The sequence below is a fragment of the Micromonospora sp. NPDC048986 genome (assembly GCF_040649335.1).
Lineage (GTDB): Bacteria > Actinomycetota > Actinomycetes > Mycobacteriales > Micromonosporaceae > Micromonospora > Micromonospora alfalfae.
Genome location: NZ_JBEZFJ010000006.1, coordinates 244,387 through 301,936 on the forward strand (window position 1 = coordinate 244,387; position 57,550 = coordinate 301,936).

The window sequence follows — 57,550 nt, forward strand, 5'->3', positions numbered from 1 at the left end:
TCCCCACTCTACTCCACTTCCCTCCACCCGCAACCAAATTCGCCCGCGTGGCGCGCCTGACCCGGGGACAAAACCGCACGTCACAAGGGGTGGAGCGGAGTGGAGGGCTTCGGCCGCCCCTCGGCGTGGTCCGCTTTCCGACATAGATCGACTCCGTCCGGGGGAGGCCGACCCGGCCGCCCGCGCAGCCACCACTGCCGAACGGTTCCCCGTCGGCGGCGATCTGGTGGGGTCGGCGGTCCGGTAACCTCGCTCGCGTGACGGACGCGAAAATGCCCCTACGGGCCAAGGTGGCCAGCTCCGTGTCACGGACCGCCGCGGCGCTCTCCCGGGCGGCCGGCCGTGGCGACGGTTCAGTGATCGGCGGGTGGATCGGCCTGAAGATCGATCCGGACCTGCTGGCCCACCTGTCGGCCGGGCGCGCGATCGCGCTCGTCTCCGGCACCAACGGCAAGACCACCACCACCCGACTGACCTCCGCCGCTGTCGGCGTGCTCGGCCGGGTCGCCACCAACTCGTTCGGCGCCAACATGCCCAGCGGGCACACCTCGGCGCTGGCCAAGGCCGGCAGCACCCCGTACGCGGTGCTGGAGGTCGACGAGCACTACCTCGCGCAGGTGCTGGAGGCGACCGAGCCGCACGTTGTCGCGCTGCTGAACCTCTCCCGCGACCAGCTCGACCGCGCCAAGGAGGTCGCCATGATGGCGCAGCTCTGGCGCGCGGCGCTCGTCCGGCACACCGACGTACGGGTGGTGGCCAACGCCGACGACCCGCTGGTCGTCTGGGCCGCCACCCCACCCGGTGACCCCGCCCGGGGCATCAACCCGCCGCACGTGACGTGGTTCAGCGCCGGCCAACGCTGGCACGACGACTCCTGGGTCTGCCCGGAGTGCGGCTCCACCATCCAGCGCTCCGGCGAGCAGTGGTGGTGCACCGGCTGCCCGCTACGCCGACCGGAGCCGCACTGGGTCGTCGAGGACGAGGGCGTGCTCGACCCCACCGGCGCCTGGCACAAGGTCTCCCTCCAACTGCCCGGCAAGGTCAACCTCGGCAACGCGGCGACCGCGCTGGCGGTGGCCGCCGAGTTCGGCGTCCGCCCGGTCGACGCGGTGTCCCGCCTCGGCATCGTCACCTCGGTGGCCGGCCGCTACGCACAGGTCGACAAGGACGGGCGCAACATCCGGCTGCTGCTGGCCAAGAACCCGGCCAGTTGGCTGGAGGCGTTCGACATGGCCGACGACGCGCCGACCCTGCTCTCCATCAACGCGCGCGATCCCGACGGTCTGGACACCTCCTGGCTCTACGACGTCGACTTCGCCCCGCTCCGAGGCCGGCAGGTGTTGATCACCGGCGACCGGGCATACGACCTGGCGGTGCGACTGGACGTCAACGACGTGCCGTTCCAGCACGTCCGCACGTTCGACGACGCACTCCGGTCGGTCCCGCCCGGCCGGCTGGAGGTCATCGCGAACTACACCGCGTTCCAGGACATCCGAGCGGAGTTGGACCGTGTCATCTGAGAGTCTGCGCATCGTCTGGATCTACCCCGACCTGCTCTCCACCTACGGAGACCGGGGCAACGCCCTGATCCTCGCCCGGCGGGCCCGTCAGCGCGGGATGCCGGTCGAGGTGCTGGAGGTCCGCTCCGACGAGCGGCTGCCCGCGACCGCCGACATCTACCTGGTCGGTGGCGGCGAGGACGGCCCGCAGGCGCTCGGCGCCCAGCGGCTGCTGGCCGACGGCGGCCTGCACCGCGCCGTCGCGCAGGGCTCGGTGGTGTTCGGCGTCTGCGCCGGCTACCAGCTCCTCGGCACCTCGTTCTTCGCCAAGGGTGTGCAGTGCCGCGGGCTGGAGCTGCTCGACCTGCGGTCCGACCGGGGCGAGAGCCGGGCGGTGGGCGAGCTGGCCGGTGAGATCGACCCCCGGCTCGGCCTGCCGCCGCTGACCGGCTTCGAGAACCACGGCGGTCGCACCCACCTCGGTCCGGAGGTCTCCCCGTTGGCCCGGGTCACCGCCGGGGTGGGCAACGACGGCGCCACCGAGGGCGCGTGGCGCGGCAAGCTGCTGGGCACCTACTCGCACGGTCCGGCGCTGGCGCGCAACCCGGCCCTGGCCGACCTGCTGCTGCGCTGGGCCACCGGGGCACACCAGCTCCCGCCGTTGGACGACACCTGGTCGGACCGGCTCCGCAACGAGCGCCGCTCCGCGGTGGCCGCCGCCCGGGCATGATCCGTGCCGTCCGGCGGCTGCTCCGGCAGCCGTCGGCCGCCCGGTTCGCGCTGCTCCTGCTGCTGATCGGCGGGTGCGGGTTACTGCTGCTGCTGGTGCCCCGCCCGGACCCGGCGCAGTTGCCGCTGGTCGCCGACCGGCTGGGCGACCTCGCCCCGGTGGCGGCGATCCTCGGTGGTGCGCTGCTGCTGGTCGCGCTGGTGCCCCGGACCTTCATCACGCTCGCCGCAGGTGCGATCTTCGGCCCGCTGGAGGGTGCCGCGTACGCCCTGGGCGCGGCGCTGGTGGCGGCGGCGATCGGGTTCACCGTCGGCCGGTTGCTCGGTCGGGAGTTCGTCGCCGAGCGGGTCCGCGGTCGCCTGGCCCGCCTCGACGGCTGGTTCGCCCGGCAGAGCGTGCTCGGTGTGGTCACCGTCCGGCTGCTGCCGATCGCCGGCTTCGGCCTGGTCAGCTACGGCTACGGCACGACCGGCGCCCGAGTGCTGCCGTTCCTGGCCGGCAGCGTGATCGCGTCCGCGCCGACCGCCTTCGGCTACGCGGCGATCGGCGCGGCGGTCAGCTCCCCCGGCCACGTCAACTGGTACGCCGCGGCCCCGGCCAGCCTCGGCCTGATCGCCAGCCTGGTGCTCATCCACCAGTGGTGGCGAGCAGAACGCCGCCGCCGCACCATGCCCGCCTAACCCACTCCCACTCCCACTCCCTCTCCCACTCCCACTCCCGCGATCTTGCAGTTTCTGTGCCGGCATCACCGGATACAAGGGACAAAAACCACACCGAAACTGCAAGATCGCGGGGTGGGGCGGGGCAGGGCGCGTGCGGGGGTCAGGCGACTACCGAGACCATCCGGCCCTTGACCACGATGACCTTGCGGGGCTCCTTGCCACCCAGGCTCCCCGCCACCGCGTCCAGTGCCGCCGCGCGGACGCTCTCCTCGGAGGCGTCGGCGGGGACCTCGACGCGGCCACGGACCTTGCCGTTCACCTGCACCGGGTACGTCACCGTGTCGGCCACCAGCAGCGCCGGGTCGGCGGTCGGGAAGTCCGCGTACGTCAGCGAGGTGTCGTGGCCCAGCTTGCGCCACAGCTCCTCGGCCACGTGCGGGGCGAACGGCGCCACCATCAGCACCAGCGGCTCGGCCACCTCGCGGGGCGTGGCCGACAGTCGGGTCAGCCCGTTGGTCAGCTCGATCAGCTTGGCGATCGCGGTGTTGAACCGGATGCCGTCCATGTCGCCGCGGACCCCGTCGATCACCTTGTGCAGCAGCCGGCGGGTCGCCTCGTCGGCCGGGTCCTCGGTGACCCGCAGGGCGCCGGTCTGCTCGTCGACGACGGCCCGCCACACCCGTTGCAGGAACCGGTACGAGCCGACCACCGCCCGGGTCTCCCAGGGGCGGGAGACCTCCAGCGGCCCCATCGACATCTCGTACACCCGGAAGGTGTCCGCGCCGTAGGCGGCGCACATGTCGTCGGGGGTCACCACATTCTTCAGCGACTTGCCCATCTTGCCGTACTCGCGGTTGACCGCCAGGTCACCCAGGTAGTAGGCGCCGTCGCGCTCGAAGACCTCCTCGGCCTGCACGTAGCTGCCGCGCGAGTCGGTGTACGCGTACGCCTGGATCATGCCCTGGTTGAACAGCTTGCGGAACGGCTCGAACGACGACACGTGCCCCAGGTCGAACAGCACCTTGTGCCAGAACCGCGCGTACAGCAGGTGCAGCACGGCGTGCTCGGCGCCACCGACGTACAGGTCGGTGCCCCCGCAGTCGCCGTCGGCGCGCGGGCCCATCCAGTACCGCTCGTTCTCCGCGTCGACGAACCGCTCGCTGTTGGTCGGGTCCAGGTAGCGCAGCTCGTACCAGCAGGAGCCGGCCCACTGCGGCATCACGTTGGTTTCCCGGGTGTAGCGCTTCGGCCCGTCACCCAGGTCCAGTTCGACCTCGACCCAGTCGCGCCGCCGTGACAGCGGGGTCTCCGGGTTGCTGTTGGCGTCGTCGGCGTCGAACGTCTTCGGGGAGAAGTCGTCCACCTCCGGCAGCTCGACCGGCAGCATCTCCTCCGGCAGGGCGATGGCCGCGCCGGTCTCGTCGTAGACGATCGGGAACGGTTCGCCCCAGTAACGCTGCCGGGAGAACAGCCAGTCGCGCAGCCGGTAGGTCACCGCGCCGGTGCCGTGCCCGTTCGCCTCCAGCCAGGCGATGATCGCCGCCTTGGCATCGGCGACCCCCAGGCCGTTCAGGTCCAGGCCGCGCTCGGGCGCGGCGCTGTTGATCGCCGGGCCGTCCCCTGTGTACGCCTTGCCGTCGAAGCCCTCCGCCGGCTGCACGGTACGGACGATGGGCAGCTCGAAGACCTCGGCGAACGCCCAGTCCCGCTCGTCCTGCGCCGGCACCGCCATGATCGCGCCGGTGCCGTAGCCGGCCAGCACGTAGTCGGCGATGAAGATCGGGATCTGCCCGCCGGTGACCGGGTTGGTGGCGTACGCGCCGATGAAGACGCCGGTCTTCTCCTTCGTGTCGGACTGCCGCTCGACGTCGGTCTTGGCGGCTGCCGCCTTGCGGTACGCCTCGATGGCCTCCCGGGGGCTGGCGTGCCCGCCGGTCCAGGCGTCCCTCGTCCCGTCCGGCCAGCTGGCCGACGCCAGCGCGTCGACCAGCTCGTGCTCGGGCGCCAGCACCATGTAGGTGGCGCCGAAGACGGTGTCCGGGCGGGTCGTGAACACCCGCACCGGTGCCGCGCTGGTCGGGAAGTCGACGTGGGCGCCCGTGGAGCGGCCGATCCAGTTGCGCTGCATCAGCTTGATCGGCTCGGGCCAGTCCAGGCTGTCCAGGTCGTCCAGCAGCCGGTCACCGTACGCGGTGATCCGCATCATCCACTGCTTCAGGTTGCGCTTGAAGACCGGGAAGTTGCCCCGCTCGGAACGGCCGTCGGCGGTGACCTCCTCGTTGGCCAGCACGGTGCCCAGACCCGGGCACCAGTTCACCGGCGCCTGCGAGACGTACGCCAGGCGGTGGTCGTCGACGACCTGGCGACGCTCGGCGACGCTCAGCTCGGCCCAGGCGCGGCCGTCCGGGGTGGGCCGGTTGCCGCCCTCGAACTCGGCGATCAGCTCAGCGATCGGACGGGCCCGGCCGGCGTCGCTGTCGTACCAGGAGTTGAAGATCTGCAGGAAGATCCACTGGGTCCAGCGGTAGAAGTCGGTGTCGATGGTGGCCACCGAGCGGCGCTCGTCGTGCGCCAGCCCCAGCCGGCGCAGCTGCGCCTTGTACCGCTCGATGTTCGCGACGGTGGTGGTCCGGGGGTGGGTGCCGGTCTGCACCGCGTACTGCTCGGCGGGCAGGCCGAACGCGTCGAAGCCCATCGCGTGCAGCACGTTACGACCGGCCATCCGCTGGTAGCGGGCGTAGCAGTCGGTGCCGATGTAGCCCAGCGGGTGGCCGACGTGCAGGCCCGCTCCGGACGGGTACGGGAACATGTCCAGCACGTACAGCTTCTCCGCGCCGGCGCGTGGGTGGGTCGGGTCGGCCAGCGGGCCGGTCGGGTTCGGTGCGTGGAAGGTGCCCTCGCGCGCCCAGATGTCCTGCCAACGAATCTCGATCTCGTCGGCCAGGGCCGCTGTGTACCGGAACGGGGGAATGTCGCCCGCCGGTGCGGCTGCCTCACTCATCGTCTCTCCTCGCTTCGCTTCGCTTCGTCTCGGCACCACCGGCCGGGCCGGCGGCGGGCACAAAAAAGCCCCTCGCGCAGGAGGGGCCGCCGTGCTGTCGCTGGGTTCAGCGCATCAGCACGGCCCGGTAAGAAGCAGGAAGACTCCGGCCATGCCCCGCAGTGTACCTCTTCCATGGTTCGCCCTGCCGGCCCCCGGGCGCTGTCGAACCCGTTCCCCCGAGCCGGCGAATATCGGTGCGTAACCGACGGACTACCTGCGGGGGTCGGCGATAACGACAAACATGGTTAGCCTGAGAGACCAGTGAGATTCCTGCGGCAAACGAGGCTCGACGTCGCGAACCCAACGGCGGGTCCAGGTGCTCTCTAGAGAGCTGCCGTGACGGCGACGAGGAGGAGGCCCGTGACACAACAGACCTGGGACGAGGTGGGCGGCCTGTTGCCGCACGACGAGTTCCGCGCCGCCAGCGAGGCCATCGTGGCCAACATCGAGCAGGTCATCGAGGGTAAGACCGCCACCGTGCGGCTCGCCCTGGCCGTCCTGCTCGCCGAGGGTCACCTCCTGATCGAAGACGTCCCGGGTGTCGGCAAGACCAAACTTGCCAAGGCCCTCGCGCGGTCCATCGACTGCACGGTCCGACGGATCCAGTTCACCCCCGACCTGTTGCCCAGCGACGTCACCGGGGTCAGCGTCTACAACCAGGAGACGCACGACTTCGAGTTCCGCCCCGGCGCCGTGTTCGCCAACCTGGTGGTCGGCGACGAGATCAACCGGGCCTCGCCGAAGACCCAGTCGGCGTTGCTGGAGTGCATGGAGGAGCGGCAGGTCACCGTCGACGGGGTGACGTACCAGCTCCAGACCCCGTTCATGGTGATCGCCACCCAGAACCCGATCGAGATGGAGGGGACCTACCCGCTGCCGGAGGCGCAGCGCGACCGGTTCACCGCCCGCATCGCGATGGGTTACCCGGACTCCAACGCCGAGCTGGCCATGCTCGACGGGCACGGCGCCACCGACCCGCTGCACGAGCTGCGCGCGGTCTCCGACGCGGCCATCGTCCGGCAGTTGATCGCCACCGTCCGGCAGGTGCACGTGGCGGACGCGGTCAAGCAGTACGCGATCGACCTGGTCACCGCCACCCGCGAAGCCCCCGACCTGCGGCTCGGCGCGTCCCCCCGGGCGACCCTGCAACTGTTGCGCACCGCCCGGGCGGTCGCCGCCCTGGAGGGCCGCGACTATGTCCTCCCCGACGATCTGCAGGCCCTGGCGGTGCCGGTGCTGGCCCACCGGATCATCCCGACCGCCGACGCGCAGCTCGCCCGGCGCACCACCGACGCGATCGTCTCCGAGCTGGTGCACCGCCTGCCGCTGCCACACGACAGGCAGCGCAATCCGTACGACACCCGGCCACCCGCCACCGGCAACGGTCGCGCACCCTACGAGCCGCGGAGGCCATGACGTGCGTGCCGGGCTACGCGGGCTGACCACCCGCGGTCGGTCCTTCCTCGCCGCCGCGGTCGCGGCGGCGATCTCGGCCGGCATCCTCGGCGAGAAGGACCTGCTCCGGGTGGCTGTGCTGTTGGCCATCCTGCCGTTGCTGGCCGCCGCCTACGTCGGGCGGAGCCGCTACAAGCTGGCCTGCAACCGTTCGCTGGACCCGCACCGGGTTCCGGTCGGCGCCAACTCCCGGGTGGTGCTGCGCCTACAGAACCTCTCCCGGCTGCCGACCGGCACCCTGCTCCTGGAGGACCGGCTGCCCTACGCGCTGGGCAGCCGGCCCCGGGTGGTGTTGGAGCGGCTCGGCGCGCACCAGGCCAGCTCCGTGGCGTACACGGTGCGGGCCGACGTTCGGGGCCGCTACGACGTGGGCCCGCTGGTCGTCCGGATGACCGACCCGTTCGGCCTCTGTGAACTCACCCGCTCCTTCCCCAGCACCGACCACCTGACGGTCATCCCGCAGGTCACCCCGCTGCCGTCGGTCCGGCTCCCCGGGGAGTACGCGGGCAGCGGCGACAGCCGGGCACGCTCGGTGGCGGTGCACGGCGAGGACGACGCGGCGACCCGGGAGTACCGGCGCGGCGACGACCTGCGCCGGGTGCACTGGAAGTCCACCGCCCGCACCGGTGAGCTGATGGTGCGCCGCGAGGAGCAACCGTGGGAGAGCCGGGCCACAGTCGTCCTGGACACCCGGGCGTACGGCCACCGGGGCGAGGGGCCGACTGCCAGTTTCGAGTGGTCGGTGTCGGCCGCCGCGAGCATCGCCGTCCACCTGCGGCAGGCCGGTTACAAGTTGCGCCTGGTCACCGGCTCGGGCGCAGATGTGGACGCCTCGGAGGCCGGCGGGGACGGCGCGCTGCTCGACCACCTCGCGGAGGTCCGACTCGATCAGCGCGCCGAGGTCACCGGCCTCGTGCAGCGGGTCCGTCAACGCGCCGACGGCGGTCTGATCATCGGCCTGTTCGGCACTGTGAGCGTCGCCGAGGCGGAGCTGCTGGCCGGGCTGCGGGGCAACGGCGCCACCTGTGTCGGCTTCCTGCTGAACAGCTCCACCTGGCTCAGCCTGCCGGAGAAGGCGCGGGCCGAGGCGGAGCACGCCCACGCCGCCGCCGTCCTGGCCATGTTGCAGAGTGGTTGGCGGGTGGTCGGCGTCGACCACGGCGGCCGGCTGCCGGCGCTGTGGCCGCAGGTCGGTCGGGGCGCCCAGGGGTTCGCCCTGCGGGCCGCGCTGGCCGAGACGGTCGCCGGCGGTGTGCGATGAACGGAAGGCTCCCCTCATGATCAGCAGTCGGAACATCGGCATGGTGGCGGCCGCTGCCACGCTGCTGGCCGCCGCGCCACTGTCGGCCATCTTCCAGGGCTGGACGTGGTTGATCGAGTCCATCATCGCGGTCGCCGTGGTGGCCGGGGTGGCCGCGCTGACCCGCCTCGCCCGGGCACCGCTGTGGGGTCAGGTGCTGGGCATGCTGGCCGGCCTGATGCTCGCCCTGACCTGGTTGTTCCCCAGCGGCCAGGAGTTGCTCGCGATCCTGCCCACCCCGGGCACGTTCGCGTACTTCGGCGACCTGCTCGCCGGCTCCATGCAGGACATGCGCTCGTACGGGGTCGAGGTCCCGGACACTGACCCGCTGCTGTTCATCGCCGTGCTCGGCGTCGGCGGGGTCGCCGTGCTGGTGGACGTACTGGCCGTTGGGCTGCGCCGGCCCGCGCTGGCGGGGCTGCCGATGCTCGCCATCTACTCGGTGCCGGTCGCCGTCTACGTGGACAGCGTCCCCGCGGTGCCGTTCGTGGTGGGCGCCGCCGGTTACCTCTGGCTGCTGGTCACCGACAACGTCGACCGGGTCCGTCGCTTCGGACGCCGGTTCACCGGTGATGGCCGCGACGTCGACGTCTGGGAGGCCTCTCCGCTGGCCTCCGCCGGCCGTCGGCTCGCGGCGGTCGGAGTGGCGCTGGCGGTGGTGCTGCCGCTGGCGGTGCCCGGCATGACCGGCGGGCTGCTCGACTCGCTCAGCCGAGGGCCGGGCAACGGCACCGGCAACGGGTCCGGCTCGGGCGGCACGTCGGGTCGGATCGACCTGTTCGCCTCGCTCGCCGGCCAACTCAACCAGTCCCAGGTAGCCGACCTGGTGAAGGTGAAGACGTCCGAGCAGAACCCGTTCTACCTGCGTTACGCGGTCGCCGACGAGCTTCGCCCCGCTGGTTTCCAGGCGCGCAACCCCAGCGGCCGGTCGGTCAACCGGGACCTGCCGAACCCGGCCGACCGGGCCGGTCCAGGCGTGCAACAGACCACCTACCAGGCGACCGTCGAGGTCACCAAGAGCCTGAGCATGTCGCTGATGCCGGTGTACGCCGAGCCGACCCGCGCCGACGACCTCAGCGACAACTGGCTCTACGACACCACCCAGCAGGTCGTCTTCTCCAACCGGGAGAACTCCCGCGGTCGGAAGTACTCCTTCGACTACGTCCGCTCGACCTTCACGCCTGAGGCGTTGCGGGCCGCGAAGCCACTGCCGACCGAACACCCCGTTCGCCGACAGATGACCGCCACCCCCGGGCCGGTGCCCGAGGTGGAGGAGCTGGTCAAGGGGCTGATCCAGGGCAAGCGCACGGACTACGACCGGGTGCTGTCGATCTACCGGCACTTTTCGGCGGACAACGGCTTCAGCTACCGGTTGAGCACCGAGAGCGGCAGCAGCGGTCAGGACATCGTCAACTTCTTGACCAACAAGGTCGGCTACTGCCAGCAGTACGCCGCCGCGATGGCCTGGCTGGTCCGCTCGGCCGGCATTCCGGCCCGGGTGGCGTTCGGGTTCACCAACGGCAGCAAGCGCGACGGCGACACCTTCACGCTGACCAACCTCAACCTGCACGCCTGGACCGAGGTCTACTTCGACGGGGCTGGTTGGGTGCCGTTCGACGCCACCCCGGCGTACGGGGTGCCCGGCTCCACCCGGTCGGCCTGGGCGCCGGACACTGACGCGCCGGAGGCGTCCAGCCCGAGCACCGACGCCACGAGCGCCCCGACGGACCCGGGCGCCGCGACGGAGCCGACCGGCCAGGACAACGCCGACCGGGACGCCGACGACGGGCTCTCCCTCGGCGGGACGACGCCGAACGAGCAGCCGCCGGTCTGGCCATGGTGGGCAGCGGGCCTGGTGGCCCTGCTGGTGCTGCTCGCGGTGCCCGCCCTGCGCCGGATGACCCTGCGCCGCCGACGCAGTGGCCGCGCGACGAGCGGGGCGATGGCCTCCGCGAGGGTCGACGGCGGCAGCGAGCCGGGGGCCCGTCCGGTGATGGTCAGCGCGGACGCCAACCAGGCCCGCGCGGACGCGCACGCCGCCTGGGCGGAACTGCTCGACACGCTTGTGGACTTCCGGGTCCCGGTCGATCCGACCGAGACGCCCAGGGCGACAGCGGACCGGCTTGTCCGGGACTCCCTCGACGATGACGACGCGATCGGGTCCGCGCGGCTGCTCGGCCGGGCGGAGGAGCGGGCCCGCTACGCGCGGGATCCGCTGACCGGTGAGCGGTTGCTGCCGGCGCTACGCGCGGTCCGTGCGGCGCTCGCGGCACGGGCGGACCGGCGGACCCGCCTCCTCGCCGCCGTGCTGCCGCCCTCGGTGCTGCTGCGCTGGCGCACCGCCATGGCCGACAGGTCCAGCCGGATGGTGGCGCTCACCGGTCAGGCCCGGTACCGACTGCTGCGGTGGAACCCTCGTCGGCTGCTGGCCGACCGGGCCGCACGCTGACCGAAATCCGACCCACCCACCCCCGCACCATCGCTCCGGCGCACCCACCACCGGCGCTCATCATCACCTGATGATCAGTAGTTGCAGAGCTGCTGGCAGCTGCTCCTCATCGAGTGATCATGGACGCTCCGGGTGGGTGCGCCGGGGTGGGTGCGCGGGCCAGGCGCAGCGGCACCGTGTCGGGGTGAGGCGTAGCCGAGTAGGGCGTAGGCCGCGCAGGCCGAGTGAGGCGTAGGCCGCCCGGGCCGAGTGAGGCGCAGGCCGCCCGGGCCGAGTGAGGCGCAGGCCGCCTCCCGGGCCGAGTGAGGCCTTGACCGGGGCGACGTCGGGTCTGCGCAGTGGTGCGGTGAAGTCGCGGTCTCCGGTGGCCGGGGTGCCCCCCGATCACGCGGAACTTGAGTCGATCATGCCGCTGCTCGGGGGCGACGTCGTTCGCGCGGATTCGACCGGGCGGCGCAGCAGCTCAACGACTACCGGGACCGCCCAAGGTCGTGCTCGATCCAGGAAAGAGGCCCCTCGCCTCGCACACGATGCCACTACTTCCAGGATCGAGCACGATCATGCGGGAGCGGGAGCGGGCGCGGGCGCGGGCGCGGGCGCGGGCGCGGGCGCGGGCGCGGGCGCGGGCGCGGGCGCGGGCGCGGGCGCGGGCGCGGGCGCGGGCGCGGGAGAAGACCACAGACCAAGCACGATCACGCGGGAGAGGGTGCAGCGCAGGGGACGCGGAACCGGGTAAGGGCGCGCGGATACGACGGAGGTCGCCGGGGGCTGTGCCCGGCGACCGCTCGTCGCGGCGTACGGCCCGCCTCAGCGGCGGGACCGGCTCAGCGGTGCCCCTCCGGGCGCTGCCGCCACCTGTCCTCCATGCGGTCCAGGATTGACGACCGGCGACCGGATCGGCCACCGCGGGGACGACGACGACTCGTCGTGCCGCCCACCACGTGCAGGTCGGGTGACTGCGCCCGCCGGTGCGACTGCACCGCGAACGCGGCCGACGCCAGCATGACGACGAAGCCCGCCACCGCCAGTGGTGGAGTCTTGATCACCGCGCCATAGACCAGTAGAGCCAAGCCAGCGATGATGACGCCGGCGGCGACGAGCAGGCGACGCCGCGCATGGAAGCGCGGATCGCTGGCGCGCACGGCCGAGGCGAATTTGGGGTCCTCGGCAAGCGACCGCTCGATCTGCTCGAACAGCCGCTGCTCGTGCTCCGAGAGCGGCACGGCACTCCTCCCCGGTCACGTTGGTCGGGCCCACTCGGGCCGACAGACCGTGGCAGCCAACCGGCTGCTTACCCGCAAGTCTACGAGGGGGGTCGCGCGTCGGAAAGCGGGACGACCTATGGGCGGGGTGGATTTTCGTTTCGACGGGGATCACGGTCGCCCATCAGACTGGCCGGACCTATGACGGACCGCCCGAAACGGGCAGCGGCGGCGTCCGCGGCAGCTTCCGCTTCGCGCCAGCCACGCTCGGGCGCGCCGAGGGTGAGTTGCCGGGGAGCGCCCTGCGCCGGGGCGAGTCCTTCCACCCGGACACCGACGAGGCGGATCCGCTCGCCGGGATCCAATGCGGTGTAGAGCGCCCAGACCGTGTCGAACATCTCGCGGGCGGTGTCGGTGGGAACGTCGAGGGTGCGAGATCGGCTGACGGTGCGGAAGTCGGCCAGCCGGACCTTGAGTGAGACGGTGCGCCCGACCTGCTCGGAGCCGCGCAACCGGACACCGACCTTCGCGCTGAGCGCCAGCAACGCGCGGCGGATCTCCAACGGGTCGGCCACGTCGACGTCGAAGGTCACCTCGGCGCCGATCGACTTGTCGACGTGCTCGGGGCTGACCCCGCGCGGGTCGCGCCCCCAGGCCAACTCGTGCAGGTGCGACGCCGAGGCGGCACCGACGGCTCGGCGGAGCATGCCCACCGGCGCCTCGGCGAGGTCGCCGACCGTGGTCAGGCCGAGCCGGCGTAGCGCCTCGGCGGCGCGCTCCCCCACCCCCCACAGGGCGTCCACCGGCAGCGGGTGCAGGAAGTCGAGCACCTGCCCCGGGGGCACGACCAGCAGGCCGTCCGGCTTGGCCCGGGTGGAGCCCAGCTTGGCCACGAACTTGGTCGGCGCCACCCCGACCGAGCAGGTCAGCGCCTGCTCGTCGGCGACCCGGCGACGGATCAGCCGGGCGATGGTGGCCGGAGGGCCGAACAGCCGACGGGCACCGGTCACGTCGAGGAACGCCTCGTCGAGGGAGAGCGGCTCCACCAGCGGCGTGACGTCTCGGAAGATCTGCATGACGGCCCGGGAGGCGGCCGTGTAGGCGGAAAAATCCGGTGGCAGGTAGACAGCGTGGGGGCAGCGGGCCCGGGCCTGGCTGGTCGGCATCGCGCTGCGGACGCCGTACCGGCGGGCCTCGTAGCTTGCCGAGCTGACCACCCCGCGCGGGCCGACACCGCCGACGATCACCGGCCGGCCGCGCAGCTCGGGGCGACGACGCACCTCGACGGCGGCGAAGAAGGCGTCCATGTCGACGTGCAGGATCGGGCTGGCGGAGTCGTCGGCGTCCGGCCCGAAGCGCGGATCGTCGCCCCGGGGCAACGACTGGCTGCGGCCCATCCCGGCAGGTTAACCCGGAGGTACGACACCACCATCGGCCAGCGGGCCGAACCGTCAGCGGGTCAGCCCCGGACGACCAACAGCGGCACTGTCAGCTCCGCCGCGGTGTCCGACCCGTGGTAGGCCACCAACTTCGACGCCATCGGCCGCTCGGTGCGACTGGCCATTACCGCGTACGTGTCGTTGCAGATCGCCACCACGTCGCCGATCCGGCCCAGGTGCTCCTCGGTCACCGGCCCGAACCAGCCGGTGGCCACCAGCTCGTCGCGGGTGCGTACCCGGGCCGTGGCACCCAGCACCTCCGACCAGGCGGCCCGCACGTCGTCGACCGCGCCCGGCTCGACGTGCAGGTAACGCACCCGGGCCTCGCCGGCCACCAGCCGCACGCCGGCGCGCAGTCGCGGGTCGGTGTCCAGGTCGAAGCGGTGCGCGGCAGGGATGTCGAGCTGCCCGTGGTCGGCGGTCACCAGCAGCGCCGCGTCCGGCGGCAGCCCGTCGACCAGTCGGGCTACCAGGGCGTCCACCTCGGTCGCGGCGACCCGCCAGGGCGCCGAGTCGACGCCGCTGACGTGGCCGTGCCGGTCCAGGTCGGCGTGGTAGCCGGAGACCAGTGTGGGCCCGGCCCCGACGGAGAGCGCGGCCAGCATGGCGGTGGCCACCGCGTCCCCGCCGGCGGCGCCCCGGAAGTCGCCGCCCCGGTTGGCGGCCACCGTCAACCCGCTGCCGCCGAACTCCGGGCGACTCACCACGCTCGTCGTCACCCCGGCAGCACGGGCCCGCTCCAACTGGGTGGGCACCGGCTGCCAGCGCAGCGGCGACGGATCGGCGGCCCAGTCGGTGTGGGTGAGCACCCGATCGGTGCCGGGCACCCGCACTGTGAAGCCGAGCACGCCGTGCGCGCCGGGCGCGACACCGGTGCCCAGCGACACCAGGCTGGTCGGCGTGGTGGACGGGAAACCGGCGATGAGCGGCCGGGCCGCCGTCGCGGCGAGCCCGGCGATGGTCGGCGCGTACGGGGCCGCGGTCGGCAGCTGGTACCAGCCGAGCCCGTCGACGAGCAGCACGGCGATCCGGCGTACCCCGGCCAGCGCGGGCCGGAGCCCCAGCGGGTCGGTCGAGCCGGGCACCCCGAGCACCGCCAGCGCGCTGGGCAGCACGTCGGCGAGGCGGCCCCCGCCGTGGCCCGGCCCGAGGATCTCCAGCGGGGCCGGCCGGCCACCGGCCTCGGCGGTCATGCCGGCCGGCGGGCGAACAGGTGCAGTTGGGCGGCCAGGTCCCGGTACGGCGGTTGGGCGGCCAGCGCACGTTCCAGCTCGACCACTGCGGCGGACTGCCCATCGGCGACAGCGGCCGGCAGCAGGTCGGCCAGCACGCGTACCCCGTGGATCTCCTCGACCACCAGCCCGGCGGCGCCGAGCAGCGCGGCGGCGCCGGGGGCGTCGTAGCGTCGGCGCAGGGTGTCGCGCGGGCCGGCAGTGCCGGCCGGATCGCTGGCCAGGGTGGTCGCGACGTCCAGGTGCCCGTTCATCGCGCGGCCCAGCACGGCGGCGGCCCGGCCGGCCACCAGCACACTGGCCGCGCCACCCGGGCGCAGCGCGGTGGCCAGCGCGGTCACCACCGGCGTCGGGTCGTCGACCACCTCCAGGACTGCGTGGCAGAGCACCAGGTCGACGCCGGCCGGCTCGACCAGCCCGGCGAGGGCGTCACCGTCGCCCTGCACGGCGACGATCCGGTCGGCCACCCCGGCCTCGGCGGCGCGGCGGTCGAGCGCGGCGAGCGCGTCGGGGCTGGCGTCGACGACGGTGACCCGATGCCCGGCGCGGGCCAGCGGAACGGCGAAACCGCCGGTGCCGCCGCCCACGTCCAGCACTGTTAGCTCGGCGTCGCCGCGCCGGTCCAGCTCGGCGCGGAGCACCGACCAGATCACGGCGGTGCGGGGTGTCAGCGGCGGCTCGGCGAACCGGCCTGGGGTCTGCTCCACCCGGCCGAGCCTAGTCACCCGGCCCGGTGGTGGTGCGGGCGTGTGGCGGGGCCGCCCACCACACGCCCGATCGGTGCGTGGTGCGGCGGCCGGTCAGGCCTCGGTGCCCTCGGCCTCGTCCTCCGCCCGGGACCGGCGCTCGTTGGCCACCGGACCGTTTGTCACCTCGTACTCGCGGGGGTCGGCGAGGTGCGACGGCACCCAGCCGGTGCCCAGTCGGGTCCGCCGGGCGTTGGCGATTCCACCGGTGTACGCGTGATTTCCCGTCACTGTCGTTCCCCCTCACGGATCACGGGCCGCTCTGCCCGCTCGGGACGAGTCTCCCGCTCGACGGCTCGGGAAACCGTAATGTGGATCACTGAATCAGCGGAAGTCACGGGAGGCCGGACTCACCGGTGGCTCGATGGCGTCCAGCCGGTCGGCGATCAGGTTGGTCACTCCCTCGTGCCGCTGCAACCGCCCCCGGACCACCAGCGCGGCGCTGGTCCGCGCCACCCGCCGGTAGCGCTGCCACAGCCCCGGCGAACAGGTGACGTTGAGCATCCCCGTCTCGTCCTCCAGGTTGAGGAAGGTGACCCCGCCCGCCGTCGCCGGGCGTTGCCGGTGGGTGACGATGCCACCGACCCGGATCCGCTGCCCCGGCTCCACCCTGCCGAGCCGGGCGATCGGCACCGCGCCGAGCACGTCGAGCTGACCCCTGATGAACCGGGCGGGGTGGCTCTCCGGCGACAGCCCGGTGGCCCACACGTCGGCGACCAGCCGGTCCACCGCCTCCATCCCGGGCAGCGTGGGCGCCGCCGCGCCGGTCACAGTGCCGGGCAGCCGACCCGGTCGGTCCTGGGCCGCCGCGCCGGCGGCCCAGAGCGCCTGTCGCCGGGTCAGCCCGAAACAGGCGAAGGCGTCCGCAGTGGCCAACGCCTCCAGCTGCGCGGCGGTGAGACCGACCCGCCGGGCCACATCCGGCATGTCCCGGTACGGCCCGCCGGCGGCCCGTTCGACCTCGATCCGTTCGGCCACGTCGGCGCCGAGGGTCCGCACACTGGACAGTCCGAGCCGGACGGCGGGGCCGCCCAGCCCCCACGCGTGCGGCGGCTCCCCCGGCCCGCTGCCCCACCGGGTCTCCGGGGTGGACTCCAGCACCGCCAGGGCCCCGCTGGCGTTGATGTCCGGGCGACGGACCTCCACCCCGTGCCGGCGGGCGTCGTCGACCAGGGTCTGCGGCGAGTAGAAACCCATCGGCTGGGCGTTGAGCAGCGCGGCCAGGAACGGCGCGGGGTGGTAACGCTTGAGCCAGGAACTGGCGTAGACCAGGTAGGCGAAGCTCATCGCGTGGCTCTCCGGGAAGCCGTAGCTGGCGAACGCGGTGAGCTTGCGGTAGACGTCGTCGGCCAGCTCACCGGTGATGCCCCGCTCGGCCATCCCGGCATAGAGCCGGTCGGCGATCCGGGTCATCCGCTCGACCGACCGTTTCGCGCCCATCGCCCGGCGCAACTGGTCGGCCTCGGCCGCGTCGAAGCCGGCCAGGTCGATGGCGAGCTGCATCAACTGCTCCTGGAACAGCGGCACACCAAGGGTCTTCTCCAGGGCGTTGCGCATCAGCGGGTGCGCGAAGGTCACCGGCTCCTGACCGTTCTTGCGGCGGATGAACGGGTGCACCGAACCGCCCTGGATCGGACCGGGGCGGATCAGCGCCACCTCGACCACCAGGTCGTAGAACTCGCGGGGCTTGAGTCGGGGCAGGGTGGCCATCTGGGCGCGGCTCTCCACCTGGAACACCCCGACCGAGTCGGCCCGGCAGAGCATGTCGTAGACCTCCGGGTCGTCCAGGGTCATGTCGCCCAGGTCGAGCCGGGACCCGATCATGTCGTAGCCGTAGTGCAGGGCGGAGAGCATGCCCAGGCCGAGCAGGTCGAACTTGACCAGGCCCACAGCGGCGCAGTCGTCCTTGTCCCATTGCAGGACGCTGCGCCCGGGCATCCGCCCCCACTCCACCGGGCAGACCTCGATCACCGGCCGGTCGCAGATCACCATGCCGCCGGAGTGGATGCCCAGGTGCCGTGGGAACGTCTGCAACTCGTTCGCGTACTCCACCACCTGCTCGGGGATGTTCTCGACATCGACAGTGGCGACCGAGCCCCACCTGTCGATCTGCTTGCTCCAGGCGTCCTGCTGCCCCGGCGAGTAGCCGAACGCCTTGGCCACGTCCCGCACCGCCGACCGGGGCCGGTAGGAGATGACGTTGGCGACCTGGGCGGCGTGCTCCCGGCCGTAACGGGTGTAGACGTGCTGAATCACCTCCTCCCGACGGTCGGACTCGATGTCCACGTCGATGTCGGGTGGGCCGTCGCGTTCCGGGGCGAGGAACCGCTCGAAGAGCAGTTGGTGCCGGACCGCGTCCACATTGGTGATCCGCAACGCGTAGCAGACCGCCGAGTTGGCCGCCGAACCCCGACCCTGGCAGTAGATGTCCTGGTCACGGCAGAACGTGACGATGTCGTAGACCACCAGGAAGTAGCCGGGGAACCCCAGTTCCTCGATCATGTTCAGTTCGTGGTCGAGTTGCGCGTACGCCGTCGGGTGCGCCTGCGGCGGCCCGTAGCGCTCGTGCGCCCCGTCAGCTGTCAGCTTCCGCAGCCAACTCATCTCGGTGTGCCCCGGCGGCACCGGGTACGCCGGTAGCTGCGGCGCGACGAGCTGAAGGTCGAAGGCCAACTCGGCGCCGAACTCGGCGGCCCGCGCCACCGCACCCGGGTACGCGGCGAACCGGGCCGCCATCTCCGCGCCGCTGCGCAGGTGGGCGGTGGCCGCCGCGGGCAACCAGCCGTCGATCTCGTCCAGGCTGCGTCGGGCCCGGACCGCGGCGACGGTGGTGGCCAGCCGACGCCGGCCGGGGCTGGCGTAGTGCACGTTGTTGCTGGCCACCGTCGGCAACCCGGCCGCGGCGGCCAGCTCGGCGAGCGCGTCGTTACGGTCGGCGTCGATGGGGTGGCCGTGGTCGGTCAGCTCCACCGCCACCGTCTCCGCCCCGAAGAGCGCTGTCAGCCGGTCCAACTCGCGGGCCGCCGCGTCCACCCCGTCGGTGAGCAGCGCCCCCGGCACGTGCCCCTTGCGGCAGCCGGTCAGCACCAGCACATGGTCACGCAGCTCGGCGGCGACCTCCTCCAGGTCCCCGTAATCCGGGCGGCCCTTCTCCCCGCCGCGGAGCTGGGCGCGGGCGATGGTGGTGGCCAGCCGGGCGTACCCCTCGTGGCCGTGCGCGAGCACCAGCAGGTGCGCGCCGTGCGGGTCGGGCTCGCCGTTCTGCGGGCCGGGCAGGCCGAGGGACAGCTCCGCGCCGAAGATGGTCGGCAGGCCCAGCGTCCGAGCCGCCTCGGCGAAGCGGACCACCCCGTAGAAGCCGTCGTGGTCGGTGACGGCAAGCGCGGTGAGCCCCAGCCGGGCCGCCTCCTCGGCCAGCTCCTCCGGGTGGCTGGCGCCGTCGAGGAAGCTGAAGTTCGTGTGCGCGTGCAGCTCCGCGTAGGGCACCACGCCGTCGGGGCGGGTCAGCTCCGGTGGCTCGTACTGCTGGCGCTTACGGCTCCAGGCCGGGGAGTCGCCGCCGTCGGCGTCCACGGCGAGCGGGTCCACCACGTGCAGGTGCCGCTCCTCGCGCGACCGCCCACCGCCCGACCGGCCGCCGCCGGCCCGGCCGGAGAGCACGCGTTCCAGCTCCGACCAGGGCATCTTCGGGTTGTGAAAGCTCATCCGGCCGCTCCGGCCGCGCTGCTCGGCCCGGTACTGCTCGGCCGAGGGACGCTGGGCGATCGGGTCGACGACGGACACGACGGCGGTCGCCCCGCTGGCGGCGAGAGGTGCGATGAGCGTGATGACTCACAGACATCTTGATGCCTGTGAGTCATCACGCTCGTCAGGACATCTGTTCCCCGGCCAGCGCGGAGCCAACCGACGCCGGGCAGGGATCCACCTGACTCAGTCATAGATCGCCTCCACCAACCACTGCCCGGCCTCGACGGCCAGCAGCAGGGCGGCACCGTCGGCCAGGCTGACCTGGAACCGGGCCCGTCGACGGGCCTCGACCGGCGCCCACCACCGCTCGTCCACCGGCCACGGGCCGGCCCAGCCCACGATCTCCGCCGGCTGGCCGGTGCCGACCACCAGCCGAGCCGGTGGGGCGCTCACCGCCAACCGCGCGCTGATCACCACCGGCTCGCCGGCGGCGTCGTGCACCGTCGCCGCGAGCGGGTTGGGCAGCACCACCGCCGGCGCGGGCGCCGGCAGCCGGCCCGGCCACGGCGGAGCCCCGCCTCCACCCCGGCCGGTGCCCGGGTCGGCGCCGGCATCGGCCGGCGGGCCAGGGCGTGCGGGGACACGTTCGTCGCCCCACGGCACCAGTCGCACCTGGTCGGCCGGGGAGCGCCCACCACCGAGCACCGCGGTGACCACCGCTTCCGGGCCGAGGATGCCCTGCACCCGGCTCAACGCCCGGTGCGCGCGTTCCCGCTCCTCGCCGGTCTCCCCCCAGAGACCGGTCTGCAGACCGGCCTGGGCGATCACCCCGTCCGGTATCAGGCGCAGCCGGATGATGCCGGCCGTCGGTCGGGCCGGCCGGGCACCGGCGCGGCCGTTGCTGCCGGAGAGCCACCCGTCGAGCTGCCAGCGCACCCGGTCGGCGATGGCCGAGGCGGTGAGCAGGCCATCGTGCCGCCACACCCGGTGCAGCTCCTGCCCGTGCTCGGTGACCGCCTCGATGCCGAGCCGGGTGCAGGCCAGCCCGTGCCCGGCCAGCCGTTCGTGCAACCGCTCGGCCAGCGCCCGGGCCACGAACGCCGCCGCGTCGACCCTGTCGATCGGCTCGTCGTGCTCGGCGGTCACCGTCAGGTCGGCCGGCGGCTGCCGGACGGCGAGTGGGCGGTGGTCCCGCCCGGCGGCCAGCCGGTGGGCCAGCGCACCGTCGAACCCGAACCGGGCCAGCACGTCGCCGGCCGGCAGGGCGGCGAAGTCGCCGAGGGTGCGTACGCCCAGCCGACGCAGCAGGTCGGCCAGCGCCGACCGGCCGAGCGCCTCGACCGGCAATCCGGCCAGGAACTCCGGTGTCCCACCCGGCGCCACCACCCGGCCAGCGCGAGCGGCCAACCCGGCCGCGAACACCCCGTCGGCGATGCCGACCTGGCTCTCCACCAGGCACGACTGCGCCACGTGCTCGATGATCCGCTCAGCGGCCGCCTCCTCACCGCCGAGGTAGCGGCCCGGCCCCCGGGCGGCCACCGCACAGGCCCCCGGACGGACCACCTCGACACCGGCGACCAACTCCTCCACCGCGGCGACCACCGGCTCGAACGCCCGGGCGTCCCGGCCGGGGTCGTACTCCACGACGGTGAGCTGCGGGCAGCGCCCCTGCGCCTCCCGCTTGCGCAGCCCTCGACGCACCCCCTCGGCGCGGGCCCGCTCGGAGCAGGCGACCACCCGATTGGCGTGCAGCACGGCGACCGGGCCGGTCGCCGGCACCCCGTCGACGATCTCGGCGGCGAGCACCGGCCAGTCCGGGCACCACAGCAGCAGCGTGCGTGCCGGCGCGCCGGTCATCCCCGACCGACCAGCGCGAGTGGCGCGGCCGATCGGCCCACGGGCGACGGCAGCGTACGAGGGATCACCCGGGTCAGCTCGTCACCTGGGAGCCAGACCTTGATCTCCTTGGGCCGGGCGGCCGCCCCACGCCCGCGCGCCGAGACGGTGATCTCCCGGCGGCGCAACCGCCCCCGGCCCAGCCCGAGCCCCTCCCAGACTCCCCGGACCACCTGCAGCGTCACATCCGCGCCGTCCCACCGGCCGTACGGGACGAGCACGCTGCCGCGCTGCCGGGCCCGGGCCGCCAACCGGGTGGCGACCGAGGCGGAGACCGAGGCCGGCACTGTGGTGACCACGACGTCCACCCCGTCGATCAGCGCGGCGACCACTGTGGCCCACTCGGGGCCGGGGTTCGGCACCAGGGCCAGCCGGTCCAGGGCGATGCCCAACTCAGCCGCCGCGCCCGCGCCGAACGTCGGCACCCCGACCACGGCGCACCACGAGCCGGCCCGGGACGCCTCGGCGAGCAGGGCCAGCATCAGCGAGGTGCCACCGCTGCGGCGGGGCTGGCCGGCGGCGACCGCGATGGTGCTGCCCCGGCGCAGACCCCGGTTGGGCAGCAGACCGGTCAGCTCGGGCACCACCGGCAGCACTCGGTGGCCACCGACCGGGTCGGGCGCGCTCGCCGGGCGCACCAGATCGGCCAGCGCGGCGGAACCGACCACCATGCGGCCCGCCATTGGACCAACTCCCCCGTCGTTGCTGTGGATCAGATCAGGACCGGCACGCCGTGCCACCGGCCGCCCGGCTCCCCCCGCGGGGCGGCCGGTGGCACGGCGGGATCAGGCGGCGAGGCCGTCCAGGGCCGGTTGGTGGGCCACGCCGAGCGCGGTTTCCACCACCGTGACGAACTGTTCGGCAGCCCGGAGCAGATCGTCGGCCTCCCGGGCGCTGACCACCCGGGGGATGCCGGCCTCGGCGGCGGCACGCTTGCTGGCCCCCGCGGCGAAGAACCGGGACCACTCGTCGAGCTCCGGAGCGACGGCGCAGAGGAGGACCCAGACGCTGGTGATCCGGTTGCGTCGACTCGGCGCGGGTCGGGCCCGGGCGGCGAGCAGAGCCGCCGCCGCGCGCAGGGCGGCCAGGTGGGCAGCTGCGTAGCGCAGGCCGTCAGGTCGGGTCTGGCCGGCCTCGACCAGCCCACGGCGGGCCAACGTGAGGAGTTGGGCGGGGGTGCGGTGCGGCAGCACGTGCGCCGGCACCGTCGGTGCCTGAGCCGGGTTGGTCGGCATGGATGTCTCTCCTCCACGTGGCCGAGACGTCACTGCGGCGGCTGATGCCACCGACGAGACGCCGAGGTCGGGGTGGTGCGGAGGAAGACGCACCGGGTGTGGCCGGCCGGGTGTGGATGCTTCCCCACACCACACCCGGCCGGCGGACCGGCGGGTGCGTCGCCCGCCGCCCGGGGGTCGTGGGCGGTGGGCGACGCTCCTGCCTGTTGGGACCAGGCTCGCGACTGCCCGGAAACCCAGGTGCGGCCCGCGGAGCCGCACCGCCCGGAGGTGGCGCCGCGAAACGCCGCGCTCCGGCTGGTTGGAACGGGCGTTCGAGGCAATCGAACACTCGTTCTAACTGCTGCTGACAGTACACCTCCCCTCCGACGAAAATGCAACGTGTGACGCGCCGAGCGTGCCGGCCGACTGAACCGGCCACCAACGGACCGGGAAGAATGGCGGGATGCAGCCACACCCGAACGTACGGGCGGTGCAGGACGCGCTCACCGCCGCCGGCACGCTCGACGGCGCCGGTGAGCCCAGCATGGTCCGTCTGCTGCCCGACGCGGTACACACCGCCGCGGCGGCCGCCGAGGCGCTCGACGTCGAGGTCGGCCAGATCGCCAACTCACTGATCTTCGACGCGGACGACACGCCGTTGCTCGTCCTCACCTCCGGCGCACACCGGGTCGACACCGCCGGTCTGGCGGCATCGATCGGCGTCAGCCGACTGCGCCGGGCCACCCCGGAGTTCGTCCGGGCCCACACCGGGCAGCCGATCGGCGGGGTCGCCCCACTCGGGCACCCGCACCCGCTGCGCACCCTGGTGGACACGGCGCTGGCGGCGTACCCGGAGATCTGGGCCGCGGGTGGCGTACCCCAGGCGGTCTTTCCGACCACCTACACCGAGCTGTTGCGGGTCACCGCCGGCACCCCCGCCGAGGTGGCGTGAGCGAGCGAAGCGAACGAGCCAGCGGCGCGGCTCCGGAGCTGGTCACGCTGCACGTGTGGCGGACCTCCCGTGGTGCGCTGCCCCGGGCGCTGACCCGGATGGCGATGGACCCCCGCCGGTTGCGGGCCCTCCCCGGCGTCCGGTTCGGCAAACTGCTGGGCACCGGAACCGGCACCGACTTCGGGCCACGGGACGCCGACCTGACCCGGTGGGCGGCGCTGACCGTCTGGGACTCTCCCGCCGCGGCGGCCGGCTTCGACGACTCGCCGGTCGGGCGGGCCTGGGCGCGCATCGCCCACGCCCAGGCGCGAATCGACCTACGCCCGTTGACCAGCCGGGGCGAGTGGTCCGGCCAGCGACCGTTCGGCGACCCGTCGGGCGGCCGGGTCACCGGCCCGGTGCTGGCACTGACCCGGGCCCGGCTGCGGGCCCGCCGGGCGGCCACCTTCTGGCGGGCGATCCCGCCGGTGGCCGCCGCCCTGCGCGACGCGCCCGGCCTGCTGGCCCGGTTCGGGGTCGGAGAGGCCCCGCTGGGTTGGCAGGGCACGGTGAGCGTGTGGCGCGACCCGACGGACCTGGTGGCGTTCGCGTACCGTCACCCGGAGCATCGGGCGGCGATCATGCGAACCCCCACCGCGGGCTGGTACGCCGAGGAGCTGTTCGCCCGGTTCGAGGTACGCGACGTGGTCGGCGACCGGTCGGTGCTCGGGTGGGTCGCCGACGGCGGCCCGGAAACGGTGAAGGGTGGACGGGCATGAGGTTGGTGCGCTGGACGCCGGACGATCTCGTCCGGCGGCTGGACGACGTGGTGGCCGTCTACGGCGAGGCGATGGGATACCGCACCGACCTGCTGGAAGCCCGGCGCGGTTACATCGCCACCCACGTCCGCCGGCCGGGTTTCCGGGCGGTCGCCAGCCTGACCAGCGAGGGTCACCTCGCCGGCTTCGGCTACGGCTACCTGGGCGCTTCCGGTCAGTGGTGGCACGACCAGGTGCACCGCGCGCTGGACACCCCGACCCGCACGCGCTGGCTCACCCACTGCTTCGAGGTGGTCGAGTTGCACGTCCGGCCGCCGGCGCAGGGGCACGGCCTGGGCACCGGTCAGCTGCGCGCGCTGCTCGGCATGGCGGAGGGCGACACCGTGCTGCTGTCCACCCCGGAGGCCGACGAGCAGACCTCGCGGGCCTGGCGGTTGTACCGACGGTTCGGCTTCGTCGACGTGCTGCGCGACTTCCACTTCCCCGGCGACGAGCGACCGTTCGGCGTACTCGGTCGGGATCTGCCGCTCGAGCCACCGGCGTCATGACCCGGCGGATCTCCTGGACGCTGCTCGCCGTCCTGGTGCTCGCCCAGATCTGCTACCCGCTCACCACCGGCACCACCCGGGCGGGGCTCACAGTGACCACCGTCGTCCTCGGTTGGCTGCTCTCGGTCGGCCACGCGCTGCTCAGCCGGGGCCCACGGGTGGCGGCGGCGCTGGTCGCGGTGGCCACCGGCGGCGGGTTCGCGATCGAGGCGATCGGGGTGGCCACCGGCGTGCCGTTCGGCAGCTACGACTACTCCGGAGAGCTGGGCCCCAAGCTGGCCGGCGTGCCGCTGATCATTCCGTTGGCCTGGACCTGGATGGCCTGGCCGGCCTGGCTGGCAGCGGTCCGACTGACCGGCGGCACTGCCGCAACGGCGGGCGGCAGCGGGCCGACAACCGGCGGCAGCGGGCCCGCTGCGGGTCGATGGGTGGGGCGGATCGCGCTGGCCACCGTGGGGCTGGCCGCCTGGGACCTCTTCCTCGACCCGCAGATGGTGGCCGAGGGCTACTGGGTCTGGCGCGACGCCACCCCGGCCCTGCCCGGCCTGGCCGGCATCCCGGTCAGCAACTACCTGGGCTGGCTGCTGTTCGCGGTGCTGATGATGAGCGCGCTGCGCCCGCTGGCCGGGCCGGCAGCCGCGCACACCGATCGGCGGGACCACCCGATGGTCGCGCTGTACCTGTGGACGTACTTCTCCAGCATCCTGGCCCACGCCGTCTTCCTCGACCTGCCCGCCTCGGCGCTCTGGGGCGCCGCCGGCATGTCGGTGACCGCCGTACCCCTGGCGGTGACCCTCCTGCGTGCCCGCGGGGGCGGTGACTCCAGTCGGGAGGCCCACCAGCCACACCGCCCCGGCGTCGACGCGACCCGATGACCGTCCTGCTCGCCCTGCTCATCGCCCTCGCCGCGTTGACCGGGCACACCTGGCTCAACGCCACCCGGTGGCTGCGCCGACCCACCGACCGGCCCGACGACGTCGACGAGCCGGTCACCGTGCTGCTGCCGCTGCGCGACGAGGCCACCCGGGTCACGCCCTGCCTGCGCGCCCTACTGGCCCAGCGGGGCGTACCCGGGCTACGCGTCGTGGTCCTCGACGACGGGTCCACCGACGGCACCGCCGACGTGGTCCGCGCGGTGGCCGGCGACGACCCTCGGGTGACGCTGCTCACCGGGGTCGCCCCACCGCCGGGCTGGCTGGGCAAGCCGCACGCCTGCTGGCAGTTGGCCACCCGGGCCGACCCGGACGCCACCGCGCTGGTCTTCGTCGACGCCGACGTGGTGCTCGCCCCGCACGCCGTGGCCGCTGCCGTCACCGAGTTGCGCGCCGCCCGCGCGACGCTGCTGTCGCCGTACCCCCGGATCGTGGTGGCGACGGCCGGCGACCGGTTGGTGCAGCCGCTGTTGCAGTGGCTCTGGCTGACCTTCCTGCCGCTGCGGGCGATGGAACGCTCGTCACGGCCGTCGCTGGCCGCGGCGGGCGGGCAGTTCCTGGTGGTGGACCGGGCCGGCTACACCGCCGCCGGCGGGCACGCCGCGGTCGCCGACAAGATCCTGGAGGACGTCGAGCTGGCCCGGGCGGTCAAGCGGGCCGGTGGGCGGATCGCCCTGGCCGACGGCTCCCGGCTGGCCACCTGCCGGATGTACGACGACTGGCCGCAACTGCGCGACGGGTACTCGAAGTCGCTCTGGGCGTCGTTCGGGCACCCGGGCGCTGCGGCAGCCGTGGTGGCGGCGCTGCTGCTGCTCTACACCGCCCCACCGCTGGTCGCGCTGACGGGTGCGGCGGCCGGCGCACCGGGGGTGGCCGCCGTGGGCCTGGCCGCGTACGTGCTCGGGGTGGCCGGGCGGGTGCTCACCGCCCGCGCGACCGGTGGCCGGTGGTGGCCCGACGCGCTCGCACACCCCGTGTCGGTCGTGGTCCTCGGTTGGCTGACCCTGCGGTCGTACCATCTGCGAAAGCGACGCCGCCTGACCTGGCGGGGCCGCCCGGTCAGCTAGGGAGGACGCGGCATGGCGCGGATCGTGGTCGTCGGCGCCGGGGTGGGTGGCCTCGCCACCGCCGCCCGGCTGGCCGCTACCGGGCATCAGGTGACCGTCTTCGAGCGGGCCGACACGGTCGGCGGCAAGCTCGGCCGGTACGCGCACGACACCCCGGCCGGGTCGTTCCACTTCGACACCGGGCCGAGCCTGCTCACCCTGCCCGAGGTCTTCCACGACCTGTTCGAGGCGACCGGGGCGAAGCTCGACGAATACCTGGACCTGGTCGGACTGGACCCGATCGTCCGACACGTCTTTCCCGACGGTGGCCCGACCCTGGACTCGTGCGCCGACCCGGCGGAGTTCACCGCCCGGATCGGGGCCGCGTTCGGTGACCGGGCGGCAGCCGACTGGCAGCGGCTGTGGCGCCGAGCGGCGCGGGTGTGGAACGCCTCCTCGCGGGACATCCTGCGCCGTACCGTCGACTCCCCCCGCGACCTCGCGTCGCTGGCCTGGCGCGTCGGCGACCTGGCCGCCATCGCCCCGGGCCGCAGCCTGCGCGGCCTGGGCCGCCGGCACCTGTCCGACCCGCGGCTGCGGATGATGCTGGACCGGTACGCCACCTACACCGGCGCCGACCCACGTCGGGCACCGGCGGCGCTGGTCGCGGTCCCCTACGCCGAGCTGGCCTTCGGCGGCTGGTACCTGCGCGGCGGGCTGGGCACGCTCGCCGACGCGCTGCTGACCCGCTGCCTGGACCTCGGCGTGGTCGTGCAGACCGACGCCACCGTCACCCGGATCGACGCCACCGGCGGCCGGGTGCACGGGGTACGCCTCGCCGGCGTCACCACCCCGGTGCCCGCCGACGTGGTGGTGGCCAACGTGGACGCGCTCACCGTCTACCGTGACCTGCTGCCGCACCCGCGTCGGCTGGCCGCGCTGACCGACCGCAGCCTCGCCGGCTTCGTGTTGCTGCTCGGCGTCTCCGGCAGCACCGGGCTGGCCCACCACAATGTCTTCTTCCCGGACGACTACGACGCCGAGTTCGACGCGGTATTCGGTGACCCCGGGCGCGGTGTACGGGCCCGGCCGGCGGCCGACCCGGCGGTGTTCGTCACAGTGGCCGACGACCCGATGGTCCGCCCAGCCGGACACGAGGCGTGGTTCGTGCTGGTCAACGCCGCCCGGCAGGGCACCGCCGCAGGCGCTGTCGACTGGCGACGCCCGGGGCTGGCCGACGCGTACGCCGACCGGATCCTGGACGTGTTGGCGCGGCGCGGCGTGGACGTGCGTGACCGGTTGCTGTTCCGCGAGATCCGCACCCCGGCAGACCTGGACGTGGCGACCGGCGCGCCAGGTGGCTCGATCTACGGCACCGCCGGTGGGCTGCTCCGCCCGGCCAACCGGGGGCCGGCGAACGGGCTGTGGCTGGTGGGTGGCTCGACCCACCCGGGCGGCGGGTTGCCGATGGTGACCCTCTCCGCGCAGATCGTCGCCGACGAGATCGGCCCCGCCTGGTAGACCCGGCCTTTCAGCCGGTGTCTGTCTCGGTTGGCGGCCGCTGGCTCACTCAGTCGGCGTCGAGCAGGGCGCGGCGGATGCTGGAGAGCAGTTGCCCCAGGCCGAAACCGGCCAGCAGCACCCAGACCGCTGTCGCCATGGTGATGGTGCCGGCGGCCAGGTCCGGCTCGATCAGCCCGGCCAGCCCGGCGACCAGCAGACCGGCCAGCGCCACCGAGACCCGGGTGGGGCGTTCCCCCACTGTCACCGCGCCGATCTCCCGCATGCCGGCGGCGACCGCCCGCGCCCGCACGTACTCGTGCAACCAGGACAGCGCGCCGCCCGCGACGACCAGCCCACCCGGCGCGCCCACCAGCCAGAACGCCAGCAGCCACGCCACCTCACCGAGCCGGTCGGCGACCGAGTCGTAGACGTAGCCGAGCCGGGTGGTGCGGCCGGTGGCGACCGCCACCGCACCGTCCACGCTGTCCGCCACGGCGGCGAGCAGCACGAACAGCGCGCCGAGGAACGGCCCGTCCCCCGGCCGGCCCACCAGCAACGGTACGCAGAAGCAGAGCAGCACCCCGGCCACTGTGACAGCGGTGGGGCTGACCCGCAGTCGACCCAGCACATATCCGACGTGGTACGCGAATCGCAGCCAGGCGCGCACCACCGGCGCGGCGACCCGAGGGTCGAACCCACCGTGCAACCGCGCCCACGCCGTGGCGTACTGATCCCAGTTCAGCTGTGTGCCCACCACGGATCAACCGTCGTGCCGGGCAACAGGTGTCGCAGGCGCATCGTTCACACGCGGGCGCCGGCCTTCAGGTTCTGCCAGACCTCGCGGGTCGCGGTGGACCGGTTGAGGGTGATGAAGTGGATTCCCGGCACGCCCTCGTCCAGCAGCCGGCGGCACATCTCGCTGGCCTGCTCGATACCGAGCCGGCGGACGGCGTCCGGGTCGTCGGCGACGCGTTCGAAGCGGGCCGCCAACGCCGGTGGGAACGGCGCACCGGACAGCTGCACGGATCGCTCGATCGTGCTGAACTGGGTCACCGGCATCACTCCGGCCAGGATCGGGGTGTCACAGCCGGCGGCGGCCACCCGGTCACGTAGCCGCAGGTAGTCGTCGGCGTCGAAGAACATCTGGGTGACCGCGAACTCCGCGCCGGCCCGACACTTGCGGACGAACTGGGCAGTGTCGCTGGCCACATCGGGCGAGCGGGGGTGCTTGTACGGGAAGGCAGCCACGCCGACGCTGAAGTCGCCGGCGTCACGCACCAGCCGGACCAGGTCCTCGGCGTAGTCCACGCCCTCGGGGTGACGGATCCACTCACCGCCCGGGTTGCCCGGGGGGTCGCCACGGACAGCCAGCACGTTGCGCACCCCCACCCCGGCGAGCCGGCCGACCACGTGCCGCAGCTCGGCGACGGAGTGGTTGACAGCGGTGAGGTGGGCCATCGGCAGCAGGGTGGTCTCGGTGGCGATCCGCTCGGTCACCGCCACTGTGGTGTCCCGGGTCGAGCCGCCGGCGCCGTACGTGATCGACACGAACGACGGGCGCAGCGACTCCAGCTCGCGGATGGCCTGCCAGAGCAGCTGCTCCCCCGCCTCGGTCTTGGGCGGGAAGAACTCGAACGAGAAGGTCGGCTGGTGCTCACGGATGAGCTCCCCGATCGCCGGCTGCGGATTGGGGAGTGTCGAGGGAAGACCGAGCGCCACGACCCGACTCTAGCGGTCGATGGCACCAGGACCCAGGCCCTTCCCACCCAGCGGCCGGTGCCGCCCGGTCCGGTGGGCGGCCTCACCCGGTCTGCCGTGAGCCGGTGGGCGGTGTCGCCCGGATCCGCCGTGAGCCGGTGGGCGGTGTCGCGGCGCGCCTCGACCGACGGCGGAAAGGCGTCGTACCTCCGCTGTAGGAAGAGACGGTGCGGGAGGGGCGGCGGGGGTGGCCCCTGACCCCCGCGCGGGGGTCAGCAACCGAGCGGTGACGCCGGTCCCGTCCGGTCGGGCGGGTGGGTCGTCACCGCACCGACGCCCGCCAGGAGGACTCATGATCCCGCCCGCACCGCCGCGCCCCGCGCAGCTCGGGCCGCTGCTGGCCCGGCGCCGACTGGCCCGTGGCTGGAGCCAGCAGCGAGCCGCCGCCGAGTTGTGTGCCGCCGCCGGGGTGTCGACGCTGAGTCGGCACGAGGTTTCCCGGTGGGAGCGACAGCGTCGCGTGCCGGGCGGGTTCTGGCTCGGCTGGCTCGCCGTCGTCCTGGACGTGCCGCTGGTGGTGCTCGCGGAGGCCGCCGCGGCGACCCGTCGAGCCGGCTCGACGCGGGCCACCGGGCCGGGCCGCGGCGCGGCGGCCGGCGCGCGACCGGCCGGACGGACGGGTCCCGGGCGCACCGGCGGGACTACGCGTGGCGGTGGAGCACGAGCACGGACGACCGGCTAGCGTCGGGGCGTGACCCACGCTGCTCCCGTGTCCCCCGTCGACCGCGCCGGCCTGCGGCAGCGGGTCGACAAGGCTCTCACCGAGTTCCTGGCCGGCCAACGGGTCCGGCTCGCCGCGGTGGACGACGCGTTGGGTCCGGTGGCCGAGGCGATCGAGGCGTTCGTGCTCGGCGGCGGCAAGCGACTCCGTCCCGCATTCGCGTACTGGGGGTTCCGAGGGGCCGGCGGGCTGGACGGCGACCAGGTGCTGACCGCCCTGGCCGCGCTGGAGTTCGTCCAGGCCAGCGCCCTGATCCACGATGACCTGATGGACCGTTCCGACACCCGTCGCGGCGAGCCCGCGGTGCACCGACGGTTCGCCACCCGGCATCGGGAGGCTGGCTGGGGCGGCGACCCGGACGGTTTCGGCGACGCCGCGGCCATCCTGCTCGGTGACCTGTGTCTGGTCTGGTCCGACGAGCTGCTGCACTCCGCCGGCCTGGACCTGTGGTCGTTGGCCCGGGCCCGGCCGGTCTTCGACGAGATGCGCACCGAGGTCACCGTCGGGCAGTACCTCGACGTGCTCACCCAGGTCACCGGGGACACCTCGGTGGAACGGGCCAGCAAGGTCGCCCGGTACAAGTCCGCGAAGTACACGGTCGAGCGCCCGATGCTGCTCGGCGCCGCGCTGGCCGACGCGCCGGAGGACGTGCGGACGGCCTACTCGGCGTACGGGCTGCCGCTGGGCGAGGCGTTCCAGCTCCGCGACGACGTGCTGGGGGTCTTCGGCGACCCGGAGCTGACCGGCAAACCGGCCGGGGACGACCTACGCGAGGGCAAGCGCACCTACCTGGTGGCGGCGACAGTGGAGGCCACCGACGACGCGGGCCGTGAGCTGCTGCTCGGCCGGCTCGGCGACCCGGAGCTGGACGAGGACGGCGTGGCCCGGCTCCGCGAGGTGATCTCGGGAAGTGGGGCGCTGGCCCGTACCGAACAGCGGATCACCACACTCACCGACGCCGCCCTGGCCGCCCTGACCGCCGTCGACCTCGACACCGAGGCCCGCCAAGCCCTGGTCGACCTGGCCATAGCCGCAACCCGCCGGTCCGACTAACCCCATCCGGCCCCCGCCTCCAGGCTTGGTCGTGAGGTTGGCGGCCGTCGCCCCGGCGTGCCGCGCCACCAACCTCACGATCAACGCGGGGTTAGAAGCCCTGGGCCTGGGCTCGGCGTTTCACCTCGCGGGCCTGATCGCCGGAGAGGGCGGCGGCTGGGGTGGCGCCGGGGAGGGTGTCGTCCGGCTCGTAGAGCCAGCGCAGGACGGCCTCGTCGTCGTAGCCGTTGTCGGCAAGCAGGTTGAGCACGCCGGGCAGGTGCTTGAGCACGGTCTGGTTGGCAACCAGGTCCGCTGGGATCCGGCGGACGCCGTCGCGGCGGACCGCCAACAGCTCCCGGTCACGGATCATCTGGTGCACCTTGCTGATCGACACGTCGAGGCGTTCGGCGACGTCGGGCAGGGTCAACCAGCCGGCCGGGTCGGTGGGGCCGGCGAGCTCCAGGCCGGGCGCGGCCTGGTCGGGTACGGGTTCGGTCACCCGACCACCCTGCCACGCCGCCGCCGCGACGAGCCACCGGCACCCCGGGCGGCCCTTCTGCGTCCTCTTGCCTGATCGCCGCTGACCAGCGAACAAGGGGCGGGAAACGCGGCGGGAGGGACCAGTTCGGCGTACGGCTGTAGCATCCTGTTCATCCTTCACCCTCTGGACACATAGACTGCCTGCCGATGGACACTCAGGTCGCCGACACGTTGCTGGGCTCGCTGATCGACGGGCGCTACCGCATTCGCGGTCGCGTGGCCCGTGGTGGCATGGCGACCGTGTACACCGCCACCGACGAACGCCTCGAGCGCACCGTCGCTGTCAAGATCATTCACCCGACCCAGGCGAGCGAGGCCCGGGCCCGGATCGCCAACTTCGTGGCCCGGTTCACCGACGAGGCGAAGACCATCGCCCGGCTGACCCACCCGAACGTGGTGGCGGTCTACGACCAGGGCACGCACGCCGGCCTCCCGTACCTGGTGATGGAGTACGTCCGTGGCCGCACGCTGCGTGACGTGCTGGCCGAGCGTCGCCGGCTCAACCCGGACGAGGCGCTGGCCATCGCCGAGCAGATGCTCGCCGCGATCGCCGCCGCGCACCGGGCCGGTCTCGTGCACCGCGACGTCAAACCGGAGAACGTGCTGGTCGCGGAAGCGCCCACCGGTGGCGTCGCCAACCTGGTCGACAGCGTGGTGAAGGTGGCCGACTTCGGGCTGGCCCGGGCGGTCGAGGCGAGCGCCGACGAGGAGCAGGGCAACCAGCTGATGGCCACCGTGGCGTACGTCGCCCCGGAGCTGGTCACCGAGGGCCGCGCCGATCCGCGCACCGACGTCTACTCGGCCGGCATCGTGCTGTTCGAGATGCTCACCGGCCGGGTGCCGTACGACGGGGACCGCCCGGTGGACGTCGCCTGGCAGCACGTCGACCGGGACGTGCCGGCGCCCTCGACGCTGGTGCCGGGCCTGCCGTCGGTCCTCGACGACCTGGTGCAGCGGGCCACCCGCCGCGACCCGGGGGCGCGGCCCGCCGACGCTGGCGCGTTGTTGGCCGAGGTGCAGGTGGCCCGGGATCGCCTGGGCGACGCCAACAGCCACACCGCAGTACTCCGCCCGGTCGGTGACGCACCGTCGCTCTCCCAGCCGACCATGATGGTGGCGACGCTCCAGCCGGCCAACCGCCCGTCGTGGGCGCGACTGCCCGAGGGCGCCAGCAGCCAGGGGCCGGGGCGGCGTCGGGCCGCCCCGGAGCCGGCGGAAGGCCTGGGCGCCCGGCTCGCCGTGCTGCGCAGCACGGTGCTGAGCAACCCTCGTGGCCGGCTGGCCGTCGCGGCGGTCGTCGTGACGCTGGGCCTGGTGGCCGCGCTCGGGGGTTGGTGGTTCGGCGTCGGCCGCTACACGGACGCTCCGCAGCTGGTGAGCCTGAGCAAGGCCGAGGCGCAGGCGAAGGCCGACCGCGCCGGGCTTCTCGTCGAGTACGCTGAGCCGCGCTTCGACGAGAAAGCCCCGAAGGACAGCGTGCTGGAGCAGAGCCCGGCGTCCGCCGCCGAGATCGTCAAGGGTGGCACGATCACCCTGACCCTCTCCCTCGGTCCGGAGCGTTTCCCCGTACCGGATGTGATCGGCAAGGAGTTCGAGCTCGCCGAGGCGGACCTGGTCAACGTGAAGCTGGTGGTGGCCAAGGGCACCCCCCGCTACGACGACAGCCTGCCGGCCGGGGTCGTGGTGGAAAGCTCCCCCAAGGTGGGCACCGAGGTCAAACCCGGAGCGAAGGTCACCCTCATTCTGAGCCGGGGCAGGGCGCCGGTGACGGTGCCGAACCTGGTCGGCAAGAGCCTGACCGACGCCCGGACGGCCCTGGCCCAGCTCAACCTGGTGCTGAAGGAGAACTACAAGGACTCCGACAAGCCGAGGGACGAGGTCCTCGGCCAGAGCCCCGCCGATGGCGCTGGCGTGGAGAAGGGCACCGAGGTCAAGCTGGACGTCAGCAAGGGCCCGCCGCTGGTCGTCATGCCGCGGGTGATCGACCTGCCGTGCCAGCAGGCCAAGCAGGCGTTGGAGGGCCAGGGCTACCCGGTGACGATGGCGATCAACCCGAACGCCGTGGTCCGGATCCAGATCCCGGGCGAAAATTCGCAGGTGGCACCCGGCACCCCGGTCACACTGACGTGCTTCTGATGCCGCCGATCTCCGCGCGGCCGGTGGGCACGCACACTCCGACCTCGGGTGGGCTGGCGAAGGCTGCCCTGCCGTACGTCGACGCGACCGGTGCGCAGGTGGTGCAGGTCTACGTCTCCAACTCGCGAGGCTGGGCACTGCCCAACGGCGACCCGGCGCAGGACGCGCTGTTCCGCGACGGTTGCGCCGAGCGGGGCATTCCCGCGTTCATCCACGCCGCGCTGCTGGTCAACCTCGGCTCGCCCACGCCGGCCACCGTCGAGAAGTCGGGTCAGACGCTGGCCCACGCGCTTCGTCGGGGCGTGGCGATCGGCGCGCGCGGGGTGGTGTTCCACGCGGGCAGTTCGGTGGACGAGGGGCACGCCGAGGCGGCGATGGGACAGGTCCGCGAGGTGTTGCTGCCGCTGCTCGACTGGGCTGCCGACGCTGGCGGGCCGATGTTGCTGGTCGAACCGAGCGCCGGCGGTGGCCGCTCACTGGCCTCCCGGGTGGAGCAACTCGGACCCTACCTGGACGCGGTGGACGGGCACCCCATGCTCGGGGTCTGCTTCGACACCTGCCACGCCTGGGCGGCCGGCCACGACCTGGCGGCCGAGGGCGGCATGACGTCGACCCTGGACACCCTGGTGGCCACTGTCGGCGCGGACCGGCTGCGGCTGATCCACGCCAACGATTCGAAGGATCTGTGCGGCTCCACCCGGGATCGGCACGAGAACATCGGCAAGGGCAGCATCGGCGAGCCCGCCTTCGCCGAGCTGATGGCGCACCCGGCGACCGCTGGCGTCCCGATCGTGGTGGAAACCCCCAGCGAGAAGCACGTGGGCCACGCCGCCGACATCGCCACCCTCACCCGCCTGTCCCACCCGTAACCCACCCACCCCTCCCCACCAACTCCCCTCCCACCCCACCCCCACCCACCCCGGGTGAGGTGGGGTGGGGTGGGGTGGGTGGGGTTAGGCTGCGGCGAGGATGCGGGGTAGGGCTGCCAGGGCGCGGTCGATGTCCGCGTCGCTGAGGCCCAGGTGGGTGACCAGGCGGGCGGTACGGGGGCCGAGCACCGAGATCAGTACGCCCTCGGCCCGCGCCGCGGCGGCCAGGGCCCGCGCGTCAAGGGTGTGCTTGGTGAGGTCCAGCGCGACCAGGTTGGTACGGACCGTGGTGGCCAGCACACCGAACGGCGCGACCGCCTCGGCGAGCCGGGCCGCCTTCGCGTGGTCGTCGGCCAACCGGTCGATGTGCTGCGCGAGCGCGTACCGACCAGCGGCGGCGAGAATGCCGGCCTGGCGCATGCCCCCGCCCATCCGCTTGCGGATCAGCCGGGCACGTTCGATCTTCTCCGCGCTGCCCAGCACCAGCGAACCGACCGGCGCGCCGAGGCCCTTGGACAGGCACACCGACAGCGTGTCGAAGAGCCGGCCGTACTCGATCAGCGGCACCCGGTCGGCGACGTGCGCGTGCCAGATCCGGGCGCCGTCACAGTGCAGCGCGACGCCCGCCTCGTCAGCCACCCCGCGCAGATCCCGCAGGGTCGCCAGCGGAATCACTCCGCCGCCGCCGCGGTTGTGGGTCTGCTCGACGGCGATCGCGCGGGTGGGGACGGCGAAGTAACCGTCCGGCCGGATCATCCCGGCCACCACCTCCGGGTCGATGTCCGCGCCCACCGCGGGCCAGGTCCGTGAGGAGATCCCACCGTACGCGGCCGCGGCGCCGATCTCGTACGTGACCACGTGCGCGTCGGCGTCGCAGAGCAACTCCTCGCCGGGCGACACCAGCAGTTGCAGGGCGATCTGGTTCGCCATCGAACCACTCGGGGCGAACAGCGCCGCCTCGTGCCCGAACAACGCGGCGACCTCGGCCTCCAGCGCGTTGACGCTCGGGTCCTCGCCGTAGACGTCGTCACCGACCTCAGCGGCGGCCATCGCCTCCCGCATCCCGGCGGTGGGTCGGGTCACCGTGTCGGACCGCAGGTCCACGAACAGATCAGGCACTGTCATCCCTTTCAACTGCCAATCGGCAAACTGCGGGCTCGCACGCTCAGCCCCGCGTCAGCCATGGTCATCCTCTGACTTGCCGGCTGGGGGCTCACATGCTCAGCCCCGCAGCATTTCCGCCACGAGGAAGGCCAACTCCAACGACTGCTGGGTGTTCAGACGCGGGTCGCAGGCGGTCTCGTACCGGTCGGGCAGGTCAAGATCCTCGATCCCCTGGGCGCCGCCGAGGCACTCGGTGACGTCCTCGCCGGTCAACTCGACGTGCAGGCCGCCGGGGTGGGTGTCCAGCCCCCGGTGCACCTCGAAGTAGCCGAGCACCTCGTCGACGATCCGGTCGAAGTGCCGGGTCTTGTAGCCGTTCGACGACTCGTGCGTGTTGCCGTGCATCGGGTCGCACTGCCAGACCACCTTGGCCCCGGCGGCGGTGACCTTGGCGACGATCGGCGGCAGCGCGTCGCGTACCCGGTGGTTGCCCATCCGGCTGATCAGGGTGAGCCGCCCGGGGATGTTGTCCGGGTTGAGCTTCTCGCACAACTCGATCGCCTCGTCCGGGGAGGTCGTCGGGCCGAGCTTGACCCCGATCGGGTTGGCGATCCGGGAGATGAAGTCGATGTGCGCCCCGCTGATCTGCCGGGTGCGCTCGCCGATCCACAGGAAGTGCCCGGAGAGCCCGTACGCCCGACGGTCGGAGACCCGGGTGAGCGCCCGGTCGTACTCCAGAGCCAGGGCCTCGTGGGAGCAGTAGAGCGTGACGGTGCGCAACGCCTCGTCGTCGGTCATGCCGCAGGCCCGGATGAAGGCCAGCGCCCGGTCGATCTCCCGGGCGATCGCCTCGTAACGCTCCCCCGCCGGGGAGTTCTTCACGAAGCCCTTGTTCCAGTCGTGCACGGCGTGCAGGTCGGCGAGCCCGCCGGCGAGGTACGCCCGGAGCATGTTCATCGCCGCCGCAGAGTTCGCGTACGCGCGGATCATGCGCTGCGGGTCGGCGACCCGGGCGGTCGGGTCGGCCTCCAGCGAGTTGATCATGTCGCCGCGGTACGCGGGCAGGCCGCGGGCGTCGGTCGGCAGCGAGCGGGGCTTCGTGTACTGCCCGGCCACCCGGGCGACCTTGACCACCGGCAGCGACGCCCCGTAGGTGAGCACGATCGCCATCTGGAGCAGGGTGCGGGCGTTGGCCAGCAGGTGGCTCTCGGTGTTGTCCACGAACGTCTCGGCGCAGTCACCACCCTGCAGCAGGAACGCCTTGCCCTCGCAGACCAGGGCGAGCTTCTGCCGGAGTTGGTCCACCTCGTAGGGCGCGACGACCGACGGCACCGTGTCGAGAACCTTGCAGACCGCGGCCACGGCAGCCGGGTCGGACCACGGCGGGACCTGCTCGCGGGGCAGCTCCCGCCATCGGTCCAGACCGAGCGCGGCGTCCTCGGCGGAATCGACTGTCGGTCGGCTGGTCTGCAGGCCCGGGCTGCCCACAGCGGGATGGCTCAACTGATGCCACTCATGGCGCATGTCAGAAAGCGTACGGCGACGGTAGCGGTGGCCGGGCGGCGAGGGGGACGGTTCCGGCAGATGGGAGATCAATCTGCCGGACGCCGGTCAGGACGCGGGGGTGGGGGCGACGCCGGTCGGCGTCGGGGCGACCGGCCCACCCGGCGCTTCGCCGGCGATGCACCAGTCGCTTCCGTCCCGGGTGACGGTGAAGACCAAGGGGCGGATGACGGTGCGCTTGCCGACCGCGACCGAGACCGAGACGCGGACCTCCTGCCCGAGCGGACCGGACCGGATGTCCGTGATGGCCGCCTCCGGCACCTGGAAGTGGTCGGCGAAGTCACCGTTGGGGCCGGTGGCGCCCAGGTCGAAGCCGTCGTGCAGCAGAGCGCAGAGCTGACTGCGGCCGGCGTCGACGTCCTTGGCCGCCATCGCGTCGAGGTACGCCTGCACGCGCTCGCGGGAGCGGGTGGTGGCCTCCTCGGCGGGGGCTCGGGCCGGCTTGGCGGCGGACTTCTGCTCGTCCTTGTCGCCGATCCCGCAGCCGACCAGGGCAACCGGTAGCAGCATCAGCCCGGCGGCGGTCGCCGCCAGCCTGCGGTGTGTCGGGCGCATGATCACCTCCGTCGGCGGTGAGATCGAGACGTGCCGAGCCGCGAGTCTGCCACATCCGGCTGACCGAGCCCAACGGCGGCGGCCCGGCCAACGCTGGGCGTCGACCGGGCCGCTGTGTCACGGGCGGGAAGGGACGGTGCGGGTCCCTTCCCGCCGTGTGGGTGGTGCGTCGGCCCTCAGCTCAGCCGAGACCGCCCTTGATGGCGCCGATGAGCTCGCCGTTGCTCGTGTCACCGGAGAGCTCCCAGAAGAACGCGCCACCGAGGCCCTGGTTGTTCGCGTACGTCATCTTGCCGTTGATGGTCGACGGGGTGTCGTAGCTCCACCAGTTGCTGCCGCACTTGGCGTACGCGGTGCCGGCGATCGTGCCGGTGGCCGGGCAGGTGTTCTTGAGGACCTTGTAGTCCTCGATGCCAGCCTCGTAGGTGCCCGGCGCCGCGCCGGTGGCGCTGCCACCCGGAGCGGCCTGGGTGACACCGGTCCAGCCCCGACCGTAGAAGCCGATGCCGAGCAGCAGCTTGTTGGCCGGGACGCCCTTGCTCTTGAGCTTCTGGATCGCCGCGTCGGAGTTGAAGCCCTGCTGCGGGATGCCGGTGTACGAGGTGAGCGGTGAGTGCGGTGCCGTCGGACCCTGGGCGGCGAAGGCGCCGAAGTAGTCGTAGGTCATCGGCATCAGCCAGTTGAGGTTGCCGATGGCGCCGGCGTAGTCGGTGGCGTCGATCTTGCCGCCGTTGCTGCCGTCCGCGGTGATGGCGGCGGTGACCAGGGCGCTGGACCCGAACTTCGACCGCAACGCGCTGATCACGTTCTTGAACGCGTTCGGGCCACTGCTGTCACAGCTCAGACCGCAGGCGTTGGGGTACTCCCAGTCGACGTCGATGCCGTCGAAGACGTCCGCCCAACGCGGGTCCTCGACCAGGTTGTAGCAGCTCTCGGCGAACGCGGCCGGGTTCTGCGCGGCCTGGGTGAAGCCGCCGGACCAGGTCCAGCCACCGAACGACCAGATCACCTTGAGGTGCGGGTTAAGCTGCTTGAGCTTGCGCAGCTGGTTGAAGCTGCCGCGCAGCGGCTGGTCCCACGTGTCGGCGACGCCGTCCACGCTCTCCGCCGCGGTGTACGCCTTCTCGTAGTCGGCGTAGCTGTCACCGATGGCGCAACGGCCACCGGTGGTGTTGCCGAAGGCGTACAGGATGTGGGTCAGCTTGGCGGCCGAGCCGCTGGTCTGGATGTTCTTGACGTGGTAGTTGCGCCCGTAGACGCCCCACTCGGCGAAGTAACCGACGATCTTCTTGCCGCCCGGGTTCGGCGGGTTGGTGGTCGGCGGTGGCGTGGTGGGCGGCGGGGTGGTGGGCGGCGTCGTCGTCGGTGGGGTGGTGGTCGGCGGAGTGGTGGTCGGCGGGGTCGTCCCGCCGCCGCACGCGGCACCGTTGATGGTGCAGTTCAGCGGTGCCTTGTAGGCGCCGCTGCCGTTGTAGCCCCAGCTGAACGAGGCGCCGGGGGCGATGCCGCCGGCCCAGCTCTTCTTGACCGCGACGTAGTGGTTGCCGCTGCTGGTGACGTCGGCGTCCCACGCGCTGCTGATGGTGGTGCCCGACGGCAGGTCGAACTCGATGCGCCAGGTGGTGACGGTGGCGCTGGAGCCGTTGGTGACCGTCACCCTCGTCTCGTGACCGGTCCCCCAGTCCTGCGCCTTGGTGAAGGTGGTGGTGACCGTGCCGGCGCCGAACGCGGTGGTCACCGGCACCGCTGCGACGGTCACGGCGACCACGGCACCGGCCCAGAGGGCCCGGCGGAGCGATCTTTTCATGAGGCGTCTCCCGAACTGTTAGGAAACTTTCCAAAAGAGATGGTGAGACGGTACTCACGGCGTCATCAGTTCGTCAAGATGCGCATGTTTCGATTTCTCCTGGTGCACGGAGTGCTCACGCTGCGCCCACCCCGGGTCGACAGCCGACCGGCGCGTAGCCTCGGCCCATGACCGTCTTCGACATCCCGATCGACGCCCTCAACGGCGGCCCCGCCGACCTGGCCCGCCACCGCGGCAAGGCGTTGCTGGTCGTCAACGTCGCCTCCCGCTGCGGCCTCACCCCGCAGTACGCCGGCCTCCAGACGCTCGCCGACTCCTACGCCGACCAGGGCCTCGTGGTGCTCGGCGTGCCGTGCAACCAGTTCGCCGGACAGGAGCCGGGCAGCGCCGCCGAGATCAGCGACTTCTGCCAGGTCAACTACGGGGTCACCTTCCCGCTGACCGAGAAGGTCGACGTCAACGGGCCCGACCGGCACCCGCTCTACGCCGCGCTCGTGGACACCCCGGACGCCGACGGGCACACCGGTGACGTGCGCTGGAACTTCGAGAAGTTCCTGGTGGCCCCGGACGGCTCGGTCGCCGCCCGCTTCGCCCCCACTGTCGCGCCCGACTCCGACGACCTGCGCGCCGCCATCGAAAAGACCCTCCCCACCGCCTGACACCCCGGGGCGCTCCACGGCTCGCCTTGATCCCGCTCGAACATGGATGTAGTGGCCTCCCGTCTCTCGGATGCCACTCCATCCAGGATCCAGCGTGATCTCGCCGGGTCGACGACGCGAAACGACGGGCGGTCCGCCCCGCCCGTCACCGGAGAGTGGCACGTCAGCGGGAAGCCGGTCGGCGACCAGCACGAGCAGTACGTTGTGCAGGACTGGCCTGCGCCGCCACCCAGGCACCCGCCGGGACGGCGTAGGTCGCGACCAGCCCGAGAAGTCGCCCGGCGGCGAACAAACCGAATAACCCACCAGGCTGGTCGGGAATGCGTCGCGGGTGGACGGAGTTGGGAACGAGCATGACAACTGTGGGACTGATCGGCAGTGGCAACATCGGCGGCACCGTGGCCCGGCTGGCCGTCGACGCCGGCTACGACGTGGTGCTGAGCAACTCGCGGGGCCCGGAGACCCTCACCGACCTGGTGGAGACCCTGGGCGAGCACGCCAGCGCCGGCACCACGCAGGACGCGGCGCAGGTCGGCGACCTGGTGGTGGTCAGCGTGCCGCTCAAGGCGTACCGCGCGGTGCCCGTGGAACCGCTGGCCGGCAAGGTCGTCATCGACACCAACAACTACTACCCGCAGCGCGACGGCGCCTTCCCGGAGCTGGACTCCGGCGAGATCACCAGCAGCGAGTTGCTCCAGCGACACCTGCCGGGCTCGCGTGTGGTCAAGGTCTTCAACAACATCTACTTCAAGGGCCTGGCCGCGCTCCCCCGGCCGAGCGGCGCGGCCGACCGCAGCGCCCTCGCGATCGCCGGTGACGACGCCGCCGCAAAGGCCGAAGTGACAGCCTTCCTGGACCAGATCGGCTACGACGCTGTCGACGTCGGCCCGCTGGCCGAGGGGTGGCGCTACCAGCCGGACACCCCGGCGTACGGCACGCTCTACTCCGCGAGCCCGACGGACTGGGAGCACCCGGCCCAGGGCGACGCCGCGAAGCTGCGCGCCGCCCTGGCCGCCGCCACCCGCTGAGCAGGGCCAGCCGCCGCCCTCCCCGCGACCGCCTGTCGGGTGGTCGTGCGGAGGGCGGCGGCGAGTTCGTCGTCGTAGCTGGCGATCGGCTGCCCGTCCGCGGCGTACGCGACGAGCCGACCGTGGGCCATCGTCGCCGACCGGAACGAGAACGTACGCGAACCCGGGTACGCGGCGAGCAGTGGAATGCCCCGGGGTGCTCCACCCGGTGCGGAGTAGTACTCCAGGCGGGTCACCTGCGGGGAGACCACACCGTTGACCCGGACCTTTGTCTTCTCGGCGCGGGTGCCGAAGGTGACCGGCGCGTCGGTGGCGTACTCGGCGCATTCGACCGGACCACGGCAGACGAAGAAGTATCGCGGATTGACCACGTCGTCGAGGGTGTACGCCTTGAAGGTGGGATCGGCTCCGGCCGGCAGCGGCTGCACGGCGAAGAACGCGACAGTCACCGTGGCAGTGACGCCCACCCGCAGCCAGGCACGGCCGGCGGCCGGTCGTCTGCTCGTGCGCCGGGCGGCGACGGCGACACCGCCGAAGCCGACGAGGCACAGGACGCACACCCCGACGGCGCGGGCGTTCTCGAAGAGAAACTGCACCCCCGGCCGCGTCGAGACCGGGCTGAGCACCGCGCCCCACGAGACGACCATGGTGGCGAGCAGTGCCGCGCCGGCGGCCCGCTGGGCGACGCCGGACGCGCCGATCAGCAGCATCGCGGCGAGCACCGGCCACACCTGGTGGTGGGTCCAGGACACCGGGGACGCGGCCACTGTGGCGCAGCCGACGAGCACGGCGGCGTGCCCGGCTCGGGCCTGCCGCGTCAACTGCCGGGCCCGGAGCAGCGCCGCCACGCAGATCAGTGCCACCATGGCGGCCCAGAGCACTGGCAGCACCGTCTCGTCGACGCCGACGCGCAGCAACATTCCGTGCAGGGACTGGTTGCCCAACGAGGACAGATTGCCGATGCGCGAGGTCTGTCGCACGGTCTCGGTCCAGTAGGACCAACTCTCCGAGGGCAGCACGATCGCGGCGAGCCCCGCGCAGGCCACGAACGCGGCCACCGACCGGCCGGCGTCACGATAGCGCCCGACGGCGAGGAAGTAGACCACGAACAGCAGCGGGGTGAGCTTGATCGCCGCGGCCACCCCGACCAGCGTCCCGCGCAGTCGGGGTGGGACGACGCCCAGCCCGTCGAGCAGGGCCATCAACACGATGAGGATGCTGACCTGCCCGAAGCGTAGGTTGCTCTGCACCGGCGCGGAGAGCATCAGCACGGTGGCCGCCAGCGCCACGACGAGCGGGCGCCGGGAACGTCGGGTGTTCAGCGCGACACCCACCGACCCGGCGATGGCGACGACCGCCGCGCACGTCGCCACCAGCCAGATCCCCTGGAGTACGCCTTCGCTGACGGCGGTGATCGGCCACAGCACGAGGGCGGCGAACGGCGGATAGGTGAACGGACCGCCGTTCTCCGCCACATACCCGTACAGCGGCTTGCCGGCGCGCAGGTCGGACAGCGCACCGTAGTAGATGTGCAGGTCGGAGAGGCGATCCGGACGGCGCAGAACGAGCACACAGGACACCAGCGCGACGACGGCGAAGGCCGCCCACGCCAGCGCCACCCGGCGATCCCGCATCGCCCGAGAATAGGCGACCGCCGTGGTCCCGGTGAGCCCGGTCACGGCCGGGCGGGGGGCTTCAGCGCAGTCAGGCCGTGGTGTCGGGCGACGGCTCTTCCGCGACGCCGGCCACCCGGTGCGCCAGTTCGGCGCGCAGCCGGTGGAGATTCGGCGTGACGGCAACCACTGACAGGTGGACCTCCTGCGAGTTCCGCCCGCGCGCCCGGTTCCACACGCCCACCCGACCCCATGCCCAGCGGTCCAGCAGCGGCCGAGTCCGATCCCGATCAGCGATGTCGACGACCAGGGTCGGGCTGATCCGGCCGCGTACCTCGGCTCGGGTCAGGTCGGCCCAGTCGACCTGCACCGTCCCGCCGGCAGGCAGGGTCAGTTCGAGGAAGTCACTGGTCAGCCGAAGTGGCAGCCCACCCTGACGTCGTAGTTGCACGGGGTAGCGGATCGCCGCCAGCAGGAGTATCGGCCCGTGCGGAAGCGGGTGGTACCAGGCGTTGCCGAACGCGACGCTGAGCAACGCGAAGGCCGGCAGGACCACAAGGCCCGCGCCGGCCACCCGGGCCAGCATCCGCCAGCGGGATCGTCGGAACCAGGTGTCCCCTGCATCGACCTCCGTCACCACTGCTGTTCAGTAGCCACATGTGAGCGGACGCAAACGCCCCACCTCTGCCTCCGGAAGAACGGGTTTCCCGGTTGGGCGCCGACTCGTAGCCTCGGCGGATGGGGACGACGAGCACACCGGCCTACGACGCCCACGCGGACTGGTACGAGGGCTTCATCTCCGGCGGCGGCGACTATCTGCGGCGGGTGCACACGACGGTGGCGGACCTGCTCGGCGCGGGCGAAGGTCCCTGCCTCGACATCTGCTGCGGTACCGGCGCGCACGCTCCAGTACCGACGGATCTGGGTTGGACGCCGGTGGGCGTGGACCTGTCCGGCGGGCAGTTGAGACACGCGCGAGGGCGGCTGCCGGTGCTCAGGGGTGACGCGGGCGCCCTGCCGGTCGCCGACGCGTCGCTGCCGGCCGCGATGTGCGTGCTGGCCAGCACCGACCTGCCTGACTACCCGGCCGTGCTGCGCGAGGTCGCCCGGGTGCTGCGCCCCGGCGGGCGGTTCGTCCACGTGGGTGTGCACCCATGTTTCGTTGGTGCGTTCGCCGACTGGAGCCGACATCCGCGTGTCGTCGTCGACGCCCGGTACGCCGACCGGTCGCACAGCTTCGACAGTTGGAACGTCACCGGCGTGCGGGTACGGGTGGGTGCCTGGCACGTCCCGATCGCCGACCTGGTGAACGCGACAGTGGACGCCGGCCTTCGGCTGGTTCGGGTCGTCGAGGCGGGCCCCGGCGGAGTGCCGGACCTGTTCGGCCTCCTCGCCATCCGCGAGCGGTAGCCGAGCACCGTCCCGAAGGTGCGGGACGGGGGACGAAAGGGCGAGGGCGGGGGGTACGGCAGGGCGAGCGTCAAAAAGATCGCTGTGGCAACTTGCGTCGCAGTCCTGTTCACGGGACCCTGTTTCCCTGGGTTGCCGCCCGCTCACCGAACGTGCCCTCGGAGGCGACATGCACACGCTCCGTACCGTGCCCCGCCGGCTGCTGGCCGGCTCCGGCGCGCTCCTGCTCGGCACCGCCCTCGCCACCGCCGCCATTCCGCTTCCGGCGAACGCCGCGGACACCGTCGGATACGTCCGGCTCGCGCACCTCTCCCCGGACACCCCGGCGGTGGACGTGTACCTTGCCGCGCCGGGCGAGGCCAAGCCGCAGGTCTTCCCCGGCGTCGGTTACGGCGTGGTCTCCGACTACCTCGAACTCGCCCCGGGCCGGTACGCGGTGGCCATGCGCGAGGCCGGCGCCCCCGCCAGCGACCCCCCGGTGCTCACCACCGAGGTCGCGGTGACCAGCGGGAACGCCTTCACTGTGGCAGGTGTGGGCCGGCACGCCGACCTCGGCCTGCGGGTGCTCAACGACGATCTCAGCGCCCCCACCGACGGCCGTGCCAAGGTGCGGGTCGTCCAGGCGTCGGTGCGGACCCCGGTGCTCGACGTGGCCGCCGCCGACGGTCCGATGATCGCCGACGGGGTGCAGTTCGCCACCACTACCGAATACCAGCAGGTCGAGCCGGGCAGTTGGCGGCTGAAGCTGACGGGTGCCGGCGGGCCGAGCGCCGACGCCGAGGTGCGGCTCACCGGTGGCGCGGTCTACTCGCTGCTGGTGCTCGACGCGAAACAGGGCGGGCTCACCGCCGAGCTGCGCCGCGACGCCGAGGGCGGCACCGTCGTCCCGGCCGGCGGGGTGGACACCGGTGCCGGTGGCGCCGCCGGGGCCGGGCTCGACGCGTACCCGGTGGTGGCCGGCGGTCTGGCCGTGGCGGCCGGCGCGGTGGCCCTGCTGCTCTGGCGTCGGCGGCGGCGCACCACCTGGTGAACGCCGGGCCGGACCCGTCGATCCGGCGCCACCGTGAGCGCCGGATACCGCTGGCCGCGCTGGTGGCGGCCGGCGCGGCGGTCTGCCTGGCCGCCGCCACCGGGGTCGGGCTGGCCACCACCGGCGCACCACCGCCGGTGGCGAGCTGGCACCCCGGCTGCGGCGGCGACTGCCCGTCGGTGGCCGCCGCGCCCACGCCACACGGTCCACCCACGCGGGTACGCGTACCGCGCATCGACGTCGACTCACCGCTCACGGTGCTGGGTCTGGACAGCGCCGGTGTGCTGATTCCGCCTACCGACTTCCACACCGCTGGCTGGTACGGCGGCGGCCCGGCCCCGGGCGACACCGGTCCGGCCGTACTCGCCGGGCACCTGGACTCACGACGCGGGCCGGCGGTCTTCGCCCGGCTCGGCGAGCTACGGCCCGGCGACGTGGTGGAGGTGTGGCGCGGCGGGCAGCGGTTGCCGTTCCGGGTGACCGGGTCACTGCGTACCCGCAAGGACCAGTTCCCGACCGCAGTGGTCTACGGCCCGACACCCGGGGCGGAGCTGCGACTGGTCACCTGCGGGGGCGACTTCGACCGGCGGCGGGGCCACTACGTCGACAACGTGGTGGTGTTCGCTGTGACCGAGGCCCCCGACCCGGTCCTGCCGACGTCCGCGGCCGGCTGAGCCGCGCACCCGGCGGGCATGGGCCCGCGCCGCGAGGTCCCGGCCCGCCGCGTGATCAACTCGGGTTTGAGGAAGTCGCGGTGTCCGGCGTGCCCGGATGCCGCGACTTTCAGGATCCCGAGTGGATCAAGCCTCCAACCCGGCGCCCTCGCTCCGCCTCGGCGCGGACCAGCACGGCAGGCCACGCGGGCCCCGGCGCCAGGGCCGGGGGTCAGAGGGGGCGGCGGCCGGCGAAGCCGCACTCTGCCCGGTGGTACCAGCGCACGTCGGAGTCGCCCTCCAACCAGCACCAGAGCACGGCACGGCCGGCCCGCTCACCGGGAAAGTCCAGCAGCACCGGAGCGATGCCCTTGACCTGGATGTCGTGCTGGTGCAGCTCGTCGACGACGGCGTGCAGCCGAGCTTCCAGTGCCTTGTCCTCGGCCAGCCCACCGAGCGCGCTCACGCCGTGGTCGGCCAGGTCGGCGCGCAACTCGGCCAGGTCGGCCCGGACCCGGATCAACTCGTCGACGCGCGGTTGCAGGGTGGCCACCAGGTGCCGGGCCTGGGCGAGTGTGAACACCGGGCCAGTATGCGGCACGCACGGCCCCGTGACCCGCCCCGACCGCTCAGTCGGCCTGTGCCGCCAACTCGCGGGCGCGATCCCGGGCGGCCTCCAACGCGGCGAGCAGCGCCGCGCGTACGCCGTGCTTCTCCAGCTCACGAATCGCGGAGATGGTGGTGCCGGCCGGCGAGGTGACCGCCTCGCGCAGCTTGACCGGGTGCTCGCCGGAGTCGCGCAGCATCACCGCCGACCCGATCGCGGTCTGCACGATCAACTCGTGCGCCACCTGACGGGGCAGCCCGAGCAGGATCCCCGCGTCGATCATGGCTTCGACCAGCAGGTAGAAGTAGGCCGGGCCGGAGCCGGAGAGCGCGGTGACCGCGTCCTGCTGCGATTCGGGCACCCGGATCGTCTGGCCGAGCGGCTTGAACATCTCCTCGGCCAGCGTGAGGTGCGCCCCGGTGGCGTGCGCGCCGGCGGAGATCGCGGTCATCGCCTCGTCGACCAGCGCCGGGGTGTTGGTCATCACCCGCACCACAGGGGTGCCCTCGGGCAACCGGCGGCTGAAGAAGCTGGTGGGCAGACCCGCGCACAACGAGATGACGAGCTTGTCGGCAGGCACCTTGGGGCCGATCTCGTCGAGGAGCGCGGCGGCGTCCTGCGGCTTGACCGAGATCGCGAGCACCGCTGCCTCGTCCACGGCGGTCAGGTTGTCGACCACCCGTACGCCGTACCGGGCGGTCAACTCCTGGGCGCGGGCGGGTCGGCGGGCGGTAGCCAGCAGCCGGTCCACCGGCCATCCCGAGCGCAGCAGCCCGGAGAGCATCAGCTCACCGATCTTGCCCGCGCCGATCACCGCGACCGTGTGCACTCCGGCTGACATGTCGGCCCGTACCCCCTCGCATTGGGTCGCGGCGCGGCGGACCCGCAGGCCCGCCGCGCCGCCGACGATCGATCAGCTGCCGAAGAAGACCTCGGCCTCGGCGTACCGCTCCAGCGGCACGGTCTTCAGCTCGCGGGTGGCCTCGGCGAGGGGCACCCGGACGATGTCGGTGCTCTGCATCGCGACCATCTTGCCCCAGTCGCCGTCGTTGACAGCGTCGATGGCCTGCAGGCCCAGGCGGGTGGCGAGCACCCGGTCGAAGGCGGTCGGGGTGCCACCGCGCTGGATGTGGCCCAGCACCACGGTGCGGGCCTCCTTGCCGGTCTTGGCCTCCAGCTGCTCGGCGAGCCACTGGCCGATGCCGCCGAGGCGGACGTGGCCGAACGAGTCGAGCTCCTGGTTGGCGAGCACCATCTGGCCGTCGAGCGGCTGGGCGCCCTCGGCGACCACGACGATCGGGGCGTACTGGTGCTGGAAGCGCTTCTCGACGTAGCCGGCCACCTGGTCGACGTCGAACTGACGCTCGGGCAGCAGGATCACGTTCGCGCCGCCGGCAAGGCCGGCGTGCAGGGCGATCCAGCCGGCGTGGCGGCCCATCACCTCGACGACCAGGGTGCGGTGGTGGCTCTCCGCGGTGGTGTGCAGGCGGTCGATGGCCTCCATCGCGATGTTGACAGCGGTGTCGAAGCCGAAGGTGTAGTCGGTGGCACCGAGGTCGTTGTCGATCGTCTTCGGCACGCCGACGACGTGCACGCCCAGCTCGTAGAGCTTGGTGGCCACGCCGAGGGTGTCCTCGCCGCCGATCGCGATCAGCGCGTCCACGCCCTGGGCGGCGAGATTGTCCTTGATCCGCTCGACGCCGTTCTCGATCTTGAACGGGTTGGTCCGGGACGAGCCGAGGATGGTGCCGCCGCGGGGCAGGATGCCGCGAACGTCGGCGATGTCCAGCGGGCGGGACAGACCCTCGAGCGGGCCCTTCCAGCCGTCGCGGAAGCCCACGAACTCGTGACCGTAAGTGGCGACGCCCTTGCGGACCACCGCCCGGATGACCGCGTTGAGACCGGGGCAGTCGCCGCCGCCGGTGAGCACGCCGATACGCATGATCCGCTCATCCTCCTGGAGCATCAGGTAAAGCCCGATATGCCCCAGGGTATGTGTCAGGTCAGACCATCGGCGCCGTTGCCGGCCCGGGGCGGGCCGTCACTGCGAACTGTAGTCGGCCCGCCAGTACGACGACAGCGCGCCCCGGGCACTCTGCCCCGGTCAGTAGGTCACCTCGTGGTTCTCGCCGGCCTTCGGTGGCCGGCCGGTGACCGCGGCCCTCGCGTAGTCGAGCAGGTTCACCACAGTGCTGCTCGGCGAGTCCCAGTACTCGGCGGAGCTGGCGTGCACCTTGATCAGCGTGAGGCCGGAGGTGTCCAGCCCGTCGGGGAACCACGCCTTGAGCAGCGGGTTCCACAGCCGCTCGGCCCGGGCCCGGTCGAACCCCTCGGTGGCGGTGCCGGAGATCGACACCCAGGCGTTGTGCCTCTGGTCGGAGAAGGCGACGTTGACCTCCGGGTTCACCCGGATCTGGCGGACCTTGGCCGAGTCGGCGTAGGCGAAGAACCACAGCTCGCCGTCGAACTCGGCCTCCTGGAGCCCCATCGGTCGACTCACCTGCCGCCCGTCCAGAGCAGTGGTGGTGAGCATGCAGATCCGCGCGGCCCGGGCCAGGCCGGTGACCCGGGCGCGTGCCTCCGCAGCACTGCTCGGCTGGTCGCTCATGGCAATCTCCCTCGGCTCGGCTGGTCGAACCGTTGCCCGGGACAGAACCGGTCAAACCTACGGCGGCGCGGCCACCACTCAACGGGCTGTCATCGCCCGCCAGCGGGCCAGATTGTGCCGGGCGTCGACCAGAGCGTCGTGCCGGGCCGCGTCCGCGTCCGGCAGGGGCGGCCGACCCCGGTCGTCCCAGAGCTGCCGCAGCTCCTTGGTGTAGCGGGGAATCTCCCGGGGCAGCGCCGGCATCGCGCCCCAGAGCTGGGCGAGCACCACGTGGTCGTACGCGGCGAACCAGGCCCACAGCTCCAACTGCTCCCCCGGCCGGTCCCGGATCGGCTCCACCAGGAAGTCGTACAGGTCGTCGCGGATGCGCTCACGCGAGCGCCAGGCCCGGTCCGCCGGGGAGGGCAGCTTGTCCAGCACGTTGCGTCGAACCCAGGGCACGGCACGGGAGTCGTCGAACTCGGTGGAGACCGCGTAGAACTCGCGGCCGTACTCGTCGACGACACCGATCGAGACGAGGTCGACTGTCGTGCCGTCCTCGATGAACTCGCAGTCGTAGAAGTAGCGGTAGACCATTCCGGGCATCCTCGCCCACCGCCGCGCGGCCGCGTCCGGCGGGGCCCGCCCGGAGGCCGACCGGGTCACGGCGACACCTGGTGAACGGCGCGTCGCAGCTCGTGACGGTCACGGAAGTGCTTCGAGGGGTGTACAGCAAGCGACCGGACCGTCATGATCTGATGTGTACCGCTACCGGACGCCGAATCGGTGTCAGTTCACCTTGTCGGGGCCCATCAGGTTCGCCCGGTGAGCGAGTTTGTGGTCCATGACCGGGGGAGGGGTTGGGCCGTGGAGGTTCGCCTGCCGGAGCCGGGTGACGCGCTCACGGGTGTCGAGATGTTCGCCGGGCTGGAGCCCGAGGTGCGGCAGCGCGTCATCGCTGCCGCCGTTCCGCGCACCTACCGCAAGGGCCAACTGCTCTTCGTGGAGAACGACCCCGGCGAGTCCCTGATCGTGCTGCGCCGCGGCGCGGTGGCGGTCTTCCGCACCGCACCCACCGGCGAGCGGGCAGTGCTGTCGGTTATCCGTCCACCGGACGTGCTCGGTGAGGTCTCCCTGCTCGACGCGTCCACCCGGTCCGCCTCCGCGGAGGCCATCGAGGACTGCGCGGCGCTCGCGCTCTCGCGGGGCGCGTTCATGGAGCTGGTGCACTCCAACCCCCGCATCCTGGACGCGGTGATGCGCTCGCTGGGCGGGCTGATCCGCCGGCTCACCGAGCAGAACGCCGACCACGTCTTCCTCGACCTGCCCGGTCGGGTGGCGAAGACGCTGGTGCGGCTGGCCGGCGAGAGCCAGGCACCGATGATCACGATCGAGCTCAACCAGAGCCAACTGGCCGAGATGGCCGGTGGTTCCCGACAGAGCGTCAACCAGGCGATCGGCTCGTTCGCCAGCCGTGGCTGGCTGCGTACCGAGGGCCGCCGGATCGTGGTGACCGACGTGGCGGCGCTGCGCCGCCGCGCCGGCATGGCCGACCGCTGACCGACCGGCCCACGCCGGCCGTCCCGACGCCCCGGTCTCCGGTGTGGACATCCGTCACCCGTTGCCGGCCAACCCACCCGCGCGCACTGCTGATGCCGGCCGCCACTGGCAACCGGCATCAAAGAACGGGCAGGACAGACGGGTGCGGCCGGTGGACCGATGGCCCGCCGACCGCACCCGGGAAATCAGTTCTCCGTGCTGTCGGCCGGCGGCGCACCCGGCCCCGGCCCGATCTTCTTCGGATCGGTCGGCTTACCAGCCGTGGACGTGCTCGACGAGGTGGTCGTGGTCTCCCCCGACCCGCCCGACTGACCCTCAGGCTCTTCCACCATGCCCTGCTCCTCCAGTTCGGCGAGAGTGACCGCATCGACGTCGATCGTGTCCCCCGGCGCCCACAGCGTGCCACCCGGATCGGTCCACGAGGCGGACAGTCGTACCTGCACGGCACTCTCCCTGACATGAAACTTCCTGGTACGGAACACTAACCCCGACCGATCGATGCCGTTGCCCGTCCGCACGTCGGGTACCCGACTGGGCCGATCGGCCGTGATACTGACCTCTTTCGCCCACGGAGCTGAACATCGACCTCAAGTGTGGACACTGCGCACGCGCGGCCGGGCCGGACGACCGCTTCTGCGGCGGGTGTGGCCAGCCGCTCGGGGTCAACTGTGCGCACTGCGGGCATGCCAACAGCACCGAGGTCAATTTCTGCACCAGCTGCGGTCAACCGCTGCGGGACCACGCCGTCGCGGTGCAGGAGGACCGGCGTCAGGTCAGCGTGCTCTTCGTCGACATAGTGGACTTCACCAGCTACGCGGAGCGGGCCGACCCGGAGCAGGCCCGCGGTCTGCAACAGACCTACTTCGCCACCGTCCGCCGGATCGTGCACCAGTACGGCGGGGTGGTCGAGAAGTACATCGGCGACGCGGCGATGGCGCTGTTCGGCGCGCCGGTGGCCACCGACAACGACGCGCTGCGGTGCGTCCGCGCCGGCCTGGAGCTGCAACGGAGCCTGGCCCGCCAGCCCGCCGGTCCACAGCCGCCGCTGAGCTTCCGGGTCGGCATCGCGACCGGCGAGGCCCTGGTCGACCTCTCCGCCACCCGCGACGGTGGGCAGGCCTTCGTGACCGGAGACGTCGTCAACACCGCTTCCCGCCTCCAGGGGTTCGCCCCGCCGGGCGGTGTCGTCGTCGACGAGAGCACCTGGTCGGCAACCCGACACGAGATGGAGTACGCCGACCAACCACCGGTCACCCTGCGCGGCCGGTCCGCGGTGAGCCGGATCTGGCTGGCCGTCCAGGTGCGACCGCACCGGGACCCGCGCGGCGCCGAACTGACCCCGATGGTGGATCGGGAACACGAGCGCGGCCTGCTGGTCAACGCGCTGCACCGGATGGTGACCGAGCGGACCTCCCAGTTGGTGACGGTGTTCGGCCCGGCCGGTGTGGGCAAGAGCCGGCTGTTGCGCGAACTGGCCCGGCACGCCGGCAGCCTGCCCGGCACGCCGATCACCTGGCTCGTCGGGCAGTGCCCGCCGTTCGGCGAGAACGTCACCTGGGCCGCCCTGTCCGACATCGTGAAGACCTGGGTGGGCGTGCCGGAGGTCGACGACCCGGTTGCGCTGCGCGAGCGGCTGCGCTCCCGGCTGGGGCAGCTCGCCGACCCGCACGCGACCCGGCTGGCCGAGGCGCTCGGGCCGCTGATCGGCGTACCCGGTGAACGGCTCACCCCCGGCGAGACCGAGGCCTCCTGGCGGCGGTTCCTGCTCGCCCTGGCGACCACCGGCCCGACCGTGCTGGTCTTCGAGGACATGCACTGGGCCGACCAGGCGATGCTCGCCTTCGTCGAGCAGTTGGGCGCGTCAGCGCGCGGCGTACCGCTGCTGGTCGTCGCCACCGCCCGGCCGGAGCTGCGGGAACGACACCCGGCCTGGACCGGCACGATCAGCGGCGCGATGTCCATCTCGGTGCCGCCGATGCACGACACCGACATCGACACGCTCTACTCGCTGCTCCTCGGGCAGGCGACGCTGCCCTCCAGCTCGCGTACCCCGTTGATCGAGTTCGCCGACGGCAACCCGCTCTACGCTCAGGAGTACGCCCGGATGCTGCTGGACGGCGGCCTGCTCGACGCTGTCGGTTCGGCCGCCCGACCCGACCTCGACGGTGGCGCGGAGATGCCCCGCACCGTGCAGGCGGTCATCGCCAACCGGCTCGACCTGCTGGACCCGGCCGACCGGGCGGTGCTCCAGGCCGCCGCCGTGGTCGGCGTGGTGTTCTGGGCCGCGCCGGTGGCGATGGCGTTGGGACGGCCGGTGGAGTGGGTGGAGCGTGCGCTGGACCGCCTGCAACGTCGCGACCTGGTGTACGAGCAGAGCACGTCGACGATGCCCGGCCAGCCCGAGTACCGGTTCCGGCACATCCTGGTGCGTGACGTCTGCTACCAGCGGCTGCCCAGGGCCGAGCGGGTGCTGCGCCACCAACGCACCGCCGACTGGATGGCACAGCTCACCGACGGCCGGCAGTACGACCTGGCCGAGGTGCTGGCCAACCATCGCTGGGCGGCACACGAGATCGCCCGGACCGTCGGGTTGGACACCGCCCCCTACGCCCCGTCGGCGCGGGCCGCGCTGCACCGGGCGGCCCGCCGCGCGTACGAGCTGCACGCGCTGGACACCGCCGCCGCGCTGGTGGGCCGGGCGCTGGCCCTGGACGTCGGGCCGGACCCGGCGTTGGAGCTGTTCGACGCCGAGCTGGCGTTCTATCGGGACGGGGACGCCTTCCTGGTGGCGGGCGGCACCGACATCCTGACCCGGCTGGCCGCGCGGCTCACCACGAGCGGCGACCGGACGGGGGCGGCGCGCGCCTGGACGCTGCTCGCCACCGCCGCCTGGAGTCGGGCCGACCGGTCGGCGACGCTGCACTGCCTGGACCAGGCGATCGGCATCTACGGCGACCTGCCGGACAGTCAGGAGAAGGCGGGCGCCCTGCTGGAGCTGGCCCGGGTGCACATGCTCAACGCGGAGACCGAGCCGGCGTGCACCGCGGCGCGGGCGGCGGCGTCCCTGGCCGAGCGGCTCCAGCTGCGCGAGGTCCAGGCCAATGCGCGGATCACCCTGGCCGTGGCGCGTTACCTGGCCGGCTCCGCCGAGGCGTTCCCGGAGCTGGCGGAGGTGACCGAGCACTGCCGGGTGGAGCGGCTGACCAGTCGACGTCGGGCGGTGCAGAACCTGGCCTGGGCGTTGCAGGAGGAGGGTGACCTGGCCGGCTCGGCCCGGTTGGTCGACGAGCAGCTCACCCTCGACCTGGGCGGTGAGCACAGCCTCGCCACCAGCTTCGCCGACCAGTGGGCACGGTCGTACTACGCGGGTGACTGGACGGCGGCGCTGGCGATGGCGGCGGAGTCGACCCGACGGCCGACCGCGGAGTGGGATCTGCACATCGTGGCGGTCTCGGGTTGGATGCGCGGGCTGGCCGCAGCAGAGCTGGTCGGACCCGACGGGCCCGACGACACTGCGGGGCCGGACGCAACGGGTGGGGATCTGGTCGAGCAGGCGCTGGTCGCGGCGCGGCGCACTGGATTCCACCGGGTGCTGCGCTCCACCCTGGCGCACGCCGCCCTCTGTCGGGCGGTGCAGGGCCGCCGCGCCGAGGCGATGGCGCTGCTCACCGAGTTGGACGAGGACTGGCAACGGACCCGGATGATTCCGTTCGCGGAGTGGGTGCCGGCCGTCGGGCACGTCGCCGGGGTGCTCGGCGCGGACGCGGCCCGGCTGGTCCGGCAACTGCTCGACCGGGCGCCCCGGATGACCCCCTGGGCCCACGCGGCCGGTCAGGTCGCCGACGCCACGTTGGCCCGGCACGCCGGGGACGCCTCGACAGCGGCGAACCTGCTGCGCTCGGCGGCGGCGAGCTACGCCCGGATGAACGACGTGACCGACGAGGTCATCACGCTGGCGCTGGCCGTCGGCCCGCTGGCCGAGACCGACCCACAGGCCGCCGCGGCGACCCGCACCCGCCTGCACGGCTTCGCCACCCACCACCACGCCCCCGCCCTGCTCCACCTGCCCTGAGCGCCGAGCGGGCCGGCACGGCGGTGACTCAGGCGGCCAGCGGCGTCGGGACGGGCTGCTTGAGCTTCTGGGCGTAGACGTCGACGTACTCCCGACCGGAGAGCTCCATCAACTCGTACATGATCTCGTCGGTGACAGCGCGCTCGACGAACCGGTCGCCGGCCAGCCCGGCGTAGCGGGAGAAGTCCAGCGGCGCCCCGAACCGGATTCTCACCCGGTCGATCCTGGGGATCAGCTTGCCCGGCGGCTGGATCTCGTCGGCGTTGAGCATCGCCACCGGCACCACCACCGCGCCGCTCTCCAGGGCGAGCCGGGCCACCCCAGTCTTGCCCCGGTAGAGCCGCCCGTCCGGGGAGCGGGTGCCCTCGGGGTAGATGCCGGCCACTCCCCCGGCCCGCAGCACCTGCAACTGGGTGTCCAGGGCGGCGCGCGCGGCCCGGCCACCGGAGCGGTCCACCGGAATCGTGCCGGTGCCGACGAAGAACATCCTGGTCAGCCAGCCCTTGATTCCCTTGCCGGTGAAGTACTCGGCCTTGGCGACGAAGGTGACCTTCCGGGCGGTGATCAACGGTGTGAAGATCGAGTCGGAGAAGGAGAGGTGGTTGCTCGCGAGGATCACCGGACCGGTCGCCGGCACGTTGCGCAGGCCCTCCACCTGCGGGCGGAAGATCAGCTTGAGCAGCGGACCGAGGATGACGTACTTCAGCAGCCAGTAGAGCACCGGCGTCCTTTCCCGTGGTGTGCCCGCGACAGCGCCAGCCGTCGTCGCCGCCGAGCCTACGAAGCGAGCGCTCCCACCACAACGGACGACGTTCCGGGAGCCGAGGCATCGACCCTTCCCGCGATCACCGAGATCGCACTTGTCGCGCAAGAACGGACAAAGGAGCCCCGCCGCGACCTGCGCGAGCAGCCGTGACTTTGGAAGACGCGACACAACGCACTCCCGGAACCATGCCCTGACGTGTCACGATTCAGAGCACGGCGTGCGGACTGGCGCCGAAGGGCAGCGGTGGCCGCGCCGGAAGGCGCGTTAAGGGGGATGTCCGGGTGTCAGCGGGTGGGGCCCGCCGGGGACGGCGGGACAACGGGCTCGACGCGAACGAGTACGCCGTCGTCGGCGATGTCGATCCGCGCGTCGGTGAGCACCTGCTCGACGTGCTGGCCGCCGGCGGGATCGCCGCCTACCTCCAGCCCTCCGCCGATCTCAACCCGGTCACCCGCACCACCACGGTGCCGGCCCGGCCGGTCGACAGGCTCTACGTCGACCGCTCGCACCTGACCACCGCCCGGGACTACCTCACCCAGCTCGCCGACGAGACCGCTCCGGAGCAGCCACCGGCTCGCGACGAACCGGACATCGACGCCGAGTGGGCGCGGATCGTGGCGGGTTTCCACACCACCTCCACGCCCGGTGACCACCCGTGGCCGGCCTCGGAGGACGTGGACGAACGAGACAGCCGGGACGAGCCGACCTCCGGGCCGCTGGCCCGCTCCGGCACCGACGAACCCGGTCCGACCGCCACCGACGTTCGTCGGTTGCCGTCCGCGACGGACATCTCCGGGATTTCCGTCGGGCGCGGCACCCGACCGGACGAGCCGTCGCTGCTGGACGGGCTGGACACCTTCGGCGCCGACCTGCCCGACGACGAGGACGACGAGGGCTACCACCCGCCGCCACCGCCGCCGCTGCCCCGCGTCAGCAAGTACGCGGTGATCGGCGTGCTCGGGGTGGTCGTCGGGTTCGTGCTGTTCCTCTTCCCGTGGCTGCTCCCGATCGACCGCTCCGCGGTCACGCTGTTCGGTTTCACCGGCATCCTGGCCGGTTTCGTCACGCTGATCTGGCGGCTGCGTCCCGGCGACGAGGAAGACGACGACCCGGACAACGGCGCCGTCGTCTGACGGTCGGCCCGCATCCCGGGACAGCAGCGCCCCGCCGGGTGCGTAACA

50 protein-coding genes are annotated in these 57,550 nt (G+C 72.8%); 24 read left to right on the forward strand and 26 right to left on the reverse strand.

The window, feature by feature from the left end; translation table 11 throughout:
* Positions 1-272 precede the first annotated feature (272 nt).
* Genes AB0B94_RS15145 through AB0B94_RS15155 form a run of 3 tightly spaced genes read left to right on the forward strand, consistent with a single transcriptional unit; the run spans position 273 to position 2,909 of the window.
* Positions 273-1,520, forward strand: a complete 1,248-nt coding sequence (locus AB0B94_RS15145; RefSeq protein ID WP_091407686.1) for a MurT ligase domain-containing protein — start codon at positions 273-275, stop codon at positions 1,518-1,520.
* Positions 1,510-2,229: a glutamine amidotransferase gene (locus AB0B94_RS15150; RefSeq protein WP_091407683.1), complete on the forward strand. Its 720-nt coding sequence runs from the start codon at positions 1,510-1,512 to the stop codon at positions 2,227-2,229. Before AB0B94_RS15145 ends, AB0B94_RS15150 begins: the two co-directional genes overlap by 11 nt.
* Positions 2,226-2,909 (forward strand): VTT domain-containing protein, encoded by a 684-nt coding sequence (locus AB0B94_RS15155; protein WP_357278066.1) that lies wholly within the window; start codon positions 2,226-2,228, stop codon positions 2,907-2,909. Before AB0B94_RS15150 ends, AB0B94_RS15155 begins: the two co-directional genes overlap by 4 nt.
* Positions 2,910-3,051: 142 nt before the next feature.
* Here AB0B94_RS15155 and leuS read toward each other — a convergent pair whose 3' ends face one another.
* Positions 3,052-5,892 carry a leucine--tRNA ligase gene (gene leuS / locus AB0B94_RS15160; protein ID WP_357278071.1) on the reverse strand — a complete coding sequence of 947 codons (2,841 nt, stop codon included), beginning with the start codon at positions 5,890-5,892 and terminating at the stop codon, positions 3,052-3,054.
* Positions 5,893-6,294: 402 nt separating this feature from the next.
* On the opposite strand from leuS, the gene AB0B94_RS15165 reads away from it, so the two are divergent.
* Genes AB0B94_RS15165 through AB0B94_RS15175 form a run of 3 tightly spaced genes read left to right on the forward strand, consistent with a single transcriptional unit; the run spans position 6,295 to position 11,138 of the window.
* Positions 6,295-7,350: a MoxR family ATPase gene (locus AB0B94_RS15165; RefSeq protein ID WP_091407670.1), complete on the forward strand. Its 1,056-nt coding sequence runs from the start codon at positions 6,295-6,297 to the stop codon at positions 7,348-7,350.
* Position 7,351: 1 nt separating this feature from the next.
* Positions 7,352-8,650: a DUF58 domain-containing protein gene (locus tag AB0B94_RS15170; RefSeq protein ID WP_210785716.1), complete on the forward strand. Its 1,299-nt coding sequence runs from the start codon at positions 7,352-7,354 to the stop codon at positions 8,648-8,650.
* Positions 8,651-8,666: 16 nt separating this feature from the next.
* A complete protein-coding gene (locus AB0B94_RS15175; RefSeq protein ID WP_357278082.1) occupies positions 8,667-11,138 on the forward strand; it encodes a DUF3488 and transglutaminase-like domain-containing protein in 2,472 nt (823 codons plus the stop codon).
* 824 nt (positions 11,139-11,962) lie between these two features.
* Here AB0B94_RS15175 and AB0B94_RS15180 read toward each other — a convergent pair.
* The 9 genes from AB0B94_RS15180 to AB0B94_RS15220 form a co-directional block, all read right to left on the reverse strand.
* On the reverse strand, positions 11,963-12,361 hold the full coding sequence (locus AB0B94_RS15180) for a DUF3040 domain-containing protein (protein ID WP_030334542.1): 399 nt from the start codon (positions 12,359-12,361) through the stop codon (positions 11,963-11,965).
* Positions 12,362-12,477: 116 nt separating this feature from the next.
* Positions 12,478-13,737, reverse strand: a complete 1,260-nt coding sequence (locus tag AB0B94_RS15185; protein WP_357278090.1) for a DNA polymerase IV — start codon at positions 13,735-13,737, stop codon at positions 12,478-12,480.
* Positions 13,738-13,799: 62 nt separating this feature from the next.
* A complete protein-coding gene (locus tag AB0B94_RS15190) occupies positions 13,800-14,972 on the reverse strand; it encodes a nucleotide pyrophosphatase/phosphodiesterase family protein (protein ID WP_357278095.1) in 1,173 nt (390 codons plus the stop codon).
* Positions 14,969-15,736 carry a methyltransferase domain-containing protein gene (locus AB0B94_RS15195; protein WP_357278100.1) on the reverse strand — a complete coding sequence of 256 codons (768 nt, stop codon included), beginning with the start codon at positions 15,734-15,736 and terminating at the stop codon, positions 14,969-14,971. Before AB0B94_RS15195 ends, AB0B94_RS15190 begins: the two co-directional genes overlap by 4 nt.
* A 75-nt stretch (positions 15,737-15,811) precedes the next feature.
* A complete protein-coding gene (locus AB0B94_RS15200) occupies positions 15,812-15,988 on the reverse strand; it encodes a hypothetical protein (protein ID WP_167492956.1) in 177 nt (58 codons plus the stop codon).
* A gap of 93 nt (positions 15,989-16,081) precedes the next feature.
* Positions 16,082-19,462: an error-prone DNA polymerase gene (locus tag AB0B94_RS15205; protein ID WP_357278478.1), complete on the reverse strand. Its 3,381-nt coding sequence runs from the start codon at positions 19,460-19,462 to the stop codon at positions 16,082-16,084.
* Between the two features lie 225 nt (positions 19,463-19,687).
* The gene (locus AB0B94_RS15210) at positions 19,688-21,301 is read right to left on the reverse strand and encodes a DNA polymerase Y family protein (RefSeq protein WP_357278104.1); all 1,614 of its coding nucleotides are present in this window, start codon (positions 21,299-21,301) and stop codon (positions 19,688-19,690) included.
* A complete protein-coding gene (locus AB0B94_RS15215) occupies positions 21,298-22,023 on the reverse strand; it encodes a hypothetical protein (RefSeq protein ID WP_196918923.1) in 726 nt (241 codons plus the stop codon). The genes AB0B94_RS15210 and AB0B94_RS15215 overlap by 4 nt, the downstream gene beginning before the upstream one ends.
* 102 nt (positions 22,024-22,125) lie before the next feature.
* On the reverse strand, positions 22,126-22,575 hold the full coding sequence (locus AB0B94_RS15220) for an SAV_6107 family HEPN domain-containing protein (RefSeq protein ID WP_007463070.1): 450 nt from the start codon (positions 22,573-22,575) through the stop codon (positions 22,126-22,128).
* A gap of 445 nt (positions 22,576-23,020) precedes the next feature.
* Between AB0B94_RS15220 and AB0B94_RS15225 the strand changes: the two genes are divergently transcribed.
* Genes AB0B94_RS15225 through crtI form a run of 6 tightly spaced genes read left to right on the forward strand, consistent with a single transcriptional unit; the run spans position 23,021 to position 28,314 of the window.
* Positions 23,021-23,509 (forward strand): YbaK/EbsC family protein, encoded by a 489-nt coding sequence (locus AB0B94_RS15225; RefSeq protein ID WP_357278112.1) that lies wholly within the window; start codon positions 23,021-23,023, stop codon positions 23,507-23,509.
* Positions 23,506-24,267, forward strand: a complete 762-nt coding sequence (locus AB0B94_RS15230) for a monooxygenase (protein WP_357278118.1) — start codon at positions 23,506-23,508, stop codon at positions 24,265-24,267. Before AB0B94_RS15225 ends, AB0B94_RS15230 begins: the two co-directional genes overlap by 4 nt.
* A complete protein-coding gene (locus AB0B94_RS15235; protein ID WP_357278124.1) occupies positions 24,264-24,815 on the forward strand; it encodes a GNAT family N-acetyltransferase in 552 nt (183 codons plus the stop codon). The genes AB0B94_RS15230 and AB0B94_RS15235 overlap by 4 nt, the downstream gene beginning before the upstream one ends.
* A complete protein-coding gene (locus AB0B94_RS15240) occupies positions 24,812-25,690 on the forward strand; it encodes a carotenoid biosynthesis protein (RefSeq protein ID WP_357278129.1) in 879 nt (292 codons plus the stop codon). The genes AB0B94_RS15235 and AB0B94_RS15240 overlap by 4 nt, the downstream gene beginning before the upstream one ends.
* Complete coding sequence (locus AB0B94_RS15245; RefSeq protein ID WP_357278133.1) at positions 25,687-26,814, forward strand: glycosyltransferase family 2 protein; 1,128 nt, start codon at positions 25,687-25,689, stop codon at positions 26,812-26,814. The genes AB0B94_RS15240 and AB0B94_RS15245 overlap by 4 nt, the downstream gene beginning before the upstream one ends.
* A gap of 12 nt (positions 26,815-26,826) precedes the next feature.
* Positions 26,827-28,314 (forward strand): phytoene desaturase family protein, encoded by a 1,488-nt coding sequence (crtI, locus tag AB0B94_RS15250; protein WP_357278139.1) that lies wholly within the window; start codon positions 26,827-26,829, stop codon positions 28,312-28,314.
* A 49-nt stretch (positions 28,315-28,363) separates the two neighbouring features.
* Here the strand turns inward: crtI and AB0B94_RS15255 are convergent, their stop codons facing one another.
* On the reverse strand, positions 28,364-29,053 hold the full coding sequence (locus AB0B94_RS15255; protein WP_112582773.1) for a CDP-alcohol phosphatidyltransferase family protein: 690 nt from the start codon (positions 29,051-29,053) through the stop codon (positions 28,364-28,366).
* 44 nt (positions 29,054-29,097) lie between these two features.
* Positions 29,098-30,015 carry a methylenetetrahydrofolate reductase [NAD(P)H] gene (gene metF, locus AB0B94_RS15260; protein WP_112623915.1) on the reverse strand — a complete coding sequence of 306 codons (918 nt, stop codon included), beginning with the start codon at positions 30,013-30,015 and terminating at the stop codon, positions 29,098-29,100.
* A 331-nt stretch (positions 30,016-30,346) separates the two neighbouring features.
* Between metF and AB0B94_RS15265 the strand changes: the two genes are divergently transcribed.
* Together AB0B94_RS15265 and AB0B94_RS15270 are read left to right on the forward strand one after the other, a co-directional pair.
* The gene (locus AB0B94_RS15265) at positions 30,347-30,736 is read left to right on the forward strand and encodes a helix-turn-helix domain-containing protein (RefSeq protein ID WP_357278148.1); all 390 of its coding nucleotides are present in this window, start codon (positions 30,347-30,349) and stop codon (positions 30,734-30,736) included.
* A gap of 9 nt (positions 30,737-30,745) precedes the next feature.
* Entirely contained in the window at positions 30,746-31,828 is a 1,083-nt protein-coding gene (locus AB0B94_RS15270; RefSeq protein ID WP_357278153.1) for a polyprenyl synthetase family protein, read from the forward strand.
* Positions 31,829-31,919: 91 nt separating this feature from the next.
* On the opposite strand, the gene AB0B94_RS15275 is transcribed toward AB0B94_RS15270, so the two are convergent.
* Positions 31,920-32,309 carry an Rv2175c family DNA-binding protein gene (locus AB0B94_RS15275; protein ID WP_357278159.1) on the reverse strand — a complete coding sequence of 130 codons (390 nt, stop codon included), beginning with the start codon at positions 32,307-32,309 and terminating at the stop codon, positions 31,920-31,922.
* A 188-nt stretch (positions 32,310-32,497) separates the two neighbouring features.
* Here AB0B94_RS15275 and pknB point away from each other — a divergent pair, with 188 nt between their 5' ends.
* Positions 32,498-34,486, forward strand: a complete 1,989-nt coding sequence (gene pknB / locus AB0B94_RS15280) for a Stk1 family PASTA domain-containing Ser/Thr kinase (RefSeq protein ID WP_357278163.1) — start codon at positions 32,498-32,500, stop codon at positions 34,484-34,486.
* Positions 34,486-35,355 carry a deoxyribonuclease IV gene (locus AB0B94_RS15285; protein WP_357278168.1) on the forward strand — a complete coding sequence of 290 codons (870 nt, stop codon included), beginning with the start codon at positions 34,486-34,488 and terminating at the stop codon, positions 35,353-35,355. Before pknB ends, AB0B94_RS15285 begins: the two co-directional genes overlap by 1 nt.
* An 84-nt stretch (positions 35,356-35,439) precedes the next feature.
* Here AB0B94_RS15285 and AB0B94_RS15290 read toward each other — a convergent pair whose 3' ends face one another.
* From AB0B94_RS15290 to AB0B94_RS15305, 4 genes are all read right to left on the reverse strand, one after another.
* Complete coding sequence (locus AB0B94_RS15290) at positions 35,440-36,474, reverse strand: GntG family PLP-dependent aldolase (RefSeq protein WP_357278173.1); 1,035 nt, start codon at positions 36,472-36,474, stop codon at positions 35,440-35,442.
* A gap of 102 nt (positions 36,475-36,576) precedes the next feature.
* On the reverse strand, positions 36,577-37,983 hold the full coding sequence (locus tag AB0B94_RS15295) for a class II 3-deoxy-7-phosphoheptulonate synthase (RefSeq protein ID WP_238660833.1): 1,407 nt from the start codon (positions 37,981-37,983) through the stop codon (positions 36,577-36,579).
* Positions 37,984-38,070: 87 nt separating this feature from the next.
* Entirely contained in the window at positions 38,071-38,577 is a 507-nt protein-coding gene (locus tag AB0B94_RS15300) for a nuclear transport factor 2 family protein (protein WP_357278180.1), read from the reverse strand.
* 181 nt (positions 38,578-38,758) lie between these two features.
* Positions 38,759-40,384 carry a glycosyl hydrolase family 18 protein gene (locus tag AB0B94_RS15305; protein WP_354942554.1) on the reverse strand — a complete coding sequence of 542 codons (1,626 nt, stop codon included), beginning with the start codon at positions 40,382-40,384 and terminating at the stop codon, positions 38,759-38,761.
* A gap of 167 nt (positions 40,385-40,551) precedes the next feature.
* On the opposite strand from AB0B94_RS15305, the gene AB0B94_RS15310 reads away from it, so the two are divergent.
* Together AB0B94_RS15310 and AB0B94_RS15315 are read left to right on the forward strand one after the other, a co-directional pair.
* Positions 40,552-41,043, forward strand: a complete 492-nt coding sequence (locus tag AB0B94_RS15310; RefSeq protein ID WP_357278187.1) for a glutathione peroxidase — start codon at positions 40,552-40,554, stop codon at positions 41,041-41,043.
* Between the two features lie 353 nt (positions 41,044-41,396).
* Entirely contained in the window at positions 41,397-42,071 is a 675-nt protein-coding gene (locus AB0B94_RS15315; protein WP_357278191.1) for an NADPH-dependent F420 reductase, read from the forward strand.
* Here the strand turns inward: AB0B94_RS15315 and AB0B94_RS15320 are convergent.
* Both AB0B94_RS15320 and AB0B94_RS15325 read right to left on the reverse strand, forming a co-directional pair.
* Positions 41,984-43,705: a glycosyltransferase 87 family protein gene (locus AB0B94_RS15320; RefSeq protein WP_357278196.1), complete on the reverse strand. Its 1,722-nt coding sequence runs from the start codon at positions 43,703-43,705 to the stop codon at positions 41,984-41,986. The genes AB0B94_RS15315 and AB0B94_RS15320 overlap by 88 nt on opposite strands.
* 70 nt (positions 43,706-43,775) lie before the next feature.
* Positions 43,776-44,321: a hypothetical protein gene (locus tag AB0B94_RS15325; RefSeq protein WP_357278200.1), complete on the reverse strand. Its 546-nt coding sequence runs from the start codon at positions 44,319-44,321 to the stop codon at positions 43,776-43,778.
* A 101-nt stretch (positions 44,322-44,422) separates the two neighbouring features.
* Here AB0B94_RS15325 and AB0B94_RS15330 point away from each other — a divergent pair, with 101 nt between their 5' ends.
* The 3 genes from AB0B94_RS15330 (at position 44,423) to AB0B94_RS15340 (ending at position 46,798) form a co-directional block, all read left to right on the forward strand.
* A complete protein-coding gene (locus AB0B94_RS15330) occupies positions 44,423-45,094 on the forward strand; it encodes a methyltransferase domain-containing protein (RefSeq protein WP_357278205.1) in 672 nt (223 codons plus the stop codon).
* 169 nt (positions 45,095-45,263) lie between these two features.
* A complete protein-coding gene (locus tag AB0B94_RS15335) occupies positions 45,264-46,124 on the forward strand; it encodes a DUF4397 domain-containing protein (protein ID WP_357278208.1) in 861 nt (286 codons plus the stop codon).
* The gene (locus AB0B94_RS15340) at positions 46,121-46,798 is read left to right on the forward strand and encodes a class F sortase (RefSeq protein WP_357278213.1); all 678 of its coding nucleotides are present in this window, start codon (positions 46,121-46,123) and stop codon (positions 46,796-46,798) included. The genes AB0B94_RS15335 and AB0B94_RS15340 overlap by 4 nt, the downstream gene beginning before the upstream one ends.
* A gap of 211 nt (positions 46,799-47,009) precedes the next feature.
* On the opposite strand, the gene AB0B94_RS15345 is transcribed toward AB0B94_RS15340, so the two are convergent.
* From AB0B94_RS15345 to AB0B94_RS15365, 5 genes are all read right to left on the reverse strand, one after another.
* On the reverse strand, positions 47,010-47,360 hold the full coding sequence (locus AB0B94_RS15345; protein ID WP_238667414.1) for a DUF2203 domain-containing protein: 351 nt from the start codon (positions 47,358-47,360) through the stop codon (positions 47,010-47,012).
* Between the two features lie 46 nt (positions 47,361-47,406).
* On the reverse strand, positions 47,407-48,225 hold the full coding sequence (proC, locus tag AB0B94_RS15350) for a pyrroline-5-carboxylate reductase (RefSeq protein WP_357278222.1): 819 nt from the start codon (positions 48,223-48,225) through the stop codon (positions 47,407-47,409).
* A 72-nt stretch (positions 48,226-48,297) separates the two neighbouring features.
* A complete protein-coding gene (locus tag AB0B94_RS15355) occupies positions 48,298-49,326 on the reverse strand; it encodes a 6-phosphofructokinase (protein WP_091408060.1) in 1,029 nt (342 codons plus the stop codon).
* Positions 49,327-49,488: 162 nt separating this feature from the next.
* On the reverse strand, positions 49,489-49,992 hold the full coding sequence (locus AB0B94_RS15360) for a pyridoxamine 5'-phosphate oxidase family protein (RefSeq protein WP_357278227.1): 504 nt from the start codon (positions 49,990-49,992) through the stop codon (positions 49,489-49,491).
* A 78-nt stretch (positions 49,993-50,070) separates the two neighbouring features.
* Positions 50,071-50,568 carry a polyadenylate-specific 3'-exoribonuclease AS gene (locus AB0B94_RS15365; RefSeq protein WP_112582786.1) on the reverse strand — a complete coding sequence of 166 codons (498 nt, stop codon included), beginning with the start codon at positions 50,566-50,568 and terminating at the stop codon, positions 50,071-50,073.
* A gap of 270 nt (positions 50,569-50,838) precedes the next feature.
* Between AB0B94_RS15365 and AB0B94_RS15370 the strand changes: the two genes are divergently transcribed.
* Positions 50,839-51,531 carry a Crp/Fnr family transcriptional regulator gene (locus tag AB0B94_RS15370; protein WP_091407574.1) on the forward strand — a complete coding sequence of 231 codons (693 nt, stop codon included), beginning with the start codon at positions 50,839-50,841 and terminating at the stop codon, positions 51,529-51,531.
* A 185-nt stretch (positions 51,532-51,716) separates the two neighbouring features.
* On the opposite strand, the gene AB0B94_RS15375 is transcribed toward AB0B94_RS15370, so the two are convergent.
* Positions 51,717-51,974 (reverse strand): hypothetical protein, encoded by a 258-nt coding sequence (locus AB0B94_RS15375; RefSeq protein ID WP_084597913.1) that lies wholly within the window; start codon positions 51,972-51,974, stop codon positions 51,717-51,719.
* Positions 51,975-52,111: 137 nt separating this feature from the next.
* On the opposite strand from AB0B94_RS15375, the gene AB0B94_RS15380 reads away from it, so the two are divergent.
* A complete protein-coding gene (locus tag AB0B94_RS15380; protein WP_357278495.1) occupies positions 52,112-55,603 on the forward strand; it encodes an adenylate/guanylate cyclase domain-containing protein in 3,492 nt (1,163 codons plus the stop codon).
* A 28-nt stretch (positions 55,604-55,631) separates the two neighbouring features.
* On the opposite strand, the gene AB0B94_RS15385 is transcribed toward AB0B94_RS15380, so the two are convergent.
* Complete coding sequence (locus AB0B94_RS15385; protein ID WP_238667417.1) at positions 55,632-56,324, reverse strand: lysophospholipid acyltransferase family protein; 693 nt, start codon at positions 56,322-56,324, stop codon at positions 55,632-55,634.
* A gap of 326 nt (positions 56,325-56,650) precedes the next feature.
* Here AB0B94_RS15385 and AB0B94_RS15390 point away from each other — a divergent pair, with 326 nt between their 5' ends.
* Entirely contained in the window at positions 56,651-57,502 is an 852-nt protein-coding gene (locus AB0B94_RS15390) for a DUF308 domain-containing protein (protein WP_238667418.1), read from the forward strand.
* Positions 57,503-57,550: the final 48 nt, after the last annotated feature.

Coding starts and splice junctions, on each gene's coding strand:
- AB0B94_RS15145 (WP_091407686.1), top strand. CDS start 273: ATGCCCCTACGGGCCAAGGTGGCCAGCTCCGTGTCACGGACCGCCGCG.
- AB0B94_RS15155 (WP_357278066.1), top strand. CDS start 2,226: ATGATCCGTGCCGTCCGGCGGCTGCTCCGGCAGCCGTCGGCCGCCCGG.
- leuS (WP_357278071.1), bottom strand. CDS start 5,892: ATGAGTGAGGCAGCCGCACCGGCGGGCGACATTCCCCCGTTCCGGTAC.
- AB0B94_RS15175 (WP_357278082.1), top strand. CDS start 8,667: ATGATCAGCAGTCGGAACATCGGCATGGTGGCGGCCGCTGCCACGCTG.
- AB0B94_RS15185 (WP_357278090.1), bottom strand. CDS start 13,737: ATGGGCCGCAGCCAGTCGTTGCCCCGGGGCGACGATCCGCGCTTCGGG.
- AB0B94_RS15190 (WP_357278095.1), bottom strand. CDS start 14,972: ATGACCGCCGAGGCCGGTGGCCGGCCGGCCCCGCTGGAGATCCTCGGG.
- AB0B94_RS15205 (WP_357278478.1), bottom strand. CDS start 19,462: ATGAGCTTTCACAACCCGAAGATGCCCTGGTCGGAGCTGGAACGCGTG.
- AB0B94_RS15210 (WP_357278104.1), bottom strand. CDS start 21,301: ATGACCGGCGCGCCGGCACGCACGCTGCTGCTGTGGTGCCCGGACTGG.
- AB0B94_RS15215 (WP_196918923.1), bottom strand. CDS start 22,023: ATGGCGGGCCGCATGGTGGTCGGTTCCGCCGCGCTGGCCGATCTGGTG.
- AB0B94_RS15220 (WP_007463070.1), bottom strand. CDS start 22,575: ATGCCGACCAACCCGGCTCAGGCACCGACGGTGCCGGCGCACGTGCTG.
- AB0B94_RS15225 (WP_357278112.1), top strand. CDS start 23,021: ATGCAGCCACACCCGAACGTACGGGCGGTGCAGGACGCGCTCACCGCC.
- AB0B94_RS15235 (WP_357278124.1), top strand. CDS start 24,264: ATGAGGTTGGTGCGCTGGACGCCGGACGATCTCGTCCGGCGGCTGGAC.
- AB0B94_RS15240 (WP_357278129.1), top strand. CDS start 24,812: ATGACCCGGCGGATCTCCTGGACGCTGCTCGCCGTCCTGGTGCTCGCC.
- AB0B94_RS15245 (WP_357278133.1), top strand. CDS start 25,687: ATGACCGTCCTGCTCGCCCTGCTCATCGCCCTCGCCGCGTTGACCGGG.
- crtI (WP_357278139.1), top strand. CDS start 26,827: ATGGCGCGGATCGTGGTCGTCGGCGCCGGGGTGGGTGGCCTCGCCACC.
- AB0B94_RS15265 (WP_357278148.1), top strand. CDS start 30,347: ATGATCCCGCCCGCACCGCCGCGCCCCGCGCAGCTCGGGCCGCTGCTG.
- pknB (WP_357278163.1), top strand. CDS start 32,498: ATGGACACTCAGGTCGCCGACACGTTGCTGGGCTCGCTGATCGACGGG.
- AB0B94_RS15285 (WP_357278168.1), top strand. CDS start 34,486: ATGCCGCCGATCTCCGCGCGGCCGGTGGGCACGCACACTCCGACCTCG.
- AB0B94_RS15295 (WP_238660833.1), bottom strand. CDS start 37,983: ATGCGCCATGAGTGGCATCAGTTGAGCCATCCCGCTGTGGGCAGCCCG.
- AB0B94_RS15300 (WP_357278180.1), bottom strand. CDS start 38,577: ATGCGCCCGACACACCGCAGGCTGGCGGCGACCGCCGCCGGGCTGATG.
- AB0B94_RS15305 (WP_354942554.1), bottom strand. CDS start 40,384: ATGAAAAGATCGCTCCGCCGGGCCCTCTGGGCCGGTGCCGTGGTCGCC.
- AB0B94_RS15310 (WP_357278187.1), top strand. CDS start 40,552: ATGACCGTCTTCGACATCCCGATCGACGCCCTCAACGGCGGCCCCGCC.
- AB0B94_RS15315 (WP_357278191.1), top strand. CDS start 41,397: ATGACAACTGTGGGACTGATCGGCAGTGGCAACATCGGCGGCACCGTG.
- AB0B94_RS15320 (WP_357278196.1), bottom strand. CDS start 43,705: ATGCGGGATCGCCGGGTGGCGCTGGCGTGGGCGGCCTTCGCCGTCGTC.
- AB0B94_RS15330 (WP_357278205.1), top strand. CDS start 44,423: ATGGGGACGACGAGCACACCGGCCTACGACGCCCACGCGGACTGGTAC.
- AB0B94_RS15335 (WP_357278208.1), top strand. CDS start 45,264: ATGCACACGCTCCGTACCGTGCCCCGCCGGCTGCTGGCCGGCTCCGGC.
- proC (WP_357278222.1), bottom strand. CDS start 48,225: ATGTCAGCCGGAGTGCACACGGTCGCGGTGATCGGCGCGGGCAAGATC.
- AB0B94_RS15355 (WP_091408060.1), bottom strand. CDS start 49,326: ATGCGTATCGGCGTGCTCACCGGCGGCGGCGACTGCCCCGGTCTCAAC.
- AB0B94_RS15360 (WP_357278227.1), bottom strand. CDS start 49,992: ATGAGCGACCAGCCGAGCAGTGCTGCGGAGGCACGCGCCCGGGTCACC.
- AB0B94_RS15365 (WP_112582786.1), bottom strand. CDS start 50,568: ATGGTCTACCGCTACTTCTACGACTGCGAGTTCATCGAGGACGGCACG.